This window comes from Nitratireductor arenosus, assembly GCF_009742725.1.
GTDB classification, from domain to species: domain Bacteria; phylum Pseudomonadota; class Alphaproteobacteria; order Rhizobiales; family Rhizobiaceae; genus Mangrovimarina; species Mangrovimarina arenosa.
Genome location: NZ_WPHG01000008.1, coordinates 112,000 through 160,795, shown reverse-complemented (window position 1 = coordinate 160,795; position 48,796 = coordinate 112,000). Strand labels below are relative to the sequence as shown.

The window sequence follows — 48,796 nt, the reverse complement described above, 5'->3', positions numbered from 1 at the left end:
GAGCACGATCCCGACGCGGCGCAAACCCTGCCGCAGGTGCTTGCCGCGCTGCCGCGCGCCGATGGAGCCCATGGCCGGCGCTTTCGCTACGCCTCGCCGGTGACCGACATGCTCGGCCTGGTCGTCGAGCGCGCGGCCGGCCAGCGCTACCATGCCTTTTTGCGCGACAGGCTGTGGCGGCCGATGGGGGCCACGGGCGAGGCCCTTGTCACCGTCGACCGGATCGGGACGGCGCGGGCCGCCGGCGGCATCGCGATGACGGCGCGCGACCTGGCCCGGATCGGCCAGCTCGTGCTCGACGGCGGGGTCGCGAAGGGCCGCCAGGTGGTGCCGGCCGACTGGATTTCGGACCTGCGTACAAACGGCAGCCGGAGCGCCTGGGCGGACGGCGATTTCGTCGACCTGTTCGCACAGGGGCGCTACCGCTCGTGCTGGTATTCGGTCGGCGACGATCATGGCAGCCTGGCCGCGATCGGCATCCACGAGCAATGGCTGTGGATCGATCCGCAGTGCCGGGTGGTGCTGGCCAAGCTGTCCTCGCGGCCGCAGCCGAGCCACGATCCCGCCACCCGGCGCGAGGCGGCGATGCTGGCCCGGATCGCGCGCGGGTTGTGACGGCGGCTTCTCCAACCCTGTAACACAGATGTCACAGGCTTCGGCGATTGTGCACCCGCGTCCGGTCATCGGCGCGGAACGGTCGGCTGCGACGCAATTTCGCTCTGGCCAACCCCACAACAATCTGCTTATTGCTGACTCATCGAGTCATAATTTGTTATAACATTACGATTCGATGTTCCGGACGACCTCATCGCCTTAGCTGAGCCGCCGGACGCATGAAACGCGTTTCGGGCGGGAATCCCAAGCCCCGTCCACCATTGGAGAATGACATGAAGATCAGGAAGTTGCTTGTCGGCACCACGGCGACGCTGGCCTTCGCGCCGGCTGCCGCGATGGCAGCCGACGCGGTGGTCATCGCCGAGCCGGAGCCGGTGGAATATGTACGGGTCTGCGACGCCTTCGGAGCCGGTTTCTTTTATATCCCCGGCACCGAGACTTGCCTGCGCATCTCGGGTTACGTGCGCTACCGGGTCGGCGCGACCAGCGATGACGGGCTGACCGACACGCCGAACTTCAACGGATACGCACCGGACGGCTGGAACAAGGAAACCCGCGCCCGGGTCAATATCGACGCCCGCCAGGACACCGAATGGGGCATGCTGCGCAGCTATTTGCGGTTGCAGTCGACCTGGGGCGTGCCGAGCGACGGCGCCGTTTCCGTCGATCAGGCCTGGATCAGCCTCGGCGGCCTGCGGATGGGTTACACCGAATCGGCCTGGGGCGACACGGTTTCGGGCATCAACACCACCGGCACGCATTCCGACGGCGCCTTGTGGTACGGCGATCAGCAGCGCCACCTGATTCAGTACAATTTCTCGACCGCCAGCGGCCTGTTCGGCGTCATCTCGCTGGAAGACGACGCGCTTTCGGGCGAAGGTTACATGCCCGACATCGTCGGCGTGCTGTCGTACGAACAGGGCTGGGGCGGTGTCTGGGGCCGGGTCGGTTATGACGAATCCTTCGACGGCTTCGGCGCATCGATCGGCCTGCAGCTCAACGTCCCCAACACCACCGGTTCCTCGTTGCGCCTGATCGGCTACTACGCCGATGGCGACCACGTCTATGGCACCGGCAGCTCCTATGGCGCGATCTCCGGCGGCATGGGCAATGCCGAATGGGCCGCGCTCGCCTCCTACTACCACCAGTTCACCTCGACGGTCGGCGGCTCGGTCGGTTTTGAGTATTTCAACGATTTCTACGCCGGCAATTCCAGCGTCAGCACCGGGTTGAACGGTTATGTCGCCGAACTGTCGATGGTGTGGGAACCGATCGACAATTTCGAGATTCGTTCGGAAGTGACCTACGACAAGGTCGACACACGCGACGGCTCGGTCGGTGGCTTCCTGTCGTTCACGCGCAGCTTCTGATCAACGTTTTCGCCCGAAACAAATTTTTCTTCGGTCCGGCGTTCGCGCCGGGCCGTTTTCATTTTTTCGGCCGCCGGCCGCTTGACGACGCGGTTCCTGTCTGCCGGGAATCCGGCTATATTGCCCGTCCCTTCCCCATCTGGAATTCCCACGCCCCATGTCCTCCCGTCCCGTCCTGACCCCGCTTGCCCAGTCGCTGCCCGCCACGGTGCCCTTCGTCGGGCCTGAAACGCAGGAACGCGCGCGCGGCGCGCCGTTCCGTGCCCGTCTCGGCGCCAATGAGAGCGGGTTCGGACCGGCACCGTCCGTGATCGACGCGATGGCGCGGGCGGCCGGTTTGGCCTGGCGCTATTGCGACCCGGAAAATTTCGACCTGAAACAAGCGCTCGCGGCACGGCTCGGCGTGGCGCCCGACACGATCGCGGTCGGCGAGGGCATTGACGGGCTGCTCGGCCTGGCCGTGCGCCTGTTCGCCGCGCCCGGCGCTGCCGTGGTGACCTCGCTCGGCGCCTATCCGACCTTCAACTACCATGTCGCCGGCTTCGGCGCCCGGCTCGTTACGGTGCCCTATCGCGACGACCACGAGGATCTGGACGGTCTGGCTGAGGCGGCGCGACGCGAAAACGCCAGCCTGTGTTATCTCGCCAATCCCGACAATCCGATGGGCACGTGGTGGGACGCGGATACGGTGATGCGCTTCATCGAAGCGCTGCCGGACGACACAATGCTGGTTCTCGACGAGGCCTATGGCGAGACCGCGCCGGCCGGCACCCTGCCGCCGCTCGACGTGGAACGGCCCAACGTGTTGCGCATGCGCACCTTCTCCAAGGCCTATGGGCTGGCCGGCCTGCGCTGCGGCTACGCGATCGGCGAACGCGAACAGATCCGCGCCTTCGACAAGGTGCGCAACCATTTCGGCGTCAACCGCATGGCCCAGGCGGCCGCGCTTGCCGCCCTTGCCGACCAGGCTTGGCTGGAGACCGTCATCGGCAAGGTCGCCGCCGGGCGCGACCGGATCGCGGCGATCGCCGCACAAAACGGGCTTGCCGCCCTGCCCTCGGCGACCAATTTCGTCACTATCGATTGCGGGCGCGACGGCGCCTATGCGCAAAAAGTGACCGAGGCGCTGCTTGCCGCCGGCATCTTCGTGCGCAAGCCGATGGCGCCCGGCCTCGACCGCTGCATCCGCGTCTCGGCCGGGCCCGAGGCCGAACTGGCGCTTTTCGCCGCCGAACTGCCCGGGGCGCTCGCAGCGGCCGCCGCCGGCTGAACGGCAGGCAGCCGGGTCAGCCGTAGCGCGCCAGGTTCAGATCGCCGGCATCGACCTCGGGTGTCCTGCCGCCGATCAAATCGGCCAGAACGCGGGCCGAGCCGCAGGCCATGGTCCAGCCCAACGTGCCGTGGCCGGTGTTGAGATAGAGGCCCTCCACAGGGGTCGCGCCGACCACGGGCGGACCGTCCGGCGTCATCGGACGCAACCCGCACCAGAACGTGGCCTTTGCGGTATCGCCGCCCGCTGGAAACAACTGGTTGAAGGAGTGCTCGAGCGCGGCCCGGCGGCTCTGCCTGGGGCCGAGGTCGAAACCGGCGATCTCGGCCGTTCCACCGACGCGGATACGCGTGCCGAGCCGGGTGATCGCGGTCTTGTAGGTCTCGTCCATCACGGTCGAGACCGGGGCAGCGTGCTCCTCGGCGACCGGCATGGTGAGCGAATAACCCTTGACCGGATAGACCGGCAGTTTTAGCCCCAGCGGGCCGAGCACGGTCGGGCTGTGACTGCCGAGCGCCACGACATAGGCATCGGCCTCGCGGAAACCGCGCGACGTCACAACGCCCGTCACCGCGCGGCCGTCGCTCATCAGCGCCTGCACGTCGGTGTCGTAGGAAAACGTCACGCCGTGCGCGGCGGCAGCCTGCGCCAGCAGGGTGGTGAACAAATGGCAGTCGCCGGTCTCATCGCCGGGCAGCCGCAAACCGCCGACGAAATCGGCCTTGGCGCCGGCCAGTCCCGGTTCGGCCGCCACGCAACCCTTGCGGTCGAGCGCCTCGTAGGCGACGTCGAACTGGCGCAGCACCTCGACGTCGCGGGCGATGCCGTCGAACTGCTTTCGGGTGCGGAAAAGTTGCAGCGTGCCGCGGCTGCGCTCGTCATAGGCAAGGCCGGTCTCGGCCCGCAACTGCTTCAGGCAGTCGCGGCTGTATTCGGCGAGCGGCACCATGCGGGCCTTGTTGCGCGCATACCGGTCCGCGGTGCAGTTGCGCAGCATCTTGAAGAGCCAGATCCAGCGGGCCGGGTCCACGCCCGGACGCACCACCAGCGGCCCGTGCCGCATTGCAAGCCATTTCAACGCCTTCAGCGGCACGCCCGGGGCCGCCCACGGCGAGGCGTAGCCCGGCGAGACCTGGCCGGCATTGGCGAAGCTGGTCTCCTTGCCCGGCCCATCGCAGCGTTCGACGAGTTCGACCTCGTGTCCGGACCGGGCCAGATAGTAGGCGGTGGTCACGCCGATGACGCCTCCGCCGAGGACCAGCACTTTCATAATTTCGTTCTCCGGTGGTTTTGATGGGGATGGCGCCGCCCGGCGGACGGCGCCCCTGGGCAAAGCGGCCTGGCAGAGCCCGTTGCGGGTGGCCGGAAACCGCGAAAGCCGGATGGTCCTTTCAGGCGGCGGAGGGGCCGGGATCGTCGAACCCGCCGGGACCGACCGAAGCCTGGCGGCCCGAGGTTCGGACGCTGCCCTGGATCAACGTGAGCGTCGGCCGGCTATGCACAGGCGGCGCCATGCGCGTCAGCGCCTCCTTCTCGCGGCGCGCGGCCTCGGGCTGGTAGAGAACGCTTTCCAGAACGATCGTCTCGTGAACGCCGTCCTGCCCGGCGAACCGGAACAGCTGGCCTTCACTGAGACCGATCAGCGCCAGCCCGCGCAGCGAGGTCAGCGGAAGGAAAAGCCCGACCGGCGACTGCATGCGTTCATGCGAGATCACCCTTGTATCGGGCTCGCGGCCGTCGACGCTGAACGTGATCCGGCTGTTGAGGGTCGCCACGGTGGCGGAAATGTCGTCGCCGAAGACGACACGCGCCGTGTCGAGCTTTTCTTTCAGCAGCGCCGCCATCGGATCGTCCTGACCCAGGCAGCGCTCGAACATGACTTCGAGGATCGTATGATCCTTGGTGGTGAGGATGCAGCTTTGCTCAGACATCGCAGTTCTCCAGCGCTCCGCCCGGGGAGCGGTTGCGGTTTGACGACAATGGAGAATCCCCTGGCCGCTGGCGGGCGGCACAGGGGCTACGATCCTGCGAGGAGACAGCCTCCGAACAGCGTGAGGCGACAGAAAGGCCTGGCCCCGCTCATGAGGCCCGGCCCGCTTCATGCACCGGGGCCGGCGCGGGTGCGACACTGGTGGCGTTGTCGACGCTCTCCACGGTGAGCCGGTGGGTACGGCCGTCGCGGGCGGTCCAGTCGATCGACTGCCCGGCCGCCAGGCCGATCAGCGCGACGCCGATCGGCGTCAGGACGGAGACCTTGCCTTCGGCAATATCCGCCTCGCCGGGAAACACCAGCGTGACCGTGCGATCCTCGCCGATATCGCTGGTGAAACGCAGACGCGAGCCCATGCGCACCACATCGGCGGCCAGTTTTGAATCGTCCACGGTGCGCGCGCGGTCGAGCTCAGCGAAGAGCTGGTCGGCGACGGCAGGATTGCGTTCGGCAAAGCCTTCCGCCAGCCGCGAAAGCCGCTCATGGTCGGAGCGGGTCATGGCAATCGCCGGCTTGCGCTTTCTCTTGGTCTCGGGAGCCATTCCTGGACTTCCTCGTAAATCAGGCGCCGCCGGTGCACTTGCGATGCGCGGCGCCTTGGTTTGGTCTGGTGGATGAAGTGTCGCGTTTCGGGTTCGCGTCGTCCCGCCTAGCGGGAAAACTTGCCTGTGCCCCGCAGCCGGGGCGCGACGCGACCGGGCCCGGGGTCAGTGTCCCGCGATAGGACACACCCTGTGAAGGATCAAAACGGGTTGCTCGGTCCAGTACATGCGTCGAGACTTGGTGTAGGGCGGCGGCAATGTCAAGCCTCGGCCCGTCCTTGGATCAGCAGTCGGCACACCCTGACCGACCTCCGCGATAATATATCGCCAAGCCCCCGGCATAGGACACGGCGCCGGCTCTCTTGAATTAATTGAACGTTCGTTTTATTATTGCGTTCGGGAGAAACGCAATGGCGCGCACGATCGGCTCGGACGGCGAAAAAACGGAGGCTGCGATCCGCGAGGCGGCCGTCAACCTGATCGCGCGCCATGGCTACGAGGCTGTCTCGATGCGCCGGCTGGCGGCCGAGGTCGGCGTCCAGGCCGCCGCTCTCTACCGCTATTTTCCGACCAAGGAAGAATTGTTGTTCACGCTGATGCGCGAGCACATGGAGGAGTTGATCGCAGCCTGGAGAGCGGCCGATCCCGGCCCGGCCGACAGCGCCGCGCGGCTTGCCGCATTCGTGCGCAATCATATCGTTTTTCATGTCGCGCGCCGGCACGCCACCCATGTCTCCAATATGGAGCTGAGAAGCCTCTCGCCCGTGCGGCTGACGGCGGTGCTGCGGCTGCGCGCGACCTATGAAAAGGAACTGCGCGGGATTTTGCGGACCGGCGCGGCCGCGGGGGCGTTCACCGTTGACGACCCGGCGCTGACGGCGATGGCGATCATTCAGATGATCACCGGCGTGATCGTCTGGTTCCGGCCCGACGAAAGACTGTCGGTACGCGAAGTGGCCGACAAATACCACACCATGACAATGCGCCTGGTCGCAGCGGCCGGGCATGCGGAGGAAAAAAATGTTCACGCACATGATGCAGTTCGGGCTGGGTGAGGAGATCGAGGCGCTGCGCGACATGGTGCGCCGCTTCGCCCAGGACAGGATCGCGCCGATCGCGGCCGAGATCGACGCCAGCAACGAATTCCCCGCCGCGCTGTGGAAGGAACTCGGCGAACTGGGGCTGCTCGGCATCACCGCCGATCCCGAGCATGGCGGATCGGGCATGGGCTATCTCGCCCATGTGGTGGCGATCGAGGAGATTTCGCGCGCCTCGGCCTCGGTCGGGCTTTCCTACGGCGCGCATTCCAATCTGTGCGTCAACCAGATCAGGCGCTGGGGCACGGCCGCGCAGAAGGCGGCCTATCTGCCCGGCCTGTGCGCGGGCGACAAGGTCGGCGCGCTGGCAATGTCGGAATCGGGCGCCGGCTCGGATGTCGTGTCGATGCGGCTCAGGGCGGAAAAGAAGAACGACCGCTACGTGTTGACCGGCACCAAGATGTGGATCACCAACGGACCCGACGCCGACACGATGGTGGTCTACGCCAAGACCGATCCCGAGCGGCATTCGCGCGGCATCACCGCCTTCATCGTGGAAAACACCATGAAGGGATTCTCGGTGGCGCAGAAGCTCGACAAGCTGGGCATGCGCGGCTCCAACACCGGCGAACTGGTGTTCGACAATGTCGAGGTGCCGTTCGAAAACGTGCTGCACGAGGAGGGCAAGGGCGTCGAGGTGCTGATGTCCGGGCTTGACTACGAACGCGTGGTGCTGGCCGCCGGTCCGGTCGGCATCATGGCCGCCTGCCTCGACGTGGCCGTGCCCTATTGCCACGAACGCAAGCAGTTCGGCCAGAAGATCGGCGAGTTCCAGCTCGTCCAGGCCAAGCTCGCCGACATCTACGCTGCGCTCAACGCCAGCCGGGCCTATGTCTACGCGGTGGCGGCGGCCTGCGACCGGGGCGAGACAACACGCAAGGATTCGGCCGGCTGCGTGCTGTTTTCGGCCGAAAAAGCAACCCAGTGCGCGCTCGACGCGATCCAGATCCTCGGCGGCAACGGCTACATCAACGACTATCCGACCGGCCGACTGTTGCGCGACGCCAAGCTCTACGAGATCGGCGCCGGCACCAGCGAGATCAGGCGATGGCTGATCGGCCGCGAGATGATGGCGGAGAGCGGTTGAGGCCGCATGCACCCGCCACGCATTAAGCACCTTTCCGGAGATGCCGGCCCACAGTTCTCGTCGCTCAGGATCGTGCAGTGGCCGGATCGACGGAACCCGGCGTAGTTTCCCGCCCCTATTTCAGCGCGGTCGCCGTCATCATGTTCACCTGTAGCGACATGGTACTGTTTGCCGCGAATTCCTGCCATCGCCGGCAGGCGTCCCGCTCCCGTTCGTCGCGCTGCTGCCGGCTCGCCTGATTGGCTAGCTCCGCGAGTGGCGACCGCGGAACCTCTCATCCGCCTCCCCTTCACATCACCACCACGCCGCGCGCCTTGGCCCAGCGCATAAGCACCTTCTGCTCGTCGGGCAGGGGCGGCCGGTTGGCGAAACCGCGCACCTGCACGGCCCGGTCCTGGCGGTCAAGCTCGATGGTCAAAAGCCGCTCGACCTTGCCCGGCACGCGCCGGGTAAGCGACCAGATCGTGGCCGAACCAGCGATGCATTTGGCCGCATAGGTCGACACGCAATGGCGCATGGCGCGGGTCTCGGCCACCAGCTCGGATGCCGAGCGCAGCTGGCGCACGCAATATTCCTCGCGCCGCGCGCGCGGCTCCTTCGCCGAAGGCTGCCACGACCAGTCGGCGAGCGCCGAACCGTCCCAGCGTCCGCCCTCGGGCGCGGCCATGCCGGCGCGCGCCGCCGCCCGCCCTGCCCGGCGGCGTGCAGCCTCGATGCGGGCGATCGTCGCCAGATCGCGGTGCCATTCGTGCATCTGGCGCTCCAGCGAGGCGAGCGTGCGCCCCTTGAGGCTGTAGCGCCGGTCGCGCCGATGGCAGGCGTCGAGATAGTCGACGAGATCGTCGATCAGCGCGCGCGGTGCCGGGTTGGCGCAGAAAAACTGCGCCGCCTCGCGCCAGAAGGCGAACTGGCGGCGCGGCGTATATGCGACCTTGGAACGGGCAATGCTCAGCGCCAGGCCGAGATCATCGGTATAGCTGCGTGCCACCGCCTGCCAGAACGCGGCCTCGAAGGAGAGATCGCCCGGCGGGTTGAGGAAACGGTGCACCTCCTTGCGGGTCAGCCATTCGCCGGCGCCCTCCTTGTAAAGCGAGCCGCCGCGCGCGGCGATGACATACCAGCCCTTGCGCAGCCGCACCTCGTCGACGCCGAGCTCCTCGACGCCAAGCCATACCCGCTCGAGCGCGCTGGAGACCGGATAACGGGCATAAAGATGACGCGCGGCGGCAAGCCGCAGCCGGGCTGGATCGCGCGACTTCATACGCGGACGCCAGGCGGTCGGGTCGCGGATCGCCTCGCCGGCGAAACCGACCCTCGCCTCGGCGAGCGCCTTGTTGAAATCGGGAGCCGGACGCGCGGCGCGGACAACGCGCTTCAGCGTGGCGTCGTAAGCTTCAACTCTTTCGCGCGCGGCCTCCTGCCGGCGCTGGATCATGGAACGGGCCATGGCCTTCGGGCCTCAATGGATTGCTGTCAGCCGGACGCAATACGAGCGTCGGCACGAAACGTGGCGAACTCGAATGCGATCTCATGACAGGGCTCCTTAAGGCCGGAATGGAGGGGCTCGATAGGCGGGCAAGGCGGCAAAGATATGGCGGTTTCGGGCAAGAATGACGGCGCCGGAGCGGTGTGGCGGGCCTTTTCGTGCCGCGCCGGGCTGCTATGGTCGACCGGAACCGCGCCATCCGCCCCGCGTTGGCCAAGCACGACAGCATAGCAACGGGAGACGAACCATGACGCTCAGCGACACGCAAGAAAAGCTCAATCGCGGCCACGATTTCGACTTTCCCGGCTTGAAAGCCGTGTTCATCAACTGCTCGCTCAAGGCCTCGCATCAGGGCGCCTCGCACACACAAACGCTGATGGACGACGCGATCGCGATCATGGAGCAGAACGGCGTCGCGGTGACGAACCTGCCCGCGGCCGACCACCGCCTCGCCTTCGGCGTCCAGCCCGACATGCGCGAGCATGGCGCGAGCCACGACGACTGGCCGGAGATTTTCTGGCCCAAAGTGCGCGACGCCGACATTCTGGTGCTCGGCACGCCGATCTGGCTCGGCGAGGAATCCTCGCTGTGCCGGGTGATCATCGAGCGGCTCTACGCCCATTCCGCCCAGCGCAACGACAAGGGCCAGTACGTTTTCTACGGCAAGACCGGCGGCTGCATGGTGACCGGCAACGAGGATGGTATCAAGCATGTGTCGATGAGTTGCCTCTACGCCATGCAGCATGTCGGCTACACGATCCCGCCGCAGGCCGATTGCGGCTGGATCGGCGAGGCCGGCCCGGGCCCGTCCTATGGCGACACGCTCGACGACGGCAGCCGCGCCGGTTTCGACAATGATTTCACCCGCCGCAACCTGACCTTCATGACGTGGAACCTGATGCATGTCGCGCGCCTGCTCAAACGGGCCGGCGGCCTGCCCGCGCACGGCAACACCGCCGCCTCCTGAAGATCGGACGTCTCTGGCGGGCGGCCGCGCCGCGCGGTCGCGGGCGCGGTGCTGGACAGACCCCGCCTGCCCCCCTATCGATAGGTTATGCCGGGCTCCGCCTCCGACCGGACAGTGCAAGGATCATCATGGCCACGCTTTCCTCCCAGATTTCACCCGCCGCCGAGAGTTTCCGCGATAATGCCAAACGCATGAAGGCGCTGGTGGCCGAGATCGCAACCATGGCGGCCGAGGTCGAGCGCGGCGGTCCGCAGGCGGCGCGCGAACGCCATACCGGGCGCGGCAAGCTTTTGCCGCGCGAGCGGTTGGCGCAACTGCTCGACGCCGGTTCGCCGTTCCTGGAAATCGGCCAGTTCGCCGCGCATGCCATGTATTCGGGCGACATCGCGTCTGCCGGCATGATCGCCGGCATCGGCCGGGTGTCGGGCCGCGAGGTGATGGTGGTGGTCAACGACGCCACCGTGAAGGGCGGCACCTATTATCCGCTGACGGTGAAAAAGCACCTGCGCGCCCAGGAGATCGCGCGCGAAAACAACCTGCCCTGCATCTATCTGGTCGATTCGGGCGGGGCCAACCTGCCCAATCAGGACGAGGTCTTCCCGGACCGCGAGCATTTCGGCCGTATCTTCTTCAACCAGGCCAACATGTCGGCCGCCGGCATCCCGCAGATCGCCTGCGTGATGGGATCCTGCACGGCGGGCGGGGCCTATGTGCCGGCGATGTCGGACGAATCGATCATGGTGCGCAACCAGGCGACGATCTTTCTCGGCGGCCCGCCGCTGGTCAAGGCGGCGACCGGCGAGGACGTCACCGCCGAGGAACTGGGCGGAGCGGAGGTGCATACGCGCCAATCGGGCGTGGCCGACCACTACGCCATCGACGACGAGCACGCGCTCGGCCTGGTGCGCCGTATCGTTGCCAATTTGAACCGGCAAAAACCCGCCCGGCTGGAGACCCGCGCCCCGGTCGCCCCGCTTTACGCGTCCGACGAAATCTACGGCGTGGTGCCGGCCGAGACGCGGCAGCCCTACGACGTGCGCGAGGTGATCGCGCGCATCGTCGACGGTTCCGAACTGGACGAGTTCAAGCAGAATTACGGCACGACGCTGGTGACCGGCTTTGCCCGCATCCACGGGCTGCCGGTCGGCATCATCGCCAATAATGGCGTGTTGTTTTCGGAATCCGCCCTCAAGGGCGCACATTTCATCGAATTGTGCTGCCAGCGCGACATTCCGCTGGTGTTTTTGCAAAACATCACCGGCTTCATGGTCGGCAAGAAATACGAGGCCGGCGGCATCGCCCGCGACGGCGCCAAGCTGGTGACGGCGGTGGCCACGGCGCGCGTGCCGAAAGTGACCGTCATCATCGGCGGTTCGTTCGGCGCCGGCAATTACGGCATGTGCGGGCGCGCCTACTCGCCGCGCTTTTTATGGATGTGGCCGAACGCGCGCATTTCGGTGATGGGCGGCGAGCAGGCCGCCACCGTCCTGTCGATGGTCAAGCGCGAGGGCATTGAGCGCAAGGGCGGTGAATGGTCGGACGAGGACGAGGCGGAATTCAAAAAGCCGATCCTGGAAAAATACGAAAAGGAAGGCCACCCGCTCTATTCGTCGGCAAGGCTCTGGGACGACGGCATCATCGACCCGGCCAGGACGCGCGAGGTGCTGGCGCTCAGCCTGTCGGCAGCGCTCAACGGCGAACGCGAGGAGACGAAATTCGGCGTCTTCAGGATGTAGGCGGCGGCACCGCCTCCTCCTCGGTGCGCGCATCCATGGTGGCGAGCGTTTCCGGCGTCGCGGCCGGCAGCGCCGGCACCACCCGGAAATCGCTGCGCAGTTCGGGCGGCAGCGATTCCGTGCACCATGAGCGCCACAGGGCGTAGAGGCCGTAAACCGCATAAACGCCACCGATCGCCATAAAAAAACCGTTCGGGCCGAAGCCGTCCATCAGGCGCCCGCCAAGCTGCGGTCCGACCATGGTGCCGATCCCGTAGACGATCAGCAGCCCGCCCGAGACCTGCACGAACTCGTCCGAACTCGCCTGGTCGTTGGCATGGGCGACATTAAGCGCGTAGATGGTGAAGAGCACCGAACCCAGAGCAAACGTACCCAGGATGATGCTGACCGGCCGCGTCGGCGCCAGCATCACCATGGCGACCGAGATGGCGACGCCGATGGCGCCGGCCAGCGCCATCACGTAGCGGCGGTCGACCCGGTCGGACAACTTGCCGAACGGCACCTGGAACAGCATGCCGCCGACCATGGCGGCGGTCAGCATCGCGGCAATGCCGGTCGAAGAGAGCCCGACCGCGCGCCCGTAAAGGGGCCCGAAATACATCCAGTTGCCGAAGATCACGCCGGCCAGCAGCGAGCCGACGACGGCCGCCGGCGACTTTCTGAACAGCCCCAGCGCGTTGATCCTGACCTCGGCCAGCGGCTGCGGCGCGGGCGCGACCGACAGCGCCACCGGGATAAGTGCGGCGCCAAAGGCCAGCGCGGCGATCATGAACAGGTTCGCCGACTTAACGTCGCCGAGCGGCAGGATGAACTGGCCCGCGGCGACGCCCGACATCGACACGATCATGTAGGCAGCGAACACTGCGCCGCGATTAGTATTGGCAACCCGCTCGTTCAGCCAGCTCTCCACCACCATATAGCCGCCGACCAGCGTCAGCCCGCCCATGGCGCGAAACACCGCCCAGGCCACCGGATCGGTCACCATGGCGTGTAGCAGCATCGAGGCGGCGAGCGTCGTCTGCAGCACCGCGAACACCCTGATATGGCCGACCCGGCGCACGAAAAGCGGCGTGAGCAGGCATCCCGCGGTGAAGGCCAGGGCATAGCAGGTGCCGATCCAGGCAATGGTCGTCTGCGACCAACCCTCGGCAGCCGCCCGCAACGGCACGACCACATTGCCGAGGCCGGTCCCCACCATCATCAGGAAGGTTCCAAGCAGGAGAGCGCCGAGCGGTCTGATCTCACGCAGCATGCCGAAGGTCCATTGGATCGGTCTTTGAGGCTTACCCCCTGCCCGCCCGGCGCAATCCCATGAAAACGTCCCGTGCATGCCGCATTTCAGCTAGTGCCCGCGACGAATTTCGCCACGACGTTGCGGCCTGCCGGCCACGCCGCTAGAAGCAGCCGGCAACAAGGTCGGAGTCCAGATGGCAAACCACCGCATCGCCGGCATGGCGCGATCCAGATTCGCGGTCCTTGGGGCATGAGCGCGGCGTTGCCGGCCCGGCTGGAGTTGCCGCAATGATCCCGTGGGAAACGCTCGACACCGCAACCGTGCCCGGCGGCCGGGAGACGCTGCGGCTGAAACGGCGCGGCACCGAGATTTCCGTCATGCTGGGCAGCAACGAATTGATGAACAGCCGGCTGAGCGGCTCGGAGGAAGCGCTCGCCCGGCTGAGCATCGAGCGGCTGACCTCGCCCGCCCCGCGGCTGCTTGTCGGCGGCCTTGGCCTCGGTTTCACGCTGCGCGCCGCCCTGCCCCTTTTGCCGCCGGCAGCCCGCGTCACCGTGGCCGAACTGGTGCCGGCGGTGATTGCCTGGGCGCGCGGCCCGCTCGCCGCGCTGCACGGCGACAGCCTGACCGACCCGCGCGTGTCAATCGTGGAGGCCGATGTCGGCGCCGTCATCCGGGCGCAGCGGTCCCGGTGGGACGCCATCCTGCTCGACGTCGACAACGGCCCCGAAGGGCTGAGCCGGGCCGGCAACGATGCGCTCTACAGCGCCAGCGGCCTGGCCGCGGCCCACAACGCACTGGCGCCGGGCGGCGTCTTGTCGGTGTGGTCGGCCGGGCCCGATCGCGGCTTCACCCGCCGCCTGCGCGACACCGGCCTGGCGGTGGAAGAAATTTCCGTGCGCGCCGGCACCACCAGACGCGGCGCCCGGCACGTCATCTGGCTGGCAAGCAAGGCGTGACCGTTGCGCCACCCCATTTGCCTCACGCCGCGCAGGCCTTGCATTTGGCGGCCGCCCACCGCAGGCTCCGCCGCACCGCGCACCACGATCACCGGGGAGCCCTGATGGCCAGGCACCGCATCTACACGACGAGTTTCGCCAGCGTCTATCCGCATTATGTCGCCAAGGCCGAGAAGAAGGGGCGCACGAAGCAGGAGGTCGACGAGATTATCGCCTGGCTGACCGGCTACGGACCCGCCGAGCTCGACGCCGTGCTCGCGGCAAAGACCGATTTCGAGACCTTCTTCGCCGAGGCGCCGAAGCCCAACCCGGCCCGCGACAAGGTCACCGGCGTGATTTGCGGCGTGCGCGTGGAAGAGGTCGAGGAGCCAACGATGCGCGAAATCCGTATCCTCGACAAGCTGGTCGACGAGTTGGCGAAGGGCAAGGCGATGGAGAAGATTTTGCGGACGACCTGACGCCCCCGCGCCGCATTCGCCGCCCCCGGGCGCGCCGCTCGCCCCTACCCCTGATCGTGCAGGACGATCGAAAACCCTTCGTCAGCCGAAGGCTCGACGAAATGGCTGGTAAAAAGGTCGAATTCGGCCTCGCTCACCCGGTGTTCGTGCCCGCCCCTCGCGTTGCGGACGGCGAGCCTCGCCGTGCACACGGCATCGCTCGCCCTGAGATAATGAAGCTCGTGCGCCGCACCCGCCTTTTCGAAGATGTCGCGCATCCAGGCGCGCGAGGAAGGTGTGTTGGCCTGGAAGTCGAGCACGACGGACACCGAGCGCAGCAGGTCGGCGACCAGCGGCGCCATGGCCTCGCGCAGCCGCCGCGTGCAGCGCGCATAGTCGTCGATCGTGGCGATCTCGCCCGGATAGAGCCGCGCCAGCCAGAAATCCTCGCTGATCAGCACGCTGTCCGGCGCCTGCGCCAGCCTCGCCGCCAGCGTCGACTTGCCGGAGGCGATCTTGCCGCAGATCATCAGGAGCTTTGGACGAGACAATTGCTTTTCCGTTCTGGTGGGCCGGCGCGGATCACAGGAATTTTAGGATCGGGCGTCAAGCTTGGCGATGGGGTTCCGCTCGGATACGGCTGGCTGCACCCGTCCCTTTGCTGCTGTTGCTGCCGACCCGATCGCGATCGTCATCCTCGGGCCTGACCCGAGGATCCATGCCTGAACGGTCCCGACCGACGCCTACGACACCAAACTTATCCACGCCTGCCGGCCCGCCGGTATCCTTCCCGAAGTGAGCCGAGGACATGGAATGCACGGACCCGACGTCACAGTGAAATACATCCGGCTCATTTGGCATCTCGCCGCGGAACGCGTGCGCCATGCCGGCAGCGGGATGCGATCGGTCATCAAAGCGAACCCAAACTGGCACCTCCAGCCGCGAGCGCCGGCAGGAACGCCCGAGGGTGGGCAGTGGATCGCCTATCTCACCGCCGGCGCCGCATCGATCCTGCCCGTCCTGATGCGCCTGGGCCCGAAGGCCGCGCGCCTCTTCCGCGAGATCGCTCGCCGCGTCGGGCCGACGCTCCGCCGGCTGCCGAAACAATGGGGCGAGAAGTCGAAGTTTCCCGACGAGGAGGAATTCGATACGGAAACACGCAGGATCGGCCCCATGTCGCGGCAACGGCCGGGCCAGCCGGTGCTGCGGTTCCGGAACGAGCGCGAACTGCGCAATTACCTCGGACCCGCAGGTCCCGGCCGTGAATGGCATCACATCGTCGAGAAAAGACTGGAGGTGCTTTTTTCGCCTGAACTCATTCACAGCACGGACAACATCATCAACCTGCCGGTTGACCTGCACCGCCACATCAATGGCAAGATGAGCCGCAAGTCGTCGGCCACGAACGATATCGTTCGCCGCTTCTACGTAAGTCGGTTCTCGTTTCGCGACCAATACAATCACGGCATCGACTTGATCAGAGAGGCAGCGGAAGAACTTGGCTATGACCCGGACAATCTCTGACAAGCCGACTGACGCGCTCGTGGCCGCCCTGGTCGAATACGAGGAGCAGCGGCGGCTCGCGATCCGCCGCGAGGACACGCCGGCCGCAAACCGGCTCTACGACAAGACGGTCCCCATCCTGAAAGAACTGGTGCTGAGAGAGCCCGAGGGCCGCGACGCGCTGGAGGCCCTGCTTCAGCATTCCTCGGCCTTCGTTCGCCTGTCGGCGGCGGCAAAGGTGCTCGGCTGGGCTCCGAACAAGGCAATCCCGGTTCTGGGGCGGCTTTACACCGAGGACCTCAAACCCGCCTACTCCCCCGCCGAGAGCGGTGACGTCCGCCTGACCGCGAAAGAATTGCTCTACCGCCATTTCGGCATTCGCAGCTTCAATCCGAACCATCTCATCGAGCCGCTCAAGGCCTATGGCATCGACTGGCCCTACCGGCCGCATTTCGATCGCTAGGCTGCCGCCAAGCGGGAGGGCAGACTTGGCTATGACCCGGACAATCTCTGACAAGCCGACTGGCGCGCTCGTGGCCGCCCTGGTCGAATACGAGGAGCAGCGGCGGCTCGCGATCCGCCGCGAGGACACGCCGGCGGCGAACAGGCTCTACGACAAGACGGTCCCCATCCTGAGGGAACTGGTGCTGAGAGAGCCCGAGGGCCGCGACGCGCTGGAGGCCCTGCTTCAGCATGCCTCGGCCTTCGTTCGCCTGTCGGCGGCTGCAAAGGTGCTCGGCTGGGCTCCGGACAAGGCGATCCCGGTGCTGGGGCGGCTTTACACCGAGGACCTCAAACCCGCCTACACCCCCGCCGAGAGCGGCAGCGTCCGCCTGACCGCGAAAGGTCTGCTCTACCGCCATTTCGGCATTCGCAGCTTCAATCCGAACCATCTCATCGAGCCGCTCAAGGCCTACGGCATCGACTGGCCCTACCGGCCGCATTTCGATCGCTAGGCTGCCGCCTAGCGGGAGATAGTCGGCACGCGAATATCGCGCTACGAAGGCTTCATGTCCTTCGGCGTCTTCATTCACCGCTCCGATTCTATCTACGACGACAGCCCATCGGAGCGCTACCAGTTCCCGCCGATGTATCTCAGCCGTGTGGAAGCCTGCGTCGGCGGCTGGATCGTCTATCTGGAACCGACCAAGGTCCCTGCCACGCGCGGCTATTTTGCGGTGGCAAAAGTTCAAGAGGTGATCGCTGATCCAGCAGTGCCCGGCATGTATCTCGCGATCATCGAGCCAGGCAGCTATCTCGATTTTGCCGATCCGGTGCCGTTCAGCAGTCCTGACGGCGTCATCGAGCGTGGCCTTCTGAACGAGGCCGGCAGGATCTCCGGCCGTGCCCAGGCTGCCGTGCGCCCGCTCGCGCCGGCCGATTTCCACCGCATCCTTGCCGCCGGACTAGGTGACGAGGACGCGTTTTTGCCGCGGGTCGGCGAGGCGGCCCGTTACGAGATCGACGAGGAGCAGGTGCCGTTCGAGCACGAGCGCGAGCGCGTGATACAATTGACGTCGCGGATCGTGCGCGACCGCGTCTTCCGCCGCGTCGTGCTTCGTGCCTATGGCGAGCGCTGCGCCGTCACCGGCCTGAAGCTGATCAACGGGCGCGGGCGCGCCGAGGTCGAGGCCGCCCATATCCGCCCGGTGGAGGCAAATGGGCCGGACAGTCTGCGCAATGGCATAGCGCTCTCCGGCACCGTCCACTGGATGTTCGATCGCGGGCTCATCTCGCTTGCCGACGATTTCGGCATCCTGGTGTCGCGGCAGGTCAACGACCAGGACAGTGTGCGGGCGATGATCAACCGCAGCGGGCGTGCCCTCGTTCCCCATCGCGGCCTGCAACGCCCCCATCCGCGATTTCTCGCCTGGCACCGCGAGCACTGCTTCAAGGCGTAAGCGGCACGGCGGGGAACACGCCGATGATCCGCGCGGCCGACCGCCGCTCGCCAGCCCTCGCGATCGCGACCTTCCGAAGCCCCGCCTTCGCCGCCGCTACGGCGCGGCGGCCAGGAGCACGAAGCAGGCGAAGATCACCAGGTGCACCACGCCCTGCAGGATGGTGGTGCGGCCGGTCGCCAGCGTCAGCGTGCCGGAAAACAGGGTCAGCGCCAGAAGCACGACATGCTCGCTCTCGAGCCCGAGCGTGAGCGGCTTGCCGAGCAGGAAGGAGGCGATCGCGATCGCCGGGATCGACAGGCCGACGCTGGCGATCGCCGAACCGGTCGACACGTTGAGGCTGGTCTGCAGACGGTTGAGGGCGGCCGCGCGCACCGCCGTCATGCCTTCCGGCAGCAAGACGATGGCGGCGATCACCACCCCGACAAAGGCCTCGGCGAAGCCGATCGCCGTAACGCCCTTTTCGACCGCCGGCGCCAGCGCCTCGGCCAGCATGATGACGGCGGCCAGCGACAAGGCCAGAAACGCCGCGCCGAGCGCGGTCTGGCCGTTCGAGGGCACGGCGTGGCCGGCGGCCTCGCCCGGGGTGGAGATGTCGAGGAAGTCGCCGCGATGACGCACAGTCTGAACGAACAAGAAGGTGCCATAAAGTACCAGCGACACCACGGTAACGAAGGCGAGCTGAACGGTCGAATAATAAGGGCCGTCGACGGCCAGGGTGAAATTCGGCAGGATCAGGGTCAGCGTCGCCAACACGCCGACCACGGAAAAGGCGGCGACCGCGCCGTGGCTCTGGAAGGACTGTTCGCGGTGGCGCAGGCCGCCGGTCAGCAGGCACAGGCCGACCACGCCGTTCAGCACCAGCATGACTGTGGCGAACACCGTGTCGCGCGCGACGGTGACGTCGCCCTCCGACGGGGCGAGCATCATCGACACGATCAGCGCCACCTCGATGACGGTGACCGCGCCGGCCAGCACGATCGACCCGAACGGCTCGCCGATGCGCGCGGAGATAATTTCGGCGAAATGCACGGCCGAAAACACCGTCGCCACCAGCACGACACCGGCGAGCGAAAGAAACGGCACCGATGTTTCATCGACAATGTGGAACTGTTCCAGCGCGATCAGCACGACCGCGGCAAGCGGGGCCAGCATCGGCCGCCAGGCGGCGCCACGGGGCGCTGAATGCGGGGCCTCCGCACCGGTTGCGCTGCTCATCGTGTCACCCTCCGCCCTTCGGTGGTTGCCTGGCGCGCCTGCCGCAACATCGCCTTGGTCGCGACCGGCATCCATCCCGCAGGATCACGCCTTACGGGCCGAAGCTATCCAGAGGGTTAAGACGACCGTGCGCGGCGGGCGGTGTGCCGGCCTCATCCGCCATTGACCAGCGCCAGCACGAGCTGCTGGACGTTGCCGCCCTGGCTCATTTCGACCTGGTCGAACTCACGGCTCATGCGGCGCTGTTCCTGCGACAGCGCGGCCAGTTTTTCGGTCAGCTCGACGCGGATCTTCCGGCATTTGGGATCGTTTTCGGTCCGCAGCCCAACCGAGACCGCCTCGATCTTTTCGACCAATTCCACGATCAGCGCGCCATGCACGCGCTCGTGTTTTTCGATCCCGTCGATGAAGCGCTTCCAGCGCGGACGCGTCTCGGGCGGCAGCGTGCCCTTCGGTTTCGGCAGCCGGTACGTGATGATAAGATGAGGCCGCGCGGCGGCAAGCGTGCAGCCGCCCCGCTCCGGCACATAGTTGCGCGACCATTTCAGGTCGAAATCGGTATAGGCGATGGCGCGGCCGACGCCGATCTTCGGGCCGTTCTCGCCGATCGAGCGATAAAGTTCGATGCCGGTTCGCCCCGAGATCGCGTAGGTCACGATTTTCTCGACCGGTTTCCAGTCAGCCGCCGCCGCCGGCAGCGCCGAGGCCGGCAAGCCGGCAAGGAAACAGAAAACGCGCAGGCCGGTCCGCAATCGATGATCCTCTTCGACAAATCGGTTCGGATGGGGTGCAGTGACGGGCACTGTTCACAAACGGCCCGATTTGGCAAGCTTTCAGCGCCGGCGCCGGCTGGACTTGGCCGCCCGGACATGGCTTAACCGGCGGGTCGTTCGGCGCCTTTCGTGGAGGATGAATGTTTTCCAAGATCCTGATCGCCAATCGCGGCGAAATCGCCTGTCGCGTCATCCGCACCGCCCGGCGCCTCGGCGTCAAGACGGTCGCGGTCTATTCCGAGGCCGACCGGCGCGCCATGCATGTGGCGATGGCCGACGAGGCGGTGGCGATCGGCCCCGCGCCGGTGGCGGAAAGCTATCTGGTCGGCGAACGGATCATCGAGGCGGCGCGGGAGACCGGCGCCGAGGCGATCCATCCCGGCTACGGCTTCCTGTCGGAGAATCCCGATTTCGTCGACCAGGTGGTCGCCGCGGGGCTGGTGTTCATCGGCCCGTCGGCCGGTTCTATCCGCGCCATGGGCCTGAAGGACGCCGCCAAGCGGCTGATGGAAAAGGCCGGCGTGCCGGTCGTGCCCGGCTATCACGGCGACGGCCAGGCGCTGGTGCTTCTGGCCGGCAAGGCCAAGGAGATCGGCTATCCGGTGCTGATCAAGGCGCGCGCCGGCGGCGGCGGCAAGGGCATGCGCCGGGTCGACGATCCGGCCGATTTCGCCGAGGCGCTGGCGGCGGCACAGCGCGAGGCCAAGGCGGCCTTCGGCGACCCCAGGGTGCTGATCGAAAAATATGTCGAAAAACCCCGCCATATCGAGGTGCAGGTGTTCGGCGACGATCACGGCCATGCGGTGCATCTTTACGAACGCGACTGCTCGGCCCAGCGCCGGCACCAGAAGGTGATCGAGGAGGCGCCGGCGCCTGGCATGACCACCGAGATGCGCGCGGCCATGACCGCTGCAGCGGTGAAGGCGGCGATCGCGATCGACTATAGCGGGGCCGGCACGATCGAGTTCATCGTCGACGCCTCGGACGGGCTCAAGCCGGACCGGTTCTGGTTCATGGAGATGAATACGCGACTGCAGGTCGAGCATCCGGTCACCGAGATGGTGACGGGCGTCGACCTGGTCGAGTGGCAGTTGCGCGTGGCCGCCGGCGAGGCCCTGCCGAAGACGCAGGAGGACATTCGGCTCGACGGCCACGCCTTCGAGGCGCGAATCTATGCCGAGGACGCCACGCGCGATTTCCTGCCGGCGATCGGAACCCTGCATCACCTGGCGTTCCCAGGTGACATCGGCGGCGACACGGTGGTGCGCGTCGACACCGGGGTTGCGGCCGGTGACGCGATCTCGCCCTTCTACGACCCGATGATCGCCAAGCTGGTCACCAAGGGGGCGGACCGCGCGGCAGCGCTTGGCGGCCTGATCGCGGCGCTGGAAAAAACGCAGGTCGCGGGCTCGATCGTCAATATCCCGTTCCTGGCCGCGCTCGCCGGCGACGCCGATTTTTCGGCCGGCGAGGTCGACACCGGTATGATCGCGCGCAAGCAGGAGACCCTAACCGCGATCGCCGCGCCCGGCGCGGCCGTCGTGGCGCGGGCGGCGCTCGCCGCCTCGGGTGCGGTCCACGATGCAACCTCGGCCGATCCATGGGACACGCTTGCCGGCTATGCGCATTTCAACCCGATCGCGCGGCGCGTGCGGCTCATCCGCGACGGCGAGGAGATCACGGCCAGTGTCACCGCCCGCCCCGGCGGGGCCTTTGCGGTCAGGCTCGGCGACAAAAGCGAGTTCGTGTTCGACGCGCTGCATGCCAGTTCGGCCGCCGTCGCGCTGTGGCCCGGTCATGTGACCGTGTTCGAGGGCGCGGTCGGCCATAATTTCTCGATCCCCGATCCGGTCGCCGAGGCCGAGGATCAGGCAGCCGGAACGGACACGATCCGCGCCCCGATGCCGGGGCTGGTCAAGGTGGCGCGCGCGGCCGAGGGCGACCGGGTGACGAAAGGTCAGGCTTTGCTGGTGCTGGAGGCGATGAAGATGGAACACACCATCGCCGCCGGCCAGGACGGCACGATTGCCGAAATCGTGGCCGAGGGCGCGCAGGTCACCGACGGAACGATGCTGGTACGGTTCGCCGCCGCCGAGTGATCGTAACGCTTGGCAGGCCGCGCTCGGTCCGCCTCGTCGAAGGGGCCTGCATGTGGCCCGAACGTGCCGTCTTTCGCCGGTCCGTTCGGGATCGGCTGGGCGATCGGCTACAAATACGACCAACGCGAAAGCGTCCGACTACCGGAGCCGCTCATGCTGATGGCGGCGGCAACGGCCACCCGGCTGGTAGACATCGCGCTGCCCGTGGCCGGCGTTCCGGGCCTCAAGTTCTTTTCGGGCGCGTATGCAGGCCTGCAAAAACACGAAAGCCGCGACGGCCCATCCGTGGCCAGCGCGGCTTTCCTGGTTGGCGACGCCCCGGCGGCCTTTGCCCCCGCCCGCCGCCTGGCCGTGAGGGCCGGGCTCAATGCATGGTCATCCATTCGCGCGCCTCGCGCAGGGCGCGGGCGATTTCCATCTTGGACATGGAGGCGGCGATCTCGCCGCGCAGCGCCACGGCGCGCTCCGAGCCCTTGATGGCGGCAATGTTGAACCATTTATGTGCCGCCACCATGTCGACGTCGCAATCGCGACCGGTCGCATACATCATACCGAGCTCGAACAGAATGTCGGCCTGGGCCGTGTTTCCGATACCGCCAACACCGGCTTCAAGCATCTCATATCGCGCCATTTTTCAGTCCCCTGTTGTGTCCCGTCGTGGCGGCCCGGTTGGGTTCGGTGTGCCGCCGTTTCGATGGTTTCGAGAATGGCGACGAGGCTTGAATCCGCCGTTAAATGGCGTGCTTAATTTGGAGAAAATGAAATGAAAACAAGATGTAAACCAAGGAATTCGTTAAGGATCACACCCTGCGGGATTCCGGGGAATCAGCGCCTGTGTCGTTAAAATGCCGACGGGCGCCGGCAAGGTTTGGCTAACCACGGTCACGAATGGGCCGATGAGGAACGCCCGAAATTCGCTCGCCAAATCGGCACAAATTCCCCAGCATGACGACTTTCGCTGCGGCGCGAGCTGGTTTACGTTGACGTTTGCGTAAGACGAGGGGGTTCAACCCCGACCAGGGAGGAAACGGATGAAGAGACTTTTCGCGATCACCCTTGCAACCGTGTTTTTGTCGGCCGGAGCGGCCTTGGCCGACCCGATCGAGGGAAACTGGAAAACAGAATCCGGCGAAACCGCCGGCATTGCCAAATGCGGCGGCAGTTTCTGCATCACGCTGAAGACCGGTGCGCACAAGGGCAAGCAGATCGGTCAGATGCAGGCGAGCGGCGGCGGCAAATACAAGGGCAAGATCACCGACCCGGCCGACGACAAGACCTATTCGGGCAAAGCGTCTATCTCGGGATCCTCGATGAAGATGAGCGGCTGCGTATTCGGTGGACTGATCTGCAAATCGCAGGCCTGGAAGAAGCAGTAAGCCGCGCCGGAGGCAGCATACGTAATATCGGTCGGACGACGCGCAGTCGCTTGTCGCCCCAAAAAGCCTTGGCAAACCCCGTCGCTCCGCGGCGGGGTTTTTCGTTGCAAACGGGCGCCAGCGGCGCACGGACTTTCTTCTTCCCACCCGCATGTGACCACATGAACGGCCGATGAACGGCGCTCTCAGGGCAGGTTCAGGCCCGTCATGGGAGAAGGAGGCGCAAGAAGGGAAAACACATGCTCGCGCGCCGCCTCACCATAGTCACGCTGCTTGTCCTGATTTTCGGGTTCGGCTTTTCGATCCTCGTCGCCGAAGTCAGCCGCCCGGCGCGCTCGTTCGAAATCGGCCTGTTCATCCCGTGTGTGTTCGAACAGGGCCTAGTCTGCACACCGCCGGCGCGCTGATACAGCGCGTCCAAAAGAACAATAACGTCAATCCGGAAAGCTCCCCACAGTGAACAATCCCGTTGCCCGTATCCCGGCGGTGCTTGCCGCCGCCGCCCGCTTCGCAGTTCTCGCCGCGGCCTTGTGCGTGCCGCTTCTCGCCATGCCGGCGAAGGGCGGGAACGATGCGATCCTGGTCGGAGGCGACATCAGTGCGACCAGCGGCGCCGGGCTGGTGATCGTTGTCGGGCTGCGGCGTGCGCGATAAACCGCCGCGACGTCGCCTGCCCCCTCCCCGAACGCGCCGAGTCTCTCTATAATGGGATATGGAAAAGCGAATCTATCCACAGCCGATCGAGACGATCGAGCGACCCGAACCCTATATCCGGCAGAGTTTTACCGACGCCAAGGCGGCGGTGCGGGCGCTCCGAGCGCTCTATGAGCGCAACACCGCGTTCCTGCGCGCATCCTTCAACGGCCTCGCCGATGGCGGCGCGGCCGACCGGCGCTACCGCGCCTATTACCCCGAGATCGGCGTCACCGTGTCGAGCTACGACCAGATCGACACGCGGCTTGCCTACGGCCACATGCCCTCGCCGGGGCAATATTCGACCACCATCACCCGGCCGGACCTTTTTGAGAGCTACCTGACCGATCAGCTGGCATTGATTATCCGCAATCACGGCGTGCCGATCACCGTATGCGAATCCGAAACCCCGATCCCGCTGCATTTCGCGTTCGGCGAAGGTGCCTATGTCGAGGCGGCGGTGGCCGACAGCATCAAACGGCCGCTGCGCGATCTGTTCGACGTGCCCGACCTCAACGGCACGGACGACCATATCGTCAACGGAACGCACGAGCTCGCCCTGGGCGAACCGATGCCGATCGCGCCGTTCACGGCCCAGCGGATCGACTATTCGCTGCACCGGCTGTCGCACTACACCGCGACCAGCGCGAGCCATTTCCAGAATTTCGTGCTGTTCACCAACTACCAGTTCTATATCGACGAATTCTGTGCCCATGCGCGCACGCTGATGGCCAAGGGCGGCGAAGGTTACACAAGCTTCGTTGAACCCGGCAATCTGGTGACCGACGCCGGCGAAAGCGCTCCGGGAAGCGGCCAGGCGGCGCCGCGGCTGCCGCAGATGCCGGCCTATCATCTGACCCGGCCAGACCATTCGGGCATCACCATGGTCAATATCGGCGTCGGCCCGTCCAACGCCAAGACCATCACCGACCATATCGCGGTGCTGCGGCCGCATGCCTGGCTGATGCTTGGCCATTGCGCCGGCCTGAGAAACACCCAGGCGCTCGGCGATTACGTGCTGGCGCACGCCTATGTGCGCGAAGACCATGTGCTGGACGACGATCTCCCGGTCTGGGTACCGATCCCGGCGCTGGCCGAAGTGCAAGTGGCCATGCAGGAGGCGGTCGCGGAAGTCACGGGCCTGGCCGGCTACGAGCTCAAGCGCATCATGCGTACCGGCACGGTCGCAACCATCGACAATCGCAACTGGGAATTGCGCGACCAGCGCGGGCCGGTGCAGCGCCTGTCGCAGTCGCGGGCGATCGCGCTCGACATGGAATCGGCCACCATCGCCGCCAACGGGTTCCGCTTCCGCGTGCCCTACGGCACGTTGCTGTGCGTTTCCGACAAGCCGCTGCACGGCGAACTGAAGCTGCCGGGCATGGCGACCGACTTCTACAAGCGCCAGGTCGCCCAGCACCTGACGATCGGCATCCGGGCGCTGGAAAAGCTCGCCGAAATGCCGCCCGAGAGACTGCATTCGCGCAAGCTGAGGAGCTTTTCGGAGACCGCCTTCCAATAGCTCGTCGCGGCGCGACCATGATCGTGCCGCACTTGCCGGCTTCAAGGCGAGGCATGACCGGTTCGACGCACAAGAAATCCCGCGCACGCAGCCTGTTCTCAAGCGTTTGCCTGGCGGCCACGCTGGGCCTGGCGCTGGCGCTTGCGGCCGGCTTTGCAGGAGCGCTCCACCCGGCGTTCGATTCGTTCGCGCATCTGCGGGTCCATGTCGCCGGACTGCTGGTTGTTGCGGGACTGATCGTCTTTGCGCTCGGCGCGCCTCGGATCGGGGCCGGCGCCGCCATCGTGGCGGGCCTGGCGGTGGCCTCAACGCTCTCGAACCCGTTCTGGCACAGCCCGGCGGCGGCCGAGGCGGGTAGCGGGTGGCCGGACGCCCCGCGCTACCGGCTTTTGCAGTTGAACCTGCGTTTCGACCATCCCGAGCCCAACCGGGTCCTGTCGCTGATCGCTCGCACACACCCCGATATCGTCACCCTCAACGAGGTCTCGCCGCATTGGCGGGTGGCGATCGAGCGGATCGCCGTCGCCTATCCGCACCGGCTGGTCTGCGCGGCGAGAGCGGGCGTCGGCGGCGTCGCAATCCTGTCGCGCCGGCCGTTTGCTGAAACAGCCGAAAAATCCTGCGCGCTCGGCGGCCGCTTCGCGCATGCGGGCATCGATCTCGGCGGCACGACGATCACCGTGGCGGCGGTGCATTTCGGCTGGCCGTGGCCATCAAAGCAGGTCGTCGAAGCCGCCAGGCTTGCCCCGGCAATCGCCGCGCTGGACGGCCCGACGATCCTGGCCGGCGACTTCAACGCTACGCCGTGGAGCGCATTTTTCACCCGGTTCGTGACGGATGGCGGTTTCGAGGCCCCGCCGCGCGTCGGCGTCACCTGGCTGCATCACGCATTGCCGCCATCGCTGAGGCCGGCGCTTGGCTTGCCGATCGACCACGTGATGACGAGGGGCGGCATCCGGCTCATCCAAACCCGGACCGGCGAGGACGCGGGTTCCGACCATGTGCCGGTTCTGGCCGATTTCGTGCTCGATACGCCCGCCGGCGCGGAGCCGATCGTGGCGATCGCACACGCGGCCAGCCGGTGACGCATCGTCTTTAACCCAACCGGGCGCGGTCGGCCGGGCTCACATATTCGGGTAGACCGGCCCCTCCCCGCCCTGCGGCGGCACCCAGTTGATGTTCTGGTTCGGGTCCTTGATGTCGCAGGTCTTGCAGTGCACGCAGTTCTGCGCGTTGATGACGAAACGCGCGTCGGCGGTGCCGGGCTTGTCGGCGACGGAATCGCCCTCCGCATCGACCCATTCATAGACGCCGGCCGGGCAATAGCGCGCCGAAGGCCCTGCGAACTTGTCGAACTCCGAAACCTTTTGCAGTTCCATGTCCTTGACTTGGAGGTGGACCGGCTGGTCCTCTGCGTGGTTGGTGTTGGACAAAAACACCGAGGACAGACGATCGAAGGTCAGAACGCCGTCGGGCTTTGGATAGTCGATCTTCTTGTGCGCGGAGGCCGGCTCGAGTGCTGCCGCATCGGTCTTGCCGTGCTTGAGCGTGCCGAACAGCGAAAAGCCGAACAGCGTGTTCAGCCACATGTCGAACCCGCCGAGTCCGACGCCGAGATAAAGCCCGAAGCGCGACCACAGCGGCTTGACATTGCGCACCTTCTTCAGGTCACGGCCGATTTCGCTTGCCCGCCAGGCCTCGTCATAACCGCCAAGCTCGTCACCCGCCCGGCCGGCGCCCAGCGCCTCGGCCGCGCTTTCGGCCGCCATCATGCCCGACAGCACCGCATTGTGAGAGCCTTTGATGCGCGGCAGATTGACGAAGCCGGCCGAGCAGCCGAGCAGCGCGCCGCCCGGGAAGACGAGCTTGGGCACAGACTGGAAACCGCCCTCGGTGATCGCCCTGGCGCCGTAGGAGACGCGCTTGGCGTCCTCGAAGGTAGCGCGGATCGCCGGATGCGTCTTGAAACGCTGGAATTCGGCGAAGGGCGCGAGATAGGGGTTTTTGTAGTTCAGGTGAACGACGAACCCGACCGCGACCTGATTGTCCTCCAGATGATAGAGGAAGGAGCCGCCGCCGGTCTGCCTGTCGAGCGGCCAGCCGAAGGAATGCTGGACGAGGCCCGGCTTGTGGTTTTCCGGCTTGACCTGCCAGAGTTCCTTGAGCCCGATGCCGAATTTCTGCGGCTCGCTGTCCCGGTCGAGATCGAACTTGGCAATCAGCTGTTTGGCCAGCGAGCCACGCACGCCCTCGCCGATCAGCGTGTATTTGCCGAGCAGCGCCATGCCCGGCGCGTAGTTCGGCCCCTTGCTACCATCGCGCTCGACGCCCATGTCGCCGGTGGCGACGCCGATGACGGCGCCGGCATCGTCGTAGAGCACTTCGGCGGCGGCGAAACCGGGATAGATTTCCACGCCGAGCGCCTCGGCACGGCCGGCCAGCCAGCGGCAGACATTGCCGAGCGAAACGATATAGTTGCCGTGATTGTTCATCAGCGGCGGCATCAGGAAATTGGGAATGCGGATCGAGCCCGCCGGTCCCAGAAGCAAAAACTGGTCGTCGGCGACGGCCGTCTTGAAGGGATGGTCAGCATCATCGCGCCAGTCCGGCAACAGCTTGTCGATGCCGACCGGATCGACCACGGCGCCTGAGAGAATATGCGCGCCAACCTCGGCGCCCTTTTCGAGCACGACGACGGACAGGTCGGCATTGAGCTGCTTCAAACGGATCGCCGCGGACAGTCCCGCCGGTCCCGCGCCGACGATCACCACGTCGAATTCCATGCTTTCGCGTTCGGCTTCGCTCATTCACTCCTCCAAATCGGCGCCCGTAGCACCATCATTCGACCTTCGCCTGTCACAAAAAAACTTCCTCCGCCATACCTTAGCGGCGGCGCGAACGAAAGAAACCGTGATGGCGACACAGCGCCGCTGTTTTGCGCGTCAACATACTTACTTTAACGTAAACGTCAAAAAACATCCAGACTGCGACCCCGCCTTGTCCGGGCCGCAAAGTCGGGCATACTTGGCCGATGGAAACGGCACGCAAACGGCGCGCGGCCACGCGACTGGGTCGTTGGCTTGCCGCCCTCTTGTGGCTGACTGCCCTGGCGCCGCCCGCCGCAGCGCAAGACGGGAAGCGTTGGCGCGCCGGCGCCTATTCCTTTTCCGACGAGTTGGGCGGCTTCACGATCCTGTCGGCCAGCGGCGTCGGCACACGCGACGATCCGGTCGTACTGACGCAGGAGTTCTATTCGGCCAGCCCGGTGACGCTGGTGATCCGGGCCGAAGCGCCGATCCGGCTCTACAGTTTCGACGGCAAGTTCGCCAACGGGTTTCTCAGACTGGTCGTGGTGGCGCGTAACGCCAGCGGACTTGCCTGGCACGAATTCGAGTTCGAGCTTCAAGAAACGCTCGGCCAGCCGAGCGTGTTTGGCGACGGCCTGTCCTTCAACCAGCGCCAGGTCGGGCAAGAAGGCGTGTTTTCCGGCGGGTTCGCCCGTCATCAACGCGATTTCGAGCCCTATGACCGGCTGCTTTTCACAGAAGGGACCGTCGATCCCGGCAAACAGACCGATTTCGGCTTCCTGATTTCGGATTTCACCCCGAAATTGACCTTCTTCCTGGTCCAGGATCCACGCATCCCGCTGTCGTAAAACAGCGCGGGCCGTTTTCATCACGGCGCGAAAGCTCTACTGATCAGGGACCAAGAACAAGGTGACGGCGTGAGCGACCTGCGCGAACTGCTTTTCTTTTATGCCGACAGCGGCGCCGACGAGGCGCTTGGGGAAGAGCCCGTCAACCGTCTGGCTTCGAAGAAGCCGCCGGCGCGCGTGCGACAGGCAGCGCCTGCGGACGGCGAGCGGGAAGCGCCGGCGCAAGCGCGCCCGACCACGCCCGCACGAGCGGTCACGGACGAGCCCGTGCCGACCCCGGCTGCGATCCCCGACGAGCGCCAGACCGAACGGGCCCGCGAGCTCGCGCGTACCGCCGGCTCGCTGGAGGAATTGCGGGCGCTGCTGGCGGATTTCGACGGCTGCAATTTGAAATTCACCGCCAAGAATTTGGCCTTTTCCGACGGCGATCCCACCGCCGACGTGATGTTCGTCGGTGAGGCGCCGGGCCGCGACGAGGATCTTCAGGGCCTGCCCTTCGTGGGGCGCTCGGGCAAGCTGCTCGACCGCATGCTGGCCGCGATCGGCCTCGACCGCGGCAAAGCCTATATCGCCAACGTGATCCCCTGGCGTCCGCCCGGCAACCGCACGCCGACGCCGCTGGAGACGGAAATCTGCCGGCCGTTCATCGAGCGCCAGATCGAGCTCGCCGCGCCGAAAGTGCTCGTCACCCTCGGCGGCCCGTCGGCGAAGGCGCTGCTGCGCACCCAGGAGGGCATTTTGCGCATGCGCGGCAGCTGGCGCACGCACACAACCGCCTCGGGGATCGAGATTCCGGCTATGCCGACCCTGCATCCGGCCTATCTGTTGCGCAATCCGGCCCACAAGCGCCTGGCCTGGCGGGATTTTCTGGCCCTGAAACTGAAATTGCAGGAGCTCCGGGACAGTCCTTGAAGGTTGATCGGCGACCAAAAATCCGGAGGGAACAATGCAAACCCTATCGCTTTCCGACCCGATCCTTGCCGCTTATGCGATTGCGGCAAGCCTGATGATCCTGAAGGTCGTGGCGATGTCGTGGCTGACGGTCGTGCGCATGATGCAGGAAAATGCCGGGCTGCGGGCGCCCGAGGACATCAAGCCAACGCGCCTCAACCCCAATCCAGATCCTGTACAGCTCCAGCCCAACGAACGCGTCGAACGCGTCCGGCGCATCCAAATGAACGATCTGGAAAACGTGCCGTTTTTCCTGGTCGCCGGATTTCTCTACACACTCACCGCGCCGCCGCTCTGGCTGGCGCAGCTTCTGTTCTACGGCTACGCCGTCACGCGTTTCCTGCATTTCGGCGCCTATTTCACCGGCCAGATCCACGACATACGCGCGGCCCTGTGGACGCCCGGATCGCTGATCATCATCTTCATGAGCGTCCGCGTTCTTCTAGCCGCGCTCGGTGTCTGATCCGGGCCGGGCGACTCAAGCCATTTATGCCTCGCGCAGGAAGATGCGACTTGTGACGATGCCAGTGGCGATCGCCCGTCCCCGCGGATCGCGCACGGCGATATCGGCCACCGTCTGCGTGCGTCCGCGCTGGACCACGACCGCCTCGGCCGCGAGATCACAGGCGTGCGCCGGCGCGAGATAGGCGATGCTCATGGTCGCGGTGGCGCCGCCGGCAACGCTGTCGCCGATCCCCGACGCGGACGCCGCCGCGCCGGCAATGTCGATCAGCGTGGCGATGACGCCGCCATGGACGATGTCGTCCACTGTCACATTGTCGGGATCGAAGGGGAGCGTCGCAACGACCCGGTCGGGTTCGACCGTCGTGAACCGCAGACCGATCCGACGGGCGACCGGCGAACCGGCAAGCACCTGGTCGATCCATTGTCGCGCATCGGGATGTATCATCGTCTTTTCCTTTCGGTCCCGGCCCGGCGACACCCGGGCGCCGCGTCGATAGTCGATCAGGCGCCTTGCGCCCCGGCCGCACGCAGGCTCGCGACCTGGAGCACGGCAAAAGCGGTGACGGCGAGCGCCTGGGCGACAACGAAGGCGATGCCGAGCAGGTTGGGCTCGACCAGCCCGGCGATCAGCATGCCGAAGCTCGCCGCGACCCACAGCGCGTTGAGGGCGACGATGTCGATCATGAGAAGGTGTGCGATCCGCTCCCTGCGGGCCGCAAAAACCAGCATGGCGACGAAAGGAAACAGCACCAGCCCAGCCCATAACAGCAAAGGCTGCGGCAGGCCGAGCAGCGGCGACAGCAGCCCGGCGCCGCCCGCCATCAACACGGCGGCCGCGCCGCTGACGACAGCGTCCAGATAAAGCGCATTGCGCAGGAAGGGCGTGACGGTGACAGTCATGGTAAATCTCCTCAATCCGTGTTGGTCGGCGCCGCGGCCTATGGCGGCGGTTGCGTCCGACTGGAGCGAACCATGACGTCGGATCGCGACGCTGGCGATTACCCGCAAGGTAATGGGAATGCGCGCCGGGCTCGGTTATCAATCATTTATGAGCACGAACCCCTCCCCTACCGCCGGCGGCCTGATCCGCGAATGGCGCACCCGCAGGCGGATGAGCCAACTCGACCTCGCGCTCGAGGCCGAGATATCGCAACGCCATCTGAGTTTCGTGGAAAGCGGTCGCGCAACGCCCTCGCGCGATATGGTGCTGCATCTGGCCGAGCGGCTGGACGTGCCGCTGCGCGCGCGCAACCGCATCCTGCTGGCGGCCGGCTATGCGCCGGGTTTCGCCGAGCGCTCACTTGATGATCCATCGCTCGGCCAGGCCATGGCCGCGGTCGAGCAGGTGCTGAAGGGGCATGAGCCGTTTCCGGCGATCGCCGTCGACCGGCACTGGAACCTGGTCAAGGCCAACCGGGCGATCGCGCCATTTCTTCAGGGCGCCGCCGATCCCGCCCTTTTGGAACCGCCCGTCAACGTGCTGCGGCTCAGCCTGCATCCGGACGGGCTCGCGCCGCGCATCGTCAACCTCGCCGAATGGCGCGACCACCTTCTGGAGCGGCTGCGTCGCCTCAATGAGACCGTGGCCGATGCCGGGCTGGCGACACTCGAAGACGAATTGCGCGGCTATCCGGCACCGGCGCGCGACCGGCCGAAAACCCGCCAACCCGAGGGCCCGCTGGTCGTGGTGCCGCTGAAGCTTAAGATTGGCGAGGAGGTGCTGTCGCTGATCTCGACGATCACGGTCTTCGGCACGCCGCTCGACGTGTCTCTGTCGGAACTGGCGATCGAATCGTTTTTCCCCGCCGACGCGCGTTCCGGAGAAATCCTGCGCGCGCTCGCCGCCGACGAAAGCGCGAAAAGCACGCCGTCCTGAACCCTCATCCCTGCGGCGGAGTCACCCTACGGGCGGCGCCGCGCTCCAGGCCGAGCCGATGCTCGCGCCAGATGATGAACAGGCCCGCGCCGACGACAATCGCCCCGCCGACGATGACGTGGATGGTGGGGATATCGCCGAAAACCGTATAGCCGATGGCGATGCCGAGCAGCATGGAGGTGTATTCGAACGGCGCGATGGTCGACATGTCGGCGTGGCGATAGCTTTCCGTCATCAGAATCTGTCCGACGCCGCCGCACAGTCCCGCCATGACCAGCATCACCGCCTGCAGCGGGGCCAGCGCCGCCCAGCCGAACGGCAGGGTCAACAGCCCGGCGACGGTGGCGGTGACGGAAAACCAGAACACGATCGTCGGCGATCCCTCCGTCTTGACCAGCCGGCGTACCAGCAGCATGGCGACCGCCGAGACCACCGCGCCAACCAGGGCGGCCAGCACGCCAAGCGCCTCGCCGCGGCCAAGGTCCGCGCCCGACGACAAGAGCGTGAGCTTGGGCCAGGAGATGATCGTGACACCAATCAGCCCGACCACCACCGCGCCCCAGCGGAAGATGCGCACCGTCTCGCCGAAGACCAGCGCGCTCAGCATCACCACGATCAGCGGCTGGGCGTAGTTGATGGCGATCCATTCCGGCAGCGGCAGACGCGTCAGGGCGAAAAAGCCGAGCCCCATGGCGATGACACCGACGACGCCGCGCGCGATATGGCTCAGCGGCCGGCTGGTGCGGAAGGCGACGGCGAGTTCGCGGCGGAAAACCATCACCGCCACCACCGGGATGACGGCGAACAGCGAGCGGAAGAACACGATCTGGCCGGGCGGCACTTCGCCCGAGGCCTTGATGAAGGTCGACATGGCGACGAAAGCGCAGACCGCGGCGACCTTGAGCGTGATCCCGGTGAGCGGTCTTCGATCGTCGTCCGGCAGCGGACTCACGTCGTGGCAGCGTCCGCGATCGCCTGCCAGATACGCGATGGCGTCGCCGGCATGTCTATATGACGGATGCCGTAGCCGCGATAGAGCGCGTCGGTGACGGCGTTCATGACGGCCGGCGTGGCGCCGATCGTGCCGGCCTCGCCCGCCCCCTTGATGCCGAGCGCATTGGTGGTGGACGGCACGTTGCGGGTCTCGAACGAAAAGGACGGCACATCATCGGCGCGCGGCATGGCGTAATCCATGAAGCTCGCCGTGATAAGCTGGCCGTCCTCGGCATAGACGGTGTCTTCGATCAGTGCCTGGCCGGCGCCCTGAACCACGCCGCCATGGACCTGGCCGGCAAGCAGGACCGGGTTCACCGTCGCACCGAAATCATCGACGATGGTGTAGGTCAGGATTTCGACATCGCCGGTATGCGGCTCGATTTCGAGTTCGCAGATATGGGTGCCGTTCGGATAGGTCGCCTCGTCCTGGACGAACTCGCCCATGCCCTTCAGGTCCTCGGGCTTGCCTGCCGCCTTGGCGATGGCGGCGAAATCCATCGACCGGTCGGTGCCGACGATGCGCGCCGTGCCATCGACGAGTTCGATGTCGGCGGCGGCCGCCTCGAGTTCATCGGCGGCGATCTTGCGGATCTTGCCGGCAAGATCCTCGCCGGCCCGTGCCGCCGACACCCCGCCGAGCGGGATCGAGCGCGATCCCCCGGTGCCGCCGCCGGTTGCAAGCGCGTCGGTGTCGCCCTGATGCACCGTGATGCGGTCGATCGGCAGATCGAGCTTTTCCGACACGAACTGCGCATAGGCGGTGGCGTGACCCTGCCCGTTCGACTGGGTGCCGATCTTGAGCGTCACCGTACCGTCGCCGTTCAACTCGACATGGGCGGGTTCGGAACCGGCAAAAGCGCAAGCCTCGATATAGGTCGCCATGCCGATGCCACGCAGCCGGCCACGGGCGCGCGAGGCGCCCGCGCGTTCGGCAAAGCCCGCCCAATCGGCCCGCTCCAGCGCCTGGTCCATGTGGCCCTCGAACTCGCCGACATCGTAGAGACGCCCGGTCTGGGTGCGATAGGGAAACTGCTCTGGGCGGATGAAGTTACGCCGCCTGATCTCGTCGGGCGCCAGCCCCATCTCGCGCGCGCATTCGTCGACGAGCTTTTCCAGCAGGAACGCGGCTTCCGGCCGTCCGGCGCCGCGATAGGCGTCGACCGGACAGGTGTTGGTGAACACGCCAGCGATCGAAACGTCGAGCGCCTGGATATCGTAGACACCGGTCGACATGGTCGCGCCGACAAACGGAATGAACGGCCCGTACTGGGAGTTGTAGGCGCCCATATTGGCGACGATAGCGACGCGCAGGCCAAGGAAACGGCCGTCGTCGTCCATGGCCATTTCCGCCTCGACCTGATTGTCGCGCCCCTGCGCGTCGGTCATGAAATGCTCCGCGCGGTCGCCGGTCCACTTGACCGGACGGCCGAGCCGCCTGGCCGCTTCCAGCACCAGCGGATACTCGCGATAGACGAAGGTTTTGGGGCCGAACCCGCCGCCGACATCGGGCGTCACAACCCGCAGCTTTTCCGCCGGCATGGCGAACACCTGCTCGGCGATGATGCGGCGCATGGAATGCACGCCCTGCGAGCCGGTGGTCAACACGAAACGGTCCTCGTCGGCGCGCCATTCGCCGAGCGCGGCACGCGGCTCCATATAGTTGCAGACCAGCCGGTTGTTGCGGAAGGCGATGCGGGCAAAGCGCGTCGCCTTGGCGAAGGCGGTGTCGGCCTTTTCGCGCTCGCCGAGCAGATATTCGAAGGATTTGTTGGAGCCCGCCTCGGGCCACACCAGCGGCGCGTCGGCGTCCAGTGCGCTGGCGGTCGCGGCGATCGCCGGCCGGTCCTCGAATGCGACATCGATCATCTCGGCCGCGTCCTGGGCCTGGGCGCGGCTTTCGGCGACGACGAAGGCGATCGCGTCGCCGACATAACGCACCTGGTCCCGGCACAGGATCGGAATATCGCGGGTCGGCGCGCGCGTGCCGTCAGGCTGGCGCTGCATGGCCGGCGATTTCAGCGGGTTGAGATGAGCAATATCGGCACCCGTCAGTACAAGGTGCACGCCGGGCGCGGCCTTAGCAGCGTCCGTCGACCCTATCTTGAAGCCGGCATTGGCCATCTGTGAGCGCAGCACGTAACCATGCAAGGTGCCCTCGGGCGCGATGTCGTCGGTATACCGGCCCTTGCCGGTGATGAAGGCGGCGTCCTCGACACGCAGGACCGAAGCGCCCATTCCGAATTTCGGCGTCAACACCGTCATGTCATAGTCCGATCGTTGATTTGGAGAACCACGGCGGGATAAGCCACGCCTCAGTTTTGTCGAGCCGCCGTGTCGTGTAAAGGGCAGACGGACGAATTTGTTGTGCCACGTCCGGCCGTAACCGGCAACGGCCGTGGCGCACTCCAGGGAAAGGTCGGAGCATGCGTTCGGATACCGGTCAGGTTTTCAAGCTCGAGGATTACAGCCCCTCCGACTACCTCATCCCCGCGACCCATCTCACCTTCCGGCTCGACCCGGAACAGACGTTGGTGATCACCGAACTTGCGATCGAACGGCGCGACGGCGCGAGGCGGGGAAAGACGCCACTGGTGCTCGATGGCGACGGACTCGACCTCGTATCGGTTGAGATCGACGGCAAGCCGGTCGCCGAGGACGACCGCACGGTTTCGCCCGACCGGCTGAGCCTGCACGCGCTGCCCGCGGCAAGGACGTTCACGCTCACCATGACAACCCGGCTCGCGCCGGCGCGCAACGAAGCGCTGATGGGGCTCTATCGCTCCAACGGCGTCTATTGCACCCAATGCGAGGCCGAGGGCTTCCGTCGCATCACCTATTTCCTCGACCGGCCGGACATCCTATCGGTCTACACGGTGCGCATCGAGGCGGACCGCCGATCAACCCCGCTCATGCTTTCCAACGGCAATCCGGGCGAAACCGGCGCCTTGCCGGATGGCCGCCATTTCGCCGTCTGGCACGACCCTTTTCCCAAGCCGTCCTATCTGTTCGCGCTGGTTGCCGGCGACCTCGCCTTCGTCAAGGACCAGCTGGTCACGCGCTCGGGCCGGTCGGTCGAACTCGGCATCTATGTCGAACACGGCAAGCAGGACCGCACGGCCTACGCCATGGATGCGCTGAAACGTTCGATGATCTGGGACGAGACGGCGTTCGGGCGCGAATACGATCTCGACGTGTTCAACATCGTCGCCGTCTCCGACTTCAACATGGGGGCGATGGAAAACAAGGGCCTCAACATCTTCAACGACAAATATGTACTTGCCGACGAAGACACAGCCACCGACGCCGACTTCGCCAATATCGAGGCGATCATCGCGCATGAATATTTTCACAATTGGACAGGAAACAGAATCACTTGCCGTGATTGGTTCCAGCTTTGCCTGAAGGAAGGGCTGACCGTCTATCGCGACCACGAATTTTCCGCCGACCAGCGCTCGCGCGCGGTCAAGCGGATCGCCGAGGTCCGGCTCCTGAAAGGCCATCAATTTCCCGAGGACCAGGGACCGCTGGCCCATCCGGTGCGCCCGCGCCGCTATCGCGAGATCAACAATTTCTACACGGCAACCGTCTACGAGAAAGGATCGGAAGTCGTGCGCATGATCCGCACCGTGCTCGGCGCGGACGCGTTCCGGCAGGGCATGGACCTCTATTTCGAGCGCCATGACGGCGAGGCGGCGACCGTGGAGGATTTCGTCAAGGCGTTCGAGGACGCCTCCGGCCAGGACCTGTCGCAATTCTTTTTGTGGTACCAGCAGGCCGGCACACCCAACGTCACCGCCAAGGCCACCTACTCGGCCGCTGACAAGGAACTGGTGCTGGAGATCGAGCAATCGGTTCCGCCAACGCCGGGCGAAAGCCGTAAGCGCGTCATGCATATCCCGCTGGCCTTCGGCCTGGTCGGCCCGGATGGCGAAGACATGGGCTGGGACCATGTCGAGGGCGCGACCGTCAGGAACGGCGTCATCCATCTGCGCAAGCGCAGCCACAGGCTACGCTTCCAAGGGATCGGCAAACGGCCGCGACTGTCCCTCAATCGGGGCTTTTCCGCACCGGTGACGCTGTCGGTTGAGGAAAAGCGCGCCGACCGACTGTTCCTGGCGCGCCACGACGGCGATCTCTATGGGCGCTGGCAGGCGCTCAACACGCTGCTGATCGACACGCTGATCCGCGGCGCGCGCCACATCCGGGGCGGCCGTGACGCCGTCCTGCCCGACGACCTCGTCGCGCTGTGCGGCGACATCGTCGGAGACGATGCGCTGGAACCGGCCTACCGGGCGCTTGCCCTCACCCTGCCGGCCGAAGCCGACATTGCCCGCGAGATGGGCAGCAATATCGACCCCGACGCGATCCTGGCGGCGCGTACGCGGCTGGCGCGGGCGATCGGAAGCGCGCACGCCGCCGCCTTCAAGGCGCTGCACGAGGCGATGTCGGATACGGGGCCGTTCAGCCCCGATGCCGAAAGCGCGGGGCGCAGGGCGCTGAAGAACGTGGTGCTCGATTATCTCGCCGCGCAGTCGGACGACGCCGCGCCGGCGGCGCGGCACTATGCCGAGGCGGGCAACATGACCGACCGGGCGGCCGCGCTCGCGGTGCTCGTCAACCGCCATGCCGGCGCCGCGGAAACGACGGAGGCCTTGGCGGATTTCGAACGGACATACCGCGACGATCCGCTGGTGCTCGACAAATGGTTCCAGATCCAGGCGGCAGCGCCCGGACCAGAGACGCTCGACACGGTGCGCGCGCTCGTCGATCACCCGGCCTTCTCGATTGCCAATCCGAATCGGCTGCGCGCCCTGGTCGGAACGTTTTCCAGCGCCAACCAGACCGGATTTCACCGCGCCGACGGCGAAGGCTATCGTTTCTTCGGCGACATCATCCTTAAGGTCGACCGCAAGAACCCGCAGGTGGCGGCCCGACTGGCGACGGCGCTGCGGTCCTGGCGGTCGCTGGAACCGGAACGCAGGGCGGTGGCGCGCGAAGCGCTGTTGCGCATGGTCTCGGCGGAGGGACTGTCGGTGGACTTGCGCGACATCGTCGAGCGAACACTCGCGTGAAGAAACGTCCGGCTTCGCCAAAAACCTTAAAATTTTACGAATTCGGCCTCCCGGCACTGGACAAGGCGAATCGCGTTTGATTCTTTAATAGCGATTCGGGCGTGCGGCGTAGCCGGATCTTTTCGGGGATATTGAAAGGCGAGAAGCCTATGGCGAAGGCGGACGCGCGCGGCGCGCCCGAGGCGGATATTTTTGTGCGGCGGACGGGGCGCCGTCGACCGATGCGCGGGCTTTCTGGAAACGCGCGCATCATCGCGGCACCCGCCTATGAAAGGCTGATCGCCGCCGAACCCTATCTGCGTCGTTCGATCCCTACCCTCATTATCGTCTTTCTGATCGTTGTGGCGGCAGCGCGGGCGACATCGCTGATGTCGTGGCGCGAGGACATCGAGCGCACCGCGCGCATGACGCTCGGCCTGGGCGCGGCACAGATCGCCAGCGCCATCGAGGCCGCGCGCCACGATCCGCAGCCGCACGGACCGAGCCAGGCCTTCCTGGAGCGCTCGGCGCCGCTCGCGGCGCTGCGCAACCAGCACGCGCTGCTTATCACCGACAGCCGCTTCCAGGTCGTCGCCGCGACCCCCGATCTGCTGTCATGGACAGGCAAGCCGCTGGAAGAGCTTATTTCAGCCGGACAGCCGCTGTTTTTGTTCGGCGAACGGGCCGGCGTGATGGCGGTGTCGATCGCGGGCGAACCCTGGCTGGCTACCGTCAGGCTGCTCGCCGACAATCGCGGCGCCACCGCCGCGCTCGTGCCGCGCGAGACGATGCTGGCCGAATGGCGCCGTACCGTATCGCTCAACGTCACCTTGTTCGTGATCACGTCGGGCGTGCTGATCGTCGTGCTCTACGCCTATTTCAGTCAGGCCGCCCGCGCCCAGGCCGCCGACCGCATCTACAACGAAGCCCACCAGCGCATCGACCTGGCGCTGGTGCGCGGACGCTGCGGGCTGTGGGACTGGGACATGGGCCGCGGCAAGATGTACTGGTCGCGCTCGATGTACGACATGCTCGGCTACGAGCCGTGCGAGGACATGCTGTCCTTCGGCGACGTGGCCGGGATCATCCACGCCGACGATGGCGACCTGTTCGGCCTGGCCAACCGCATCGTTTCGCGTGAGATCGACCAGATCGACCAGATCTTCCGCATGCGCCACGCGAAGGGCCACTGGGTCTGGATGCGGGCCCGGGCCCAGGTGATCGACCCCGATTCCTCCGACGTCCACCTGATCGGCATCGCCGTCGACGTCACCGAGCAGCACAATCTGGCACGCCAGTCCGAACAGGCCGACATGCGGCTGCGCACCGCCATCGAGAGTATTTCGGAATCCTTCGTGCTGTGGGACACGAATGACCGGCTGGTCATGTGCAACACCAAGTTCCAGGAGCAGATGGGTCTGTCCGCCTCGCAGGTGGTGTCGGGCACGTCGCGCCCCAATCTCGAAGCTGGCATGAACGGCTATGCGTTCGAGCGCAAGCTGGCGAGCCCGCAGGGACGCGGCGGCGGCGCCACCTTCGAGCGGCAACTGGCCGACGGGCGCTGGCTGCAGGTCAACCAGCTTCCCACCAAGGATGGCGGCACGGTGTCGGTCGGCGCCGACATCACGCAGTTGAAGCTGCATCAGGAAAAGCTGGTGGAAAGCGAGCGCCGGCTGATGGCGACGATCCACGATCTCAGCCTCGCTCGGCGGGCTGAGGAAGAGCGCGCCCGCGAACTGGTCGACCTCAACCGCAGATATATGCGCGAAACCGAGCGCGCCGAGGCCGCCAACCGGGCGAAGTCGGAATTCCTTGCCAATATGTCGCACGAACTGCGCACGCCGCTCAACGCGATCATCGGCTTTTCGGAGTTGATGCAATCGAGTCTGTTCGGGCCGCTCGGCTCGGAGCGCTACGAGGAGTATACCCGCGACATTCACGCCAGCGGCAACTACCTGCTCGGCGTGATCAACGACATTTTGGACATGTCGAAGATCGAGGCCGGCCAGTTCTCGCTGCAGCGCGAGGAAATCGAGCTTGCCGCGTTGATGGCGGAGGCGGTGCGGGTGATTTCGGTCCAGGCATCGGAAAAGGCGATCGAGATCGAGACCAATATCGCCCAGGCCACCACGCTCCAGGCCGACCGCAGGGCCGTCAAGCAGATCGCGCTCAACCTGTTGTCGAACGCGGTGAAATTCACCGGTCAGGGCGGGCGTATCAGCGTGCGGGCGCGCAAGGCCGGCGGTGCGCTGGTGCTGTCGATCGAGGACAATGGCTGCGGCATCCCGCGCGACGCGCTGAAAAAGCTCGGGCGTCCCTTCGAACAGGTCGAAAACCAATTTTCCAAGAGCCATCGCGGCTCGGGGCTCGGCCTGGCAATCTCGCGTTCGCTCACCGAGATGCATGGCGGGTCGCTGAAGATCAAATCGACCCAGGGCCGGGGCACGATCGTATCGGTGCGCATACCGGTCGCGGAATTGAAGATGGCGGCGTGATGTCGCCGGTGGCGGGGGCCACGGCAATGCCCGGGAGCAGAGGGGCTCCCGGGCATTCTTTTTTGACTATTGCGGGCGGTGCCGGCGATGATGGCCCTTGCCGCGTCTTGGCATCTCCGACCGGTCGACCATGCCGTCGTCATTGCGGTCAAGAAGCGCGAACATCTTCCTTTGACGGTTTTCGATCTCATCCGCCGTCAGCGCGCCGTCACCGTTGACGTCGAAACGCCGGACCAGGCGACGCGCCTGTCGTTCGGCGCGGATGCGCACGATCTCGTCGGCGATTTCGCCGACCGTCATCCGGCCGTCGCCATCCGTGTCGGCATTGGCCAGCCTGGCATCGATCGTGGCGGCATATTCCTCGAAGGTGAGGTCGCCGCTCTGGTCGGCGTCAGCGCGTTCGAAGCGCATGCCATGATTGCCTTTCCCGTCCTGCCGCATGTCGTCGTCCTGGGCCTGGACCTGAGCCGTGGCGGCACCGAGCAGCCCGGCCAGTGCCAGAAAAGTCATCGCCGCATTGGTTTTCGATTTCATGGTTTGCTCCTTTTGGATGGTCGCCCCCGTTGCGAACGGGGCATGGCCAAGCATCCCATCGGTCAGCCATGCGTCCCACGAAACAGCGCGTCGAAATGTTTTCGAACGCGTTGTGACGTTTCTTCGATATGCGCTTCCAGCACCTTGAGGTCCGGCAGATCGGTGTTGCGCAGCATCAGATCGGCAAGCCCGGGCGGCATGTCGTCCGGGTCGATCTCGCCGGTCAGGCAAAGCCGCGCCACCTGGGTAAGCCCCATGAACAGCCCGAAAGCCTCGACCAGTTCGTCGCGCATTTGCGGCGCGCAGAAATCCGGTGCCAGGCGGGCCAGCAGTTCCGCGGTCGCCGTCGAACGTTCACCGGCCAGCCCCCCCGTCAGCACGGCCGCCTGGGCGATGAATTCGAGGTCGATCAGACCACCGGGAACGAGCTTCAGGTCCCAGAGGCCGCGCGGCGGCTTTTCGTCCTCGATCAGCGAGCGCATCTCGCGCGCATCGTCAAACACTTTTTGCCTGTCGCTCGGTTTCGCAAGCAGCGCCGCGACGTCCGCCGTGACCGTTTCGCCGAAACCTGGATCGCCGGCCACCACCCGCGCGCGCGTCAGCGCCATCCGTTCCCAGGTCCACGCGTCTTTCTGCTGATAGGCGCGGAAGGCATCGATATGGGTGGCCACCGGCCCCTTGTTGCCGGACGGCCGCAACCGCAAATCGAGTTCGTAAAGCACGCCCTCCGCCGTCGGCGCGGAGACCGCGGCGATCAGCCTTTGCGTGAAACGGGCGAAATAGTGCGACGGCGCGAGCGGCTTGGCGCCGGAGGAATCCTCGGCCGTCTCGTCATGGTCGTAGAGCAGGATCAGATCGACATCCGAGCCCGCGGTCAATTCGCGGCTGCCGAGTTTGCCCATGCCCAATATTGCGACGCGCCCGCCGGCGACGGTGCCGTGGCGGGTGGCGAATTCGTCCGAAACCGCGTCGAGCGCCGCGCCGAGCGTCAGGTCGGCGAGATCGGAAAACGCCTTGCCGGCGCGGGTGGCGTCGATCGCGCCGGTCAAAAGCCGCATGCCGATCAGGAATTTCTGTTCGGCCGCGAAAATGCGCAAGCGGTCGAGCGTTTCCTCGTAGGCGACCGCGCCCTGCAGGAAAGCCTCGAGCCTGGCGGCCAGATAGGCCTTGTTGGGCAGTTCCGACAACAGGCCCGGATCGAGCAGGCCGTCGAAAACATGCGGACGGCGGGTGATGATGGCGGCCAGGCGCGGCGCGGCACCCATGATGGTGGCAAGCAGCCGCAGCAGACCGGGGTTGGACTGTAGAAGCGAAAAAAGCTGGATGCCGGCCGGCAGTCCGCGCATGAACTCGTCAAAGCGCAGGATCGCCTCGTCGGCCCGCTTGGTGGCGCCGAAGGCCTCCAGCAGCGCTGGTGTCAGCTCGGTCAGTCTTTCACGCGCCTCGGCCGACTGGGTGGCGCGGTAACGGCCGAAATGCCAAGTGCGGATCACACGGCAGATGTCGCTCGGCCGCTCGAAGCCCAGATTGCTCAGCGTCTCGAGCGTGCCGGGGTCATCGACGTCGCCGGTGAAGACCAGATTGCCAACGCCGCTGGAAAGCTGGGGTGCGCTTTCAAACAGCGCGGCATAATGATCTTCGACATCTTTGAGCGCGGCCCGGAACGCGCTGGAAAAATCGTCGATGGAGGCGAAGCCGCGCAGCCGCGCGACCCGTTCGAGGCCGTCATCGTCTTCCGGAAGCGTATGGATTTGCTCGTCGGTCATCATCTGCAAGGCATGCTCGATGTCACGCAGGAACCAGTAATGCGCCGACAGCGTGTCGCGCGCCTCGTCCGAGATCCAGCCGCGATCGGCCAGGCAGGCGAGCATCGGCACGGTTTCACGGCCGCGCAATTCAGGGAACCGGCCGCCGGCAATCAGTTGCTGGGTCTGGACGAAGAACTCGATCTCGCGAATGCCGCCGCGGCCGAGCTTGACGTTGTGGCCGCGCACGGCGATCTCGCCATGGCCCTTGTGGGCGTGAATCTGGCGTTTGATCGAATGGACGTCGGCGATCGCGGCGTAGTCCATATATTTGCGCCAGACATAGGGCGTCAGTTCCTTCAGTACGCGCGCCGCCACGGTGCGATCACCAGCGACCGGCCGCGCCTTGATCATGGCCGCGCGCTCCCAGTTCTGCCCGCGGCTTTCGTAATAGTTGAGTGCGGCCTCGACGGGTATGGCGAGTGGGGTCGACCCGGGATCGGGGCGCAGGCGCAGATCGGTGCGGAAGACATAACCGTGCTCGGTGCGGTCCTGCAGGATGCGCACCAGCCGCCGGGTCAGGCGCGAAAACAGGTCGGTCGCCTCGTACGGATCGCCGATCGCCGGCGCCTCGGGATCGAAAAAAGCGATCAGGTCGATGTCGGAAGAGAAGTTGAGCTCGTGCGCGCCGAGCTTGCCCATGCCCAGCAGCACCCATCCAGAGCCGGTCTCGGGATCGTCCGGATCGGGCAGAGCAAGCTTGCCCTTGTCGTGCGCCTCGCGCAGCAGGAAGCGGACCGCGGCACCGATCGCGGCATCGGCCAGGCGGCTCAACCGCATCACGGTGGCGCGGGTGTCGCTGGCGCCGGCGATGTCGCAGAGCGCGATCAGGAAATGCGCCTCGGCCTTCAACCGGCGCAAATCCGCCATCAGGCCGGCCTCGGTCAGCCCGTCGCTGCGCGCCGCGTTTTCGATCTTGTCGAACAGGTTTTCGAGCCTGGCGTCCGCGCCCTGGTCGAACAGGCGGTCCAGGATCGCCGGCTCGCGCCGGGCGACACCGCGCAGATAAAGCGACTGGGCGAACACGCCGGCCAGAAAGGCCGCGAGCGGCGTGCCGGAGCCGGCAAGCGCGGCCAGTCGCGGCAGATCGGCCTCGCGCGCGCAGTCGCCGAGCGCTTCGAGCTGCTCGGCTGCCTCTTCGGCCGACGGTGCTTTGATCGCGCGCGCCGGCGCGCCGAACCAGGCGCTGCCGTCGTCGAGCGGCTTGTTTTTCGCGGCGCTCATGACGCCGCACCCTTGGCGGGGAATACCATGGTGACCTTCAAGCCGGGATCGGCGTCGGACAGGTCGAGCCGACCGCGATGGAAGGTCATGACGGCGCGGGCCAGGCTTAACCCGAGGCCGGAGCCCGGCTGGGAGCGGCTGACCTCGAGCCGCACGAACCGTTCGGTCGCGCGCTTGCGATCCTCGGCGGGAATGCCCGGCCCGTTATCTGCGATCACGATGCGCACCTCCCCGTCCGCCTTGTCCAGTGCGATCGACACGGCCGGCGACGCGGCGTGTCCCGCAGAATATTTGATCGCGTTGTCGACGACGTTTGACAAGGCCTGGGCAACGAGTTCGCGGTTCGCCGTCACGGTTTGCGGACCGGTGATCCGGGTTTCCAGCGCCACGCCACGCTCCTCGGCAACCGGTTCGTAGAGCTCGGCGACGTCGTCAATGATGCCGGCCAGATCTATTCTGTGAGTCGATTCCGCCGAATAGCCGGCCTCCAGCCGCGAAATCATCAAGATGGCGTTGAAGGTGCGGATCAACTGGTCCGATTCGGCGATCGCCGCCTCCAACGCCTCGCGCAGCGCCGCCTTGTCCTTGGAGCCGGCAAGGGCGGATTCGGCGCGCTGGCGCAGTCTGGTGAGCGGCGTCTTCAGGTCGTGGGCGATGTTGTCGGAGACCTGTTTCAGTCCCTCGTTGAGTGCCGCGATGCGCGTCAGCATGGCGTTGAGATTGTCCGAGAGCCGGTCGAATTCGTCGTCTGCTCCGCTCACAGGCAGCCGGCCGGAAAGGTCGCCGCCCATGATGCGCTGGCTTGCCGCCGAAATCGAATCGATGCGACGCAGCGCGGCGCGCCCGACGAAAAACCAGATCAGAAAGGCGCCGATGCCCATGAAGGCGAGCGCCAGGATCAGCGCGCGCTGGACCACCCGGCGGAAGCGCTCCGGTTCGCCGAGATCGCGACCGACGAGCAGGATCATGCGATTGGGCAGGCGGATGACCAGGGCCATGGCGGTGTGGGGTAGCCGTCCGGTCGCGGCGTCGGGCGCCGGCGCGCGCTGGCCAAGCCCGTTATCGCCGTAGCGCTCATAGGCGAACGGGCGCAGGGTCCAGCCTTCCAGCTCAAGCACGCCGGGCTGCAGGCTTTCGACATTGCCCGACAGGATGCGGCCGTTGGGATCGGCGATCAGATAAAGATTGGCGCCGGGCTGGCGCGCGCGCTGCTCGACGACGCGCACGAGGCGGGGAATGCCGCCGCGCTCGTAGGCGCGCACGAGATTGCGCGCCTCTTCCTGGATGGTTTCCTGGTTCTGCGCTGCGATGATGCGCACGGAGATCGAGGTCATGTAGATGACCAAAAGTACCGCGCAGGCGCCGAACAAGAGCAGATAGAGCGCGGAGAGCCGCGCGGCCGTCGTTTTCATGATGGCCGGCAGCCGCATCGTCAGCCGGCTTTCAGCATGTAGCCGGCGCCGCGCACCGTGTGCAGGAGCGGCTTGTCGAAGCCCTTTTCGATTTTGCCGCGCAAGCGCGACACATGCACGTCGATGACATTGGTCTGGGGATCGAAATGATAGTCCCAGACGTTTTCAAGCAGCATGGTGCGGGTCACCACCTGGCCGGCATGGCGCATCAGATATTCCAGCAGCCGAAACTCGCGCGGCTGCAGCGCGATCTCCTTGCCGGCGCGGCGGACCGTATGCGACAGCCGGTCAAGTTCGAGGTCGCCGGCTCGGTAGACGGTTTCGACGTCGCCGGCGCCGACGCGCCGGTTGAGGACCTCGATGCGGGCCAGAAGCTCGGACAGGGCAAACGGTTTGGTCAGATAATCATCGCCGCCGGCCCTGAGGCCGGTCACCCGGTCATCGACCTCGCCGAGCGCGGACAGAATCAGGACCGGCGTACGTTGCCCCCGCGCCCTCAAGCCCGCCACCACCGACAGCCCGTCGCGGCGCGGCAACATGCGGTCGACGATCAGCACGTCATAGTCGCCGCCGTCGGCGAGCGTGAAGCCGGTCTCGCCGTCACCGGCTACATGCACGGTGTGGCCGGCCTCGTTCAGGGCGCGCTCCAGATATTCGGCCGCCTCGCGGTCGTCCTCGATCAGCAGAATCTTCATGGCGGCCTTATACGACACAAGTCATGCAACGCGCACCGGGCCGCGTCGAGGCGGCCCGGTAGATGGCAACGTTTTTTGGACGGGCGTCCCGGGAAAAGCCCGGGCGCCCGGCTTATCGTGCGCGGTTAGCCGCGGGCGACCGGCAGGGCGACGAAGCGGTTGGTGTCGTCGCGCTGAATTTGGAACAGCACCGCCTTGCGCCCAGCGCGCGAGGCTTCCGCGACCGCCTTTTCGACAGCGCCAGCGCTGTCGACCGCCACGGAATTCACCGCCACCACGACATCGCCGGAGCGGATGCCGCGATCGGCGGCGGCGCTGCCCGGCTCGACCGCGGTCACAACCACGCCGTCGCCACTATCGGCGGCGGTGACGGTCAGGCCGAAATTCTCCAGGAGGTCGCCCTCGGATTGCGGGTCGTTTTCCAGCGCGGCCTGCTTTTCCACGCCCGGCATCTCGGTCAGTTCGACCACGATCTTCTGGGTCTCGCCATTGCGCCAGACCGTGATCTCGGTCTTGGTGTCGGGCGTCATGCCGCCGATCAGGCGGGCGAGTTCACGCGGCGAGGCCACGTCCTTGCCATCGACGTCGACAATCACGTCACCCGGTTTGATGCCGGCGGCGAAGGCGGGGCCGTCGGATTGCGGCTCGGTGACCAGCGCGCCCTTGTTTTCAGCCAGGCCGAGCGATTCGGCGATGTCGTCGGTCACCGGCTGAATCTGGACGCCGAGCCAGCCGCGCTCGACCGTGCCGTCTTCGATCAACTCCTCGACGACCTCTTTGGCGATCGAGGCGGGAATGGCGAAGGCAATGCCGACATTGCCGCCGGACGGCGAGAAGATGGCGGTGTTGATGCCGACCACTTCGCCGTTCAGGTTGAAGGCCGGGCCGCCGGAATTGCCGCGATTGACCGCCGCGTCGATCTGGATGAAGTCGTCATAGGGGCCGGCGCCGATGTCGCGACCACGCGCCGAAACGATACCCGCGGTCACCGTGCCGCCAAGGCCGAACGGGTTGCCGACGGCCACCACCCAGTCTCCGACCCGCACCTTGGCGTCGTCGGCAAAGGCGACATAGGTGAACTTGCGCTCCTCGGCCACCTTGAGGACGGCCAGGTCGGTACGGGGATCGGTACCGATCAGGGTCGCGTCGATTTCCGAGCCGTCATCCATCATCACCGTGAATTCGGAACCGCCGTCGACAACATGGTTGTTCGTGACGAGATAGCCGTCCTCGCTGATGAAAAAGCCGGAGCCCTGCGAGACGGGACGGGCGCGCCCGCGCCCTTCGGGGCGGCCGCCACGCGGACCCGGCCCGAAGAAACGATCGCCGCGGAACTCGCGGAAGAAACGCTTCAGCGGATGACCGTCCGGCAGGTCGTCGAAGCCCTGCCCGCCGAAAAGCGAACCCGGGCCGCGATCGTTGGCCGGCTGCAGCTTCGCCTTGACGCGGACGCTGACGACCGCCGGCGAGACGCGTTCGACAATATCGGCAAAACCCGGGGCGGCGGGCGCCTCGACCCTGACCGCCTCGGCCAGGACGGGCTGGGTGCCCGAGGCGACGGCGGTGAAGCCGACCGCCGAGGCGACCGCGACGGAGGCGACCGCAGCCAGGAGCCGCTTGCTGGTTCGGGATGCGGTATTTTGCGGTGAAGTCATGGTCTGCTGTTTCCTTTCGGATCGACGTTCACGATGAACTTTTCTGGACCCGAGAGGTAGTTGGCATCACATTACGGCACCATTTCCGTCGCATGAAATTTTGGTAA

The 48,796-nt window shown here is 66.0% G+C and carries 44 protein-coding genes; 25 read left to right on the top strand and 19 right to left on the bottom strand.

The window, feature by feature from the left end; translation table 11 throughout:
- The 3 genes from GN330_RS22060 to GN330_RS22050 form a co-directional block, all read left to right on the top strand.
- The coding region (locus GN330_RS22060) for a serine hydrolase domain-containing protein (protein WP_156715657.1) at nt 1–615 on the top strand (615 nt) is incomplete at its 5' end.
- A gap of 272 nt (nt 616–887) precedes the next feature.
- Complete coding sequence (locus GN330_RS22055) at nt 888–1,985, top strand: porin (RefSeq protein WP_197435278.1); 1,098 nt, start codon at nt 888–890, stop codon at nt 1,983–1,985.
- A gap of 157 nt (nt 1,986–2,142) precedes the next feature.
- Complete coding sequence (locus GN330_RS22050; RefSeq protein ID WP_156715653.1) at nt 2,143–3,255, top strand: pyridoxal phosphate-dependent aminotransferase; 1,113 nt, start codon at nt 2,143–2,145, stop codon at nt 3,253–3,255.
- A gap of 16 nt (nt 3,256–3,271) precedes the next feature.
- On the opposite strand, the gene GN330_RS22045 is transcribed toward GN330_RS22050, so the two are convergent.
- From GN330_RS22045 to rnk, 3 genes are all read right to left on the bottom strand, one after another.
- Complete coding sequence (locus GN330_RS22045) at nt 3,272–4,528, bottom strand: D-amino acid dehydrogenase (protein WP_343041055.1); 1,257 nt, start codon at nt 4,526–4,528, stop codon at nt 3,272–3,274.
- A gap of 118 nt (nt 4,529–4,646) precedes the next feature.
- Complete coding sequence (locus GN330_RS22040) at nt 4,647–5,186, bottom strand: GreA/GreB family elongation factor (protein ID WP_156715648.1); 540 nt, start codon at nt 5,184–5,186, stop codon at nt 4,647–4,649.
- Between the two features lie 148 nt (nt 5,187–5,334).
- Entirely contained in the window at nt 5,335–5,787 is a 453-nt protein-coding gene (rnk, locus tag GN330_RS22035) for a nucleoside diphosphate kinase regulator (protein ID WP_156715646.1), read from the bottom strand.
- Between the two features lie 410 nt (nt 5,788–6,197).
- Here rnk and GN330_RS22030 point away from each other — a divergent pair, with 410 nt between their 5' ends.
- Together GN330_RS22030 and GN330_RS22025 are read left to right on the top strand one after the other, a co-directional pair.
- Nucleotides 6,198–6,842: a TetR/AcrR family transcriptional regulator gene (locus tag GN330_RS22030; protein WP_156715644.1), complete on the top strand. Its 645-nt coding sequence runs from the start codon at nt 6,198–6,200 to the stop codon at nt 6,840–6,842.
- Nucleotides 6,808–7,971 carry an isovaleryl-CoA dehydrogenase gene (locus tag GN330_RS22025; RefSeq protein ID WP_156715641.1) on the top strand — a complete coding sequence of 388 codons (1,164 nt, stop codon included), beginning with the start codon at nt 6,808–6,810 and terminating at the stop codon, nt 7,969–7,971. Before GN330_RS22030 ends, GN330_RS22025 begins: the two co-directional genes overlap by 35 nt.
- Before the next feature lie 289 nt (nt 7,972–8,260).
- Here the strand turns inward: GN330_RS22025 and GN330_RS22020 are convergent, their stop codons facing one another.
- Nucleotides 8,261–9,418, bottom strand: coding sequence for a PcfJ domain-containing protein (locus tag GN330_RS22020; protein ID WP_156715638.1), 1,158 nt, complete (start codon nt 9,416–9,418; stop codon nt 8,261–8,263).
- Nucleotides 9,419–9,704: 286 nt separating this feature from the next.
- Here GN330_RS22020 and GN330_RS22015 point away from each other — a divergent pair, with 286 nt between their 5' ends.
- Nucleotides 9,705–10,424, top strand: a complete 720-nt coding sequence (locus GN330_RS22015) for a flavodoxin family protein (RefSeq protein ID WP_156715636.1) — start codon at nt 9,705–9,707, stop codon at nt 10,422–10,424.
- 128 nt (nt 10,425–10,552) lie between these two features.
- Nucleotides 10,553–12,160: a carboxyl transferase domain-containing protein gene (locus GN330_RS22010; RefSeq protein WP_156715634.1), complete on the top strand. Its 1,608-nt coding sequence runs from the start codon at nt 10,553–10,555 to the stop codon at nt 12,158–12,160.
- Here GN330_RS22010 and GN330_RS22005 read toward each other — a convergent pair.
- Nucleotides 12,150–13,412, bottom strand: coding sequence for an MFS transporter (locus tag GN330_RS22005; RefSeq protein WP_156715632.1), 1,263 nt, complete (start codon nt 13,410–13,412; stop codon nt 12,150–12,152). The two genes, GN330_RS22010 and GN330_RS22005, sit on opposite strands and share 11 nt — an antisense overlap.
- Nucleotides 13,413–13,681: 269 nt before the next feature.
- On the opposite strand from GN330_RS22005, the gene GN330_RS22000 reads away from it, so the two are divergent.
- Nucleotides 13,682–14,353 (top strand): spermidine synthase, encoded by a 672-nt coding sequence (locus GN330_RS22000; RefSeq protein WP_156715630.1) that lies wholly within the window; start codon nt 13,682–13,684, stop codon nt 14,351–14,353.
- Nucleotides 14,354–14,457: 104 nt separating this feature from the next.
- A complete protein-coding gene (locus tag GN330_RS21995) occupies nt 14,458–14,811 on the top strand; it encodes a DUF2200 domain-containing protein (protein ID WP_106570996.1) in 354 nt (117 codons plus the stop codon).
- Nucleotides 14,812–14,855: 44 nt separating this feature from the next.
- Here GN330_RS21995 and GN330_RS21990 read toward each other — a convergent pair whose 3' ends face one another.
- Nucleotides 14,856–15,320, bottom strand: coding sequence for a P-loop nucleotide/nucleoside kinase family protein (locus GN330_RS21990; protein WP_156715682.1), 465 nt, complete (start codon nt 15,318–15,320; stop codon nt 14,856–14,858).
- Between the two features lie 283 nt (nt 15,321–15,603).
- Here GN330_RS21990 and GN330_RS21985 point away from each other — a divergent pair, with 283 nt between their 5' ends.
- From GN330_RS21985 to GN330_RS21970, 4 genes are read left to right on the top strand one after another with little or no spacing between them, the layout of a single operon-like run.
- A complete protein-coding gene (locus GN330_RS21985) occupies nt 15,604–16,314 on the top strand; it encodes a hypothetical protein (protein ID WP_156715628.1) in 711 nt (236 codons plus the stop codon).
- A complete protein-coding gene (locus GN330_RS21980) occupies nt 16,295–16,756 on the top strand; it encodes a DUF2019 domain-containing protein (protein ID WP_156715625.1) in 462 nt (153 codons plus the stop codon). The genes GN330_RS21985 and GN330_RS21980 overlap by 20 nt, the downstream gene beginning before the upstream one ends.
- Nucleotides 16,757–16,787: 31 nt before the next feature.
- Nucleotides 16,788–17,249 (top strand): DUF2019 domain-containing protein, encoded by a 462-nt coding sequence (locus tag GN330_RS21975; RefSeq protein ID WP_197435277.1) that lies wholly within the window; start codon nt 16,788–16,790, stop codon nt 17,247–17,249.
- Between the two features lie 54 nt (nt 17,250–17,303).
- Nucleotides 17,304–18,194 carry an HNH endonuclease gene (locus GN330_RS21970; RefSeq protein WP_156715621.1) on the top strand — a complete coding sequence of 297 codons (891 nt, stop codon included), beginning with the start codon at nt 17,304–17,306 and terminating at the stop codon, nt 18,192–18,194.
- 96 nt (nt 18,195–18,290) lie between these two features.
- Here the strand turns inward: GN330_RS21970 and GN330_RS21965 are convergent, their stop codons facing one another.
- Nucleotides 18,291–19,349, bottom strand: a complete 1,059-nt coding sequence (locus GN330_RS21965) for a calcium:cation antiporter (protein ID WP_156715680.1) — start codon at nt 19,347–19,349, stop codon at nt 18,291–18,293.
- Nucleotides 19,350–19,564: 215 nt separating this feature from the next.
- A complete protein-coding gene (locus tag GN330_RS21960) occupies nt 19,565–20,164 on the bottom strand; it encodes a DUF922 domain-containing Zn-dependent protease (RefSeq protein WP_156715618.1) in 600 nt (199 codons plus the stop codon).
- A gap of 161 nt (nt 20,165–20,325) precedes the next feature.
- On the opposite strand from GN330_RS21960, the gene GN330_RS21955 reads away from it, so the two are divergent.
- Complete coding sequence (locus GN330_RS21955) at nt 20,326–22,284, top strand: acetyl-CoA carboxylase biotin carboxylase subunit (protein ID WP_156715615.1); 1,959 nt, start codon at nt 20,326–20,328, stop codon at nt 22,282–22,284.
- Nucleotides 22,285–22,648: 364 nt separating this feature from the next.
- Here GN330_RS21955 and GN330_RS21950 read toward each other — a convergent pair whose 3' ends face one another.
- Nucleotides 22,649–22,915, bottom strand: a complete 267-nt coding sequence (locus GN330_RS21950) for an SEL1-like repeat protein (RefSeq protein ID WP_156715613.1) — start codon at nt 22,913–22,915, stop codon at nt 22,649–22,651.
- Nucleotides 22,916–23,315: 400 nt separating this feature from the next.
- On the opposite strand from GN330_RS21950, the gene GN330_RS21945 reads away from it, so the two are divergent.
- From GN330_RS21945 to GN330_RS21930, 5 genes are all read left to right on the top strand, one after another.
- Complete coding sequence (locus tag GN330_RS21945) at nt 23,316–23,660, top strand: DUF2147 domain-containing protein (protein ID WP_156715611.1); 345 nt, start codon at nt 23,316–23,318, stop codon at nt 23,658–23,660.
- Nucleotides 23,661–23,899: 239 nt separating this feature from the next.
- Complete coding sequence (locus tag GN330_RS23560) at nt 23,900–24,067, top strand: hypothetical protein (protein ID WP_197435276.1); 168 nt, start codon at nt 23,900–23,902, stop codon at nt 24,065–24,067.
- Between the two features lie 49 nt (nt 24,068–24,116).
- Complete coding sequence (locus GN330_RS21940) at nt 24,117–24,314, top strand: hypothetical protein (protein WP_156715609.1); 198 nt, start codon at nt 24,117–24,119, stop codon at nt 24,312–24,314.
- Nucleotides 24,315–24,372: 58 nt separating this feature from the next.
- The gene (locus tag GN330_RS21935) at nt 24,373–25,875 is read left to right on the top strand and encodes an AMP nucleosidase (protein ID WP_156715607.1); all 1,503 of its coding nucleotides are present in this window, start codon (nt 24,373–24,375) and stop codon (nt 25,873–25,875) included.
- A 53-nt stretch (nt 25,876–25,928) separates the two neighbouring features.
- Complete coding sequence (locus GN330_RS21930; RefSeq protein WP_197435275.1) at nt 25,929–26,960, top strand: endonuclease/exonuclease/phosphatase family protein; 1,032 nt, start codon at nt 25,929–25,931, stop codon at nt 26,958–26,960.
- A 39-nt stretch (nt 26,961–26,999) separates the two neighbouring features.
- On the opposite strand, the gene GN330_RS21925 is transcribed toward GN330_RS21930, so the two are convergent.
- Nucleotides 27,000–28,682 (bottom strand): electron transfer flavoprotein-ubiquinone oxidoreductase, encoded by a 1,683-nt coding sequence (locus tag GN330_RS21925; protein ID WP_156715601.1) that lies wholly within the window; start codon nt 28,680–28,682, stop codon nt 27,000–27,002.
- A 224-nt stretch (nt 28,683–28,906) separates the two neighbouring features.
- Here GN330_RS21925 and GN330_RS21920 point away from each other — a divergent pair, with 224 nt between their 5' ends.
- The 3 genes from GN330_RS21920 to GN330_RS21910 all read left to right on the top strand — a co-directional run bounded on the left by GN330_RS21920 (nt 28,907) and on the right by GN330_RS21910 (nt 30,944).
- Complete coding sequence (locus tag GN330_RS21920; RefSeq protein WP_246188810.1) at nt 28,907–29,530, top strand: hypothetical protein; 624 nt, start codon at nt 28,907–28,909, stop codon at nt 29,528–29,530.
- A 69-nt stretch (nt 29,531–29,599) separates the two neighbouring features.
- Nucleotides 29,600–30,442: a uracil-DNA glycosylase family protein gene (locus GN330_RS21915; RefSeq protein WP_343041051.1), complete on the top strand. Its 843-nt coding sequence runs from the start codon at nt 29,600–29,602 to the stop codon at nt 30,440–30,442.
- A 34-nt stretch (nt 30,443–30,476) separates the two neighbouring features.
- Nucleotides 30,477–30,944, top strand: a complete 468-nt coding sequence (locus GN330_RS21910; RefSeq protein WP_156715597.1) for an MAPEG family protein — start codon at nt 30,477–30,479, stop codon at nt 30,942–30,944.
- A gap of 24 nt (nt 30,945–30,968) precedes the next feature.
- On the opposite strand, the gene GN330_RS21905 is transcribed toward GN330_RS21910, so the two are convergent.
- Complete coding sequence (locus GN330_RS21905) at nt 30,969–31,391, bottom strand: PaaI family thioesterase (protein ID WP_156715595.1); 423 nt, start codon at nt 31,389–31,391, stop codon at nt 30,969–30,971.
- Between the two features lie 56 nt (nt 31,392–31,447).
- Nucleotides 31,448–31,846 carry a hypothetical protein gene (locus GN330_RS21900; protein WP_156715593.1) on the bottom strand — a complete coding sequence of 133 codons (399 nt, stop codon included), beginning with the start codon at nt 31,844–31,846 and terminating at the stop codon, nt 31,448–31,450.
- Nucleotides 31,847–31,994: 148 nt separating this feature from the next.
- On the opposite strand from GN330_RS21900, the gene GN330_RS21895 reads away from it, so the two are divergent.
- A complete protein-coding gene (locus GN330_RS21895) occupies nt 31,995–32,822 on the top strand; it encodes a helix-turn-helix domain-containing protein (RefSeq protein ID WP_156715591.1) in 828 nt (275 codons plus the stop codon).
- 4 nt (nt 32,823–32,826) lie between these two features.
- Here GN330_RS21895 and GN330_RS21890 read toward each other — a convergent pair whose 3' ends face one another.
- Together GN330_RS21890 and GN330_RS21885 are read right to left on the bottom strand one after the other, a co-directional pair.
- The gene (locus GN330_RS21890) at nt 32,827–33,774 is read right to left on the bottom strand and encodes a DMT family transporter (RefSeq protein WP_343041050.1); all 948 of its coding nucleotides are present in this window, start codon (nt 33,772–33,774) and stop codon (nt 32,827–32,829) included.
- On the bottom strand, nt 33,771–36,080 hold the full coding sequence (locus GN330_RS21885) for a xanthine dehydrogenase family protein molybdopterin-binding subunit (protein ID WP_156715587.1): 2,310 nt from the start codon (nt 36,078–36,080) through the stop codon (nt 33,771–33,773). Before GN330_RS21885 ends, GN330_RS21890 begins: the two co-directional genes overlap by 4 nt.
- A gap of 161 nt (nt 36,081–36,241) precedes the next feature.
- Between GN330_RS21885 and pepN the strand changes: the two genes are divergently transcribed.
- Together pepN and GN330_RS21875 are read left to right on the top strand one after the other, a co-directional pair.
- Nucleotides 36,242–38,890 carry an aminopeptidase N gene (gene pepN / locus GN330_RS21880; protein WP_156715585.1) on the top strand — a complete coding sequence of 883 codons (2,649 nt, stop codon included), beginning with the start codon at nt 36,242–36,244 and terminating at the stop codon, nt 38,888–38,890.
- Nucleotides 38,891–39,039: 149 nt separating this feature from the next.
- Nucleotides 39,040–41,364 (top strand): PAS domain-containing sensor histidine kinase, encoded by a 2,325-nt coding sequence (locus GN330_RS21875; RefSeq protein ID WP_156715583.1) that lies wholly within the window; start codon nt 39,040–39,042, stop codon nt 41,362–41,364.
- A gap of 66 nt (nt 41,365–41,430) precedes the next feature.
- On the opposite strand, the gene GN330_RS21870 is transcribed toward GN330_RS21875, so the two are convergent.
- From GN330_RS21870 to GN330_RS21850, 5 genes are all read right to left on the bottom strand, one after another.
- Entirely contained in the window at nt 41,431–41,898 is a 468-nt protein-coding gene (locus GN330_RS21870) for an EF-hand domain-containing protein (protein ID WP_246188809.1), read from the bottom strand.
- A gap of 62 nt (nt 41,899–41,960) precedes the next feature.
- Complete coding sequence (locus GN330_RS21865; protein WP_156715581.1) at nt 41,961–44,927, bottom strand: bifunctional [glutamine synthetase] adenylyltransferase/[glutamine synthetase]-adenylyl-L-tyrosine phosphorylase; 2,967 nt, start codon at nt 44,925–44,927, stop codon at nt 41,961–41,963.
- A complete protein-coding gene (locus GN330_RS21860) occupies nt 44,924–46,363 on the bottom strand; it encodes a sensor histidine kinase (protein WP_156715579.1) in 1,440 nt (479 codons plus the stop codon). Before GN330_RS21860 ends, GN330_RS21865 begins: the two co-directional genes overlap by 4 nt.
- Complete coding sequence (locus GN330_RS21855) at nt 46,360–47,034, bottom strand: response regulator transcription factor (RefSeq protein WP_156715577.1); 675 nt, start codon at nt 47,032–47,034, stop codon at nt 46,360–46,362. The genes GN330_RS21860 and GN330_RS21855 overlap by 4 nt, the downstream gene beginning before the upstream one ends.
- A gap of 125 nt (nt 47,035–47,159) precedes the next feature.
- The gene (locus tag GN330_RS21850) at nt 47,160–48,689 is read right to left on the bottom strand and encodes a Do family serine endopeptidase (RefSeq protein WP_156715575.1); all 1,530 of its coding nucleotides are present in this window, start codon (nt 48,687–48,689) and stop codon (nt 47,160–47,162) included.
- Nucleotides 48,690–48,796: the final 107 nt, after the last annotated feature.

Coding starts and splice junctions, on each gene's coding strand:
- GN330_RS22055 (WP_197435278.1), top strand. CDS start 888: ATGAAGATCAGGAAGTTGCTTGTCGGCACCACGGCGACGCTGGCCTTC.
- GN330_RS22050 (WP_156715653.1), top strand. CDS start 2,143: ATGTCCTCCCGTCCCGTCCTGACCCCGCTTGCCCAGTCGCTGCCCGCC.
- GN330_RS22040 (WP_156715648.1), bottom strand. CDS start 5,186: ATGTCTGAGCAAAGCTGCATCCTCACCACCAAGGATCATACGATCCTC.
- rnk (WP_156715646.1), bottom strand. CDS start 5,787: ATGGCTCCCGAGACCAAGAGAAAGCGCAAGCCGGCGATTGCCATGACC.
- GN330_RS22030 (WP_156715644.1), top strand. CDS start 6,198: ATGGCGCGCACGATCGGCTCGGACGGCGAAAAAACGGAGGCTGCGATC.
- GN330_RS22025 (WP_156715641.1), top strand. CDS start 6,808: ATGTTCACGCACATGATGCAGTTCGGGCTGGGTGAGGAGATCGAGGCG.
- GN330_RS22020 (WP_156715638.1), bottom strand. CDS start 9,418: ATGGCCCGTTCCATGATCCAGCGCCGGCAGGAGGCCGCGCGCGAAAGA.
- GN330_RS22015 (WP_156715636.1), top strand. CDS start 9,705: ATGACGCTCAGCGACACGCAAGAAAAGCTCAATCGCGGCCACGATTTC.
- GN330_RS22010 (WP_156715634.1), top strand. CDS start 10,553: ATGGCCACGCTTTCCTCCCAGATTTCACCCGCCGCCGAGAGTTTCCGC.
- GN330_RS22005 (WP_156715632.1), bottom strand. CDS start 13,412: ATGCTGCGTGAGATCAGACCGCTCGGCGCTCTCCTGCTTGGAACCTTC.
- GN330_RS22000 (WP_156715630.1), top strand. CDS start 13,682: ATGATCCCGTGGGAAACGCTCGACACCGCAACCGTGCCCGGCGGCCGG.
- GN330_RS21995 (WP_106570996.1), top strand. CDS start 14,458: ATGGCCAGGCACCGCATCTACACGACGAGTTTCGCCAGCGTCTATCCG.
- GN330_RS21990 (WP_156715682.1), bottom strand. CDS start 15,320: ATGATCTGCGGCAAGATCGCCTCCGGCAAGTCGACGCTGGCGGCGAGG.
- GN330_RS21985 (WP_156715628.1), top strand. CDS start 15,604: ATGCACGGACCCGACGTCACAGTGAAATACATCCGGCTCATTTGGCAT.
- GN330_RS21980 (WP_156715625.1), top strand. CDS start 16,295: ATGACCCGGACAATCTCTGACAAGCCGACTGACGCGCTCGTGGCCGCC.
- GN330_RS21975 (WP_197435277.1), top strand. CDS start 16,788: ATGACCCGGACAATCTCTGACAAGCCGACTGGCGCGCTCGTGGCCGCC.
- GN330_RS21970 (WP_156715621.1), top strand. CDS start 17,304: ATGTCCTTCGGCGTCTTCATTCACCGCTCCGATTCTATCTACGACGAC.
- GN330_RS21965 (WP_156715680.1), bottom strand. CDS start 19,349: ATGCTGGCCCCGCTTGCCGCGGTCGTGCTGATCGCGCTGGAACAGTTC.
- GN330_RS21955 (WP_156715615.1), top strand. CDS start 20,326: ATGTTTTCCAAGATCCTGATCGCCAATCGCGGCGAAATCGCCTGTCGC.
- GN330_RS21950 (WP_156715613.1), bottom strand. CDS start 22,915: ATGGCGCGATATGAGATGCTTGAAGCCGGTGTTGGCGGTATCGGAAAC.
- GN330_RS21945 (WP_156715611.1), top strand. CDS start 23,316: ATGAAGAGACTTTTCGCGATCACCCTTGCAACCGTGTTTTTGTCGGCC.
- GN330_RS23560 (WP_197435276.1), top strand. CDS start 23,900: ATGCTCGCGCGCCGCCTCACCATAGTCACGCTGCTTGTCCTGATTTTC.
- GN330_RS21935 (WP_156715607.1), top strand. CDS start 24,373: ATGGAAAAGCGAATCTATCCACAGCCGATCGAGACGATCGAGCGACCC.
- GN330_RS21930 (WP_197435275.1), top strand. CDS start 25,929: ATGACCGGTTCGACGCACAAGAAATCCCGCGCACGCAGCCTGTTCTCA.
- GN330_RS21925 (WP_156715601.1), bottom strand. CDS start 28,682: ATGAGCGAAGCCGAACGCGAAAGCATGGAATTCGACGTGGTGATCGTC.
- GN330_RS21920 (WP_246188810.1), top strand. CDS start 28,907: ATGGAAACGGCACGCAAACGGCGCGCGGCCACGCGACTGGGTCGTTGG.
- GN330_RS21910 (WP_156715597.1), top strand. CDS start 30,477: ATGCAAACCCTATCGCTTTCCGACCCGATCCTTGCCGCTTATGCGATT.
- GN330_RS21905 (WP_156715595.1), bottom strand. CDS start 31,391: ATGATACATCCCGATGCGCGACAATGGATCGACCAGGTGCTTGCCGGT.
- GN330_RS21900 (WP_156715593.1), bottom strand. CDS start 31,846: ATGACTGTCACCGTCACGCCCTTCCTGCGCAATGCGCTTTATCTGGAC.
- GN330_RS21895 (WP_156715591.1), top strand. CDS start 31,995: ATGAGCACGAACCCCTCCCCTACCGCCGGCGGCCTGATCCGCGAATGG.
- GN330_RS21885 (WP_156715587.1), bottom strand. CDS start 36,080: ATGACGGTGTTGACGCCGAAATTCGGAATGGGCGCTTCGGTCCTGCGT.
- pepN (WP_156715585.1), top strand. CDS start 36,242: ATGCGTTCGGATACCGGTCAGGTTTTCAAGCTCGAGGATTACAGCCCC.
- GN330_RS21875 (WP_156715583.1), top strand. CDS start 39,040: ATGGCGAAGGCGGACGCGCGCGGCGCGCCCGAGGCGGATATTTTTGTG.
- GN330_RS21870 (WP_246188809.1), bottom strand. CDS start 41,898: ATGAAATCGAAAACCAATGCGGCGATGACTTTTCTGGCACTGGCCGGG.
- GN330_RS21865 (WP_156715581.1), bottom strand. CDS start 44,927: ATGAGCGCCGCGAAAAACAAGCCGCTCGACGACGGCAGCGCCTGGTTC.
- GN330_RS21855 (WP_156715577.1), bottom strand. CDS start 47,034: ATGAAGATTCTGCTGATCGAGGACGACCGCGAGGCGGCCGAATATCTG.
- GN330_RS21850 (WP_156715575.1), bottom strand. CDS start 48,689: ATGACTTCACCGCAAAATACCGCATCCCGAACCAGCAAGCGGCTCCTG.